Origin of the sequence: uncultured Roseovarius sp. (assembly GCF_963972555.1) — a bacterium.
Lineage (GTDB): Bacteria > Pseudomonadota > Alphaproteobacteria > Rhodobacterales > Rhodobacteraceae > Roseovarius > Roseovarius mucosus.
Genome location: NZ_CAXAUM010000016.1, coordinates 1 through 57,671 on the forward strand (window position 1 = coordinate 1; position 57,671 = coordinate 57,671).

Genomic DNA, 57,671 nt, shown 5'->3' on the forward strand with positions numbered 1-57,671 from the left:
GAAGGACAAGGTCGATCCCTACATGCAGCCGCTCTATGATGCGCTGAACGATTTTCTGCCGGCCAAGCAGGTGCAAAAACTGATGGAGGAGAAGAAGATCGAGATTGCGCCACTGGCCTTCATGCGCGGACGCACGCTGAGCAATGCCTTTGTCGTTCTGGACGAGGCGCAGAATGCGACCTCGATGCAGATGAAGATGTTTCTGACGCGATTGGGCGAGGGGAGCCGGATGGTGATCACCGGCGACCGTACGCAGATCGACCTGCCGCGCGGCGTGCCCTCGGGACTGGCGGATGCGGAGCGGCTCTTGACCAGGATTCCGCAGATCAGTTTCAACTATTTCACGTCCAAGGATGTGGTGCGGCATCCGCTGGTGGCCGCGATCATCGAGGCCTACGAGGCGGAAGGTTAAGCCCTGTGCTGTGCGATGTGGTGATCGAGGACGACCGCTGGGAGGCGGCGGGGCTGGAGGATTTGGCCGAACATGCGGCGCGGGCCACGCTGGAGCATCTGGCGCTGAACCCGGAGGATTGGGAAATCAGCCTGCTGGGCTGTGACGATGCGCGGATTGCCGTGCTGAACGAGGATTTCCGCGACAAGCCGCAGCCCACGAATGTGCTAAGCTGGCCGAGCGAGGAGCGCGGGGCAGAGATGCCCGGTGCCGTGCCTGAACCACCCTTGCCGGGGTATGATCCGGAGTTGGGGGATATTGCGATTGCCTGGGACACCTGCGCGCGCGAGGCGGCAGAAGGCGACAAACCGCTTGCGGACCATGTGACGCATCTGATCGTTCATGCAGTGTTACATTTGTTGGGCTATGATCATGTGCGTGACCAAGATGCCACTCTGATGGAAACAACTGAGGTGGAGATACTTGGCAAACTTGGGGTCAGTGACCCATATTAGCCGTACTGGGGCCTCTGTGCCCCGTCACCTGGAAAGAGATGGATGGGCGAGAGTATCGACGGATCGTCTATGGCAGCGCAGAGCGCGCCGCCGGACGATGACAAGGACACCGAAGAGTCGGGCGGATTTTTCCGCCGCATCTTGGGGGTTTTTTCGACCAATGACGAAGTGACCGAGGCTGAGCATGAGCATCCGGCTCAAGCCTATGGCGTGCCGGGTATGGGCAACCTGCGGCATATGGCCGTCGAGGATGTGGCCATTCCCAAGGCCGAGATCGTCTCGGTTCCCAACACGATTTCGAAAGAGGACCTTGTGCATGTGTTCCGCGACAGCGGCATGTCGCGCCTGCCGGTCTATGAGGGGACGTTGGATTCGCCTATCGGTATGCTGCATCTCAAGGATTTTGCGCTGAGGCATGGGTTCAACGGGGATACCGAGGAGTTCAAGCTAGAGGATATGTTGCGCCCGCTGCTGTTTGTGCCCCCGTCGATGCCGATTGGCGTGTTGTTGCAGAAGATGCAGGCCGAGCGGCGGCATATGGCGCTGGTGATCGACGAATATGGCGGTGTGGACGGTCTTGTGACCATCGAGGACCTGATCGAACAGGTGGTGGGCGAGATCGAGGATGAGCACGACATCGACGAGGATCATTACTGGACGCTGGAAAAGCCCGGCAGTTACGTGGCCCTTGCCAAGACCCCGCTCGAGGATTTCGAGGCCGAGATCGGCATCTCGCTGACCGAGGCGGACGAGATCGACGAGGAAGAGATCGACACGCTGGGCGGTCTGGTTTTCATGCTGCTGGGGCGGGTGCCTGTACGCGGCGAGGTGATCGAGCATCCCGCAGGGCCGGTGATCGAGGTGATGGAGGCCGATCCGCGCCGCATCAAGCGCGTGCGCGTGCGTCTGCCTGAGGCCAGGAATGAGTGAAACAGGCCGGGCCGCGGCCCTGATGGATCAGGTCGCGGGCCGCTCTGGGCGCTGGCGTCTTCTTGTGCTTGGGGCACTGGGGGCCATGGCTGCGCTTGGGCAGGCGCCCGTCGGGGCGTGGCCGCTGAGTGTTCTGGGCTTTGCGCTTGCCTATGGGCTGTTTCGGCGCGCCGCCGGGGGGCGACAGGCGGCGGGTATCGGCTGGGCCTTTGGCACCGGCTATTTCGTTGTCTCGCTCAACTGGATCATCGAGCCGTTTCTGGTCGATGTGGCACGGCATGGCTGGATGGCGCCCTTTGCGCTCTTGGGGCTATCCGGGGGGCTGGCGCTGTTTTGGGCGGTGGGCCTTGGGCTGGGCCGCGCCATGGGGGGCGGAGCGCTTGGGTTCGTCGGTGGCCTTGGGCTGATCGAACTGGCGCGGGGCTATGTGTTGACGGGCTTTCCATGGGCGCAGCCGGGGCATGTTCTGATCGACACGCCGCTCTTGCATTGGGCCTCGTACCTTGGGTCGCTTGGCCTGACGGCGCTGGTGCTGCTGGCGGCGGTGGCGTTGTGGGCGGCGATGACCGGTGCGCGACGGGCGCTGCTGGCCTTGGGGGCCATGGTGATCCTGTGGCCTGTGGGCGCCTTGCTGACGCCTGACACAAGCGCAGGGTCAGAGGCGGCCACGGTGCGGCTGGTCCAGCCCAACGCGCCGCAGCATGAAAAATGGGACCCTGACAAGATCCAGGGTTTCTTTGATCGGCAATTGGCGTTTTCGGCGGCCGGGGAACGTCCCGACTTGATCGTGTGGCCGGAAACGGCGGTGCCGGTGATGCTGGAGCGCGCCGCGAGCACGCTGGAAGTGATTTCCGACGCGGCGGGGAGCGTGCCGGTGGTGGTGGGGCTGCAACGCCGCGACGAGATGCGGCTCTACAACACGCTGGCGTTGGTTGAGGCCGGGGGCAGCGTGGCGGCGGTCTATGACAAGCACCATCTGGTGCCCTTTGGCGAATACATGCCCTATGGCGACCACCTGGTACAATTCGGGATTCACGGCATGGCCGCCAAGAATGGGCAGGGGTTTTCCTCGGGGCCGGGGGCGCAGGTGATCGAGATGGGCGCGTTGGGGCGCGCCTTGCCGCTGATCTGCTACGAGGGCGTTTTTCCGCAGGATCTGCGGGCGGCACCGGGGCGGGCGGATTTCATCCTGCTCATCACCAATGACGCCTGGTTTGGCAAGTTTTCTGGCCCCTATCAGCATCTTGCGCAGGCGCGATTGCGCAGCGCCGAGTTTGGCCTGCCAATGGTTCGGGTGGCCAACACAGGCGTTTCGGCCATGATCGACGCAACCGGTCGGGTGACTGAGTCTCTGCCATTGGGGGAGGCGGGCTGGCGCGATGCGGCGCTGCCACCGCCTTTGCCGCCAACGGTTTATGCACGGCTGGGCGATGCGCCGATGCTGGTAATTTTCCTTATTTTTCTGGGTCTGTCGCGGTTGGATCACAGGCGCAGAGCTGCGCGCATATAGGCATTGACGCAGGTTCTAGAGCGGCGTAACCACGCGCTAATCCCCCACAACGGCTTCCTGGCGTGGCGGTGACATCAAATGGAGCAACTTCATGTCAAGACAGAATTACCTTTTCACCTCCGAATCCGTTTCGGAGGGGCATCCGGATAAAGTGTGTGACCGGATATCCGATGCCATTCTTGATGCCTTTCTGACCGAAGAAGCAAATGCACGCGTCGCCTGCGAAACCTTTGCCACCACGAATTGCGTGGTTGTGGGCGGTGAGGTCGGTCTGACCGATCAATCGCGACTCAAGGATTTCATGGGCCGGATCGACGGGATCGTACGCGATTGCGTGCGCGACATCGGCTATGAGCAGGATGCCTTCCACTGGAACACCCTGAACTTGCAGAACTTGCTGCATCCGCAGTCGGCGCATATCGCGCAGGGCGTGGACCGGGACGGGGCCGGGGATCAGGGCATCATGTTTGGTTATGCCGTGGACGAAACACCGGAATTCATGCCCGCGCCGATCCTTTATTCCCATGCCATCCTCAAGCGGCTGGCCGAGGTGCGCAAATCGGGTGCTGAGCCCACGTTGGGGCCGGATGCCAAATCGCAGCTGACGCTGCGCTATGAGGATGGTCGCCCGGTCGCGGTGACGCAACTGGTGCTCTCGACCCAGCATTCGGATGAGAGCCAGACCAGCGACGACATCCGCGCCATTGTCGAGCCCTATATCCGTGAGGTTCTGCCGGCGGGCTGGCTGAGTGATGAGACCGAGTGGCATGTGAACCCGACGGGCACCTTTGTGATCGGCGGGCCGGATGGCGATGCGGGTCTGACGGGCCGCAAGATCATCGTGGACACCTATGGTGGGGCGGCCCCGCATGGCGGCGGCGCGTTTTCCGGCAAGGATCCGACCAAGGTGGACCGTTCGGCCGCCTATGCCGCGCGGTATCTGGCCAAGAACGTGGTCGCCGCGGGGCTCGCAAAGCGCTGCACGCTGCAACTGAGCTATGCCATTGGTGTGGCCAAGCCGCTGTCGATCTATGTCGATACCCATGGCACGGGAGAGGTGCATGAAAGCGCCATCGAAAAGGCCGTGGCACAGTGCATGGACCTGACGCCGCGCGGTATTCGCGAGCATCTGTCGCTGACGCGGCCGATCTATGCGCGCACTGCGGCCTATGGCCATTTCGGGCGCGCGCCCGAGGCCGATGGCGGCTTTAGCTGGGAGCGGACCGATCTGGTTGACGCTCTGAAAAAAGCTGTGTGATCAAAGGGCTGGCGCGTGATCTTCGCGCGCCAGTTTAACTGTACATGAGCCAAGATAGACATCCGACAGGCGCGCCGTGGCGCAATTTCTATGGCCGGTTCAAGGGCAAGACCCTGCGGCCAAGCCAGGAAACCTATCTGGAAGAGGATCTGGCGAAACTGTCGCCGGGGGCCGTCGATTGGGACGTGAACCCCGATCGGCAACCGATTGATCTGAAATCGTTATTCGGGGATCGTGAGGTCTGGCTGGAAATCGGGTTCGGCGGCGGTGAGCATATGGTGCATCAGGCCGTGCAGAATCCCCAAGCCGGAATCATCGGATGTGAGCCCTTCATCAACGGGGTGGCGATGCTCTTGGGGAAAATCCGGGCGGCAGAGGCGCAGAATGTGGCGGTTTATCCCGGTGACGCGCGAAACATGTTCGATGTGCTGCCCGAGGGCTCCGTGTCGCGGGCGTTTCTGCTCTATCCTGATCCCTGGCCGAAGGCGCGGCATCACCGGCGGCGGTTCGTGACGCAAGAGCATCTGCAACCGCTGGCCAAGGTGTTGAAAAAGGGTGCGGTTTTTCGCGTTGCCACGGATATTCCCGATTATGTGCGCCAGACGCTAGAGGAAGTGCCGCGCGCGGGCTTTGAGTGGTTGGCCGAGGGGCCTGAAGACTGGCGCAGGCCGTGGGAGGACTGGATTTCCACGCGCTACGAGCAAAAGGCGCTGCGCGAAGGGCGCGTGCCGCACTACCTGACGTTTCGGCGGGTGTGAGCGGCGGCGCGCTGTGCGCCGGCCGCTATCGCCCCTTGGGGCGTGCTGCGCTGGATCGAAGCCATACCCGTCCCGGGCTTGACCCGGGACCTCGTTGCGGCGGGGTGGAGGCTGTGGCTCTGGGGCCGGGGCGGTGTGGTCCCGTCATGACAACGTGCTCAGCGCCCAAGCCGGTCACCCAGCCGCCCCAGCATGTCGAGACATTGCTGGAGCTGGTCGAGCGAGAGATATTCGTCGGGTTTGTGCGCCTGATCAATCGAGCCGGGGCCGCAGACCACGGCAGACATGCCATAGCTCTGGAACAGCCCCGCCTCGGTGCCGAAGGGCACGAGATCGGCCCCGTTGGCGCCGGTGAGTTCCATCATGATGTCGCGCGCCTCGTTTACCTCTGCGGGCTCTAGCCCATCCACCTCGCCGATGATTTCGGTCACGATGCTGGCCTCGGGGTAAATCTCGCGCATTCGGGGGAGGAGCATTTCCTCGCAATAGCGGCGCAGGTCCTCTTTGACGAAATTGGCGTCTGCCGCCTGAACGGGGCGCATTTCCCATTCGATCGTGGCGTTGGAGGCGATCACGTTATGGGCCACACCGCCCTTGAGAGACCCGGTGTTGATGGTGGTCCAGGGCGGATCAAAGCGGCTGTCGCGGGGCGCGCGTGCGCGTAGGGCCTCGCTTAGCTCCAACAGGCGGTTGACGTAGCGTACGGCGTATTCCACCGCGTTCACGCCCCGGTCGGGCGCAGAGCCATGCCCGGCCAGACCACAGAAATGGGTTGTATATTCATAGCAGCCCTTGTGCCCCTCGATCACGCGCATCATCGTGGGCTCGCCGATGATGGCCACGCCGGGGCGTAGGCCACGGGCGCGCAGGCTTTCGACAAGGGCTTGCGCCCCGAAACAGCCGACTTCCTCGTCATAGGTGAAGGCAAAGTGAATGGGACGGTCGCGCACCCGTTCCGCGAAATAGGGGGCCATGGCGGTGGCGGCGGCGATAAAGCCTTTCATATCGCAGGTGCCGCGCCCATAAAGCCGTCCCTCGTGTTCGGTCAGCTCGAACGGGTCCGAGGCCCAATCCTGTTGGGCCACCGGTACCACATCGGAATGACCAGAAAGCACGATGCCGCCGTCCACCTCTGGCCCGATGGTGGCAAAGAGATTGGCCTTGTGGCCGATGTCATCGTGAAAGATGTCGACCCGTGCGCCCGCCGATTCAAGCCGGTGTCCGAGATAGGCGATCATGTCGAGATTGCTGAGTTCGGAGATCGTGGGAAAGGCGATCAACTCTCGCAGAAGGCCAACGGTATCGGAAAGTTGGGTGGTCAAGGGGAAGGTCCTGTGATGACGGGATTGAAACCTTTGTGACTGTGTTGATCGGCAGGGTGCGCGTCAACCCCTCGTCGCAGGGGTACGCGGTGCGATGTGCGGCATGATTGTATTGCGAAACGTGTGATCGACTCAGCCGTGTGGCGAGGCGTGCCCAAATAGACTCAGTCCGTCCATATCTATGGAAAAGCGGCGTATTTTGGGGGGGCTGCGTCAAAAACATCTAGCGATTGCGGCGGAAAAAAGATAATTATGAAGCAATAAAGCAAATCGACACACCAAAGTGTCGAACCCTGAGGTCAGAGTGGTGGTGTTATGAAAGCGATTGATTTTGTCGCTCGCACAGATGCGGGCAATTCGCAGCGTGGGTCAATTCCGGGTCAAGATGGTGTTACTGTCATCCCGGCGGGTCGCGGACAAGAAATTTCTCTTAATCTTCGGCAGATGGAAATCCAGGGCTATGCCCGGGATGGATCGAACCTTGTCATCAATCTGGCGGATGGCCGGGTTGTGGTGCTGGAGGGATATTATTCCGCAACCGGGGCCCCTGTCAGTCGGCTGTTCATCAGCGCCGACGGTTATCTCAACGAGGTGACGGTGAGCGAGGGCGGCGATGGGCCGGTCTATGCGCAATACGGCCCGACCGAGCAGTGGGCCAAGTGGAGCCCGGATGAGGAGCTGATCTTTCTGGGCGGCAACGAGATTACAGCGCCGGCAGAAGATGACGAAGTGTCGATGCTGGGGGCCGCGCTCTTGGGTGGTGGCGGTCTTTTGGGGCTGGGCGGTGTCGGGGCGGCTGGTGTTGCGGCGGCGGTTGTGGCCGGGGGTGGCGATAGCGGCGGTGGCGGCCGCGGTCGGATCGAGCCCACGGTGAATGAGGACGGCACGATCACGATTGGCGGCGATCAGGAAAACCCCAAGATCACCATCACGGGCGACGCCGAGCCGGGGTCGGATGTGGATGTGACCATCGGCGACAAGACCGTCACCACCGAGGCTGATGAAGACGGCAAGTGGCAGGTCGATTTTGAGGGCGAGACCTTTCCCGAGGATGGCGAGCACGAGGTGGTTGTCGTGGTCAAGGAACCCGATGGCACCGAAACCACATTGGAGGGGCCGGTGGTGGTGATCGACACCACGCCGCCCGAGGTGGTCATCGAGGACGGTGTCGTTTCGACCGATGATATCGTCAATGCCGAGGACTACGAGGATGGCATCGAAATCAGCGGCAGCGGTGAGCCGGGGGCCGAGATTTCAGTTGTTGTCGAGGGGGTTACCGAAACCACGGTGATCGGCGAGGATGGTCAGTGGCAAGTGGTCTTTGACCCCGCCGATATTCCGGGTGGCGAGCGTGAGGTCGAGGTGGTGATCACCGCGACGGATGGCTTTGGCAATTCCACTGTGGTCACGGATGTGGTGGCGATTGATACGGTGCCGCATCCGATTGTGATCAATTCCGGTGAGGTCGGCGGCGATGGTGTCGTCAATCTGGTGGAAGAGGCCGCAGGTGTGGCGATCACGGGCACCTCGACGCCGGGGGCCACGGTGACGGTCACGGTCGAGGGCGTGTCGCGCGAGGTGGTCGTCGGCGAAGATGGCACCTGGACGGCAGAGTTCGATCCCGGCACGCTGCCCGGTGGGCAATATGAGGCAGAGGTGACGGCGACCACGGTCGATGCCGCAGGCAATGCCAGCAGCACCAGCGGAACATTCCGCGTTGACACCGAAGTGCGCGATTTCGGCATGACCGGTACGCCCGGTGGCGCGGATGGCGTGATCAACGCCGTAGAGCAGGGCGACGGTTTTACCATGAGTGGCACGGTCGAGCCGGGCTCGACTGTGCGGTTGAGCTTTGGCGATGCAGTGGTGGATGCGGTCGTGGCGGCGGATGGTCGTTGGACCGCGACCTTCACCGGGGCGCAGATCGCGGCAGGCACCTACACGGGCGACATCGTGGCGGTGGCGACGGATGCGGCGGGCAATGTCAGCGAATTGCGCCAAGCCGTGAGCGTGGATACCGAGGCCAATGATCTGAGCATCACGACCGACACAGTCGGCGGCGATGGCACCGTCAATCTGGTGGAAGCCGGCGGGCAGGTGGCGATCACCGGCAGCGCCACGCCGGGGGCCACGGTAACGGTGTCCTTTGCCGGGGTGACGCAGGATGTGGTCGCGAACGCCTCGGGCACTTGGGTGGCCAATGTCGCAGGCAGTGCGCTGGCGGCCGGAACCTATGATGCGCCGGTTACAGCGATTTCTGTCGATGCGGCGGGCAACCGGGCGGATGTGAGTGGCACGGTGCATGTCGACACCGAGGTGCGCGATTTCGGCATGACCGGCACGCCGGGTGGCGCGGATGGCGTGATCAACGCCGCCGAGCAGGGCGACGGATTCACGATGAGCGGCACGGTCGAGCCGGGATCGACGGTGCGGCTGAGCTTTGGTGATGCGGTGGTGGATGCGGTCGTGGCGGCGGATGGTCGTTGGACCGCGACCTTTACCGGGGCGCAGATCGCGGCAGGCACCTTCACGGGCGACATCGTGGCGGTGGCCACGGATGCGGCGGGCAATGTCAGCGAATTGCGCCAAGCCGTGAGCGTGGATACCGAGGCCGGTCTCTTGACGCTGAACGCTGGCGCGATTGGTGGCGACGGCGTCATCAACGGGGCCGAGGCCGATGCCGGGGTGCTGGTCACGGGCACGGCGGATGCCGGGGCGACGGTCGTGGTCAGTCTCGACGGGGTCGAGCATACGGTGCAGGCCGATGCCACGGGCCGCTGGCAGAGCCGGTACGAGAGCGCCGAGATCACGCGCGGCACGCATGTGCCCGAGGTGAACGCGCGCACGGTCGATGCGGCTGGCAACCCGACCGAGGTCGAGGCGACAGTCCGGGTTGATACGCAGGTCGACAACCTCAGCCTCAGCGATCTCAACCTTGCGATTGGTGCGGATGGGCGCGACGTCATCAACAATGACGTTGCCACTGGCGGGTTTAGTGTCACGGGCACGATCGAGCCGGGCAGCCGGGTGTTTGTCACCATCGACGGGGTGCAGCACGAGGCGCAGGTGGCGGCCGATGGCAATTGGGTGGCGAATTTTGGCCCCAATGAGATTGCCCCCGGCGAGCGCGATGTGGCCTTGCGGGTCGATGTGACCGATCCGGCGGGCAATATCGCGTTCCTCACCGATACGGTGCGGGTCGATACATTGGTCAATGAGCTGAGCCAGGATGGGCCGGTGACACCGGACAACATCATCAACATCTCTGAGGCGGCGGCAGGTGTGACCCTGACAGGACAGGTCGAGCCGGGATCGAGCGCCGAAGTCCGGCTCTTTGGCCGCACCTATCAGGCGGTTGTGGATGCCAATGGCAATTGGTCGGTGACCCTGCCCAACGGGGACATTCCCCGTCAGGACGGTCAGGCCGCGATGGTGGTTTCAGCCACCGACGGGGCGGGCAATACCCATGAGATCACGGGCAGCCTGACGCTGGACATGGTCGCCCCCGAGACGCCGGGGATCGTTGGCTATTTCCGGCAGGGCGACGGCTATCGCAATGCCACGGTGGAAACGAGCGCGGACGATGTCAGCATCCATCAAGTCGACACCGGTGGCAATGTGCGGGAATTGGCGCTGGGCGAGCAGGCCAACCAGTTCACCGGCGAAACGGATTACTTCTTTCTCGACGGGGCGGGGCGGCTATCGCCGGTCTCGGATGGCTCGCAGCTTGTGGTGACGAGCACCGATGCCGGGGGCAATACCGCGAGCACCTATGTCGTGCTCGACGAGACCAGCACATCGGTTGTCAACATCGCCAATCCCAACCTGAGCGCCTTTGACATCGAGACGATTGATCTGCGGTTTGGCGATCAGGCGCAACTGAGCCTGACCGAAGCGCAGGTTCTGGCCCTGTCGGGCAATAGCGACACGGTTTTGGTGCAGGGCGGCGCGGATGACCGCGTCACGCTGAGCGGGGCCGAGGCCGCGGGCAGCACGGTGATCGACGGTCAGACCTATGACATCTACACGCTGGGCACCGAGGCCCGGATCGTTGTGGATGAGGACATTCAGGTCGTTACCTGAGGCCGAACAGGGATGCGCGCCCGTGCCGGGGCGCGCGTCTCCAAAGATAAGGCCGGAAGGTCGGAGGGCTATGTATGGGGATTGTAACGAGGGGGTTGTTGCTGGCGGGGACCTGTCTGGCGCTTGCGGGGTGTTTGCGTGACGGGGGCCGCGACGCCGAAGTATCGCGTGCCGCCGCGGGGCCGGACCTGCGGCCCGATCAAGAGGCCCGGGCCAAGGAAGCCGCGCAATCGGAAATCATCCGCGACTTGCAGGCGCGCCGGTCGGTTCTGGTGCCGGGCAGCAGTTTTGACGAGGTGGCGGGATCGGTTCTGGCCGCCTATAGCCGCAGCGCCGAGGCGGATTTGCTGAGCGCGCGGTTGCGCGCCGAGGCGGCGTCGAAAAACTGGTTGCCGCGCATCGGACCCAACATCAGCCTGACCAGCCTGAGCGACATGGTCAGTCAGTTGATTGTCGAGCAGGTGCTCTTTGACAATGGCCGCAAGAAGGCCGAGCGCGATTTTGCCAAGGCCGATGTCGAAGTGGCCGCCGTTATGCTGGCCGAGGATGTCAACAAGCGCGTCTTTGAAGGGCTGTCACTCTATCTCGATGCATCGCAGGCGCGCGAGCGTCTGGCGCTGGAGCGGCGCACGCTGGAGGATATGAGCCGGTTCGAATGGATCATGTCGGAGCGGGTCAAGGGCGGTGTGTCGGATATGTCCGACCTCAATATTCTGCGCTCGCGTCTGGCGGAAATCCGCGAGGTGATGGCCGGGCAAGAAGAGGCCGAGGCCACGGCGCTGGCGGAATTGAACGCCATGGCGGTGCGGCCCCTGGGCGGGATCACGGGCCTGTCGGAGGTGCCGGTCAATGCAGGATCGGTGCAGTCGCTTGATGTGTTGCGTGCCATGGCCGAGGCCGAGCGCGACACCGCCGAGGCGGTGATGGCGCGGGCGGGCCTCTTGCCGGGGTTGACCGCCGGGGGCACGGTGGGCAATGGCGACACGAGTTTCGGGCTCAACCTGCGGTCCGAGCAATTGCTGGGCCTGGGCACCGGGGCGCAGTTGAAGGTCGCCGAGGCCGAAAAGGAAGCCGCCAAGCGCCGCCGCGCGCAGGCTGATGAGGACAGCAATCGCGTCGTGCAGCGGCTGGAGGGGCAGTTGAGCGCCCTGTCGCGGCAGGTGGGCGAGGCGAGCATGTTGCGCGACACCGCCAAGGCCAATCTGGATCTCTTTCAGGCGCAATATGATGCCGCGCAGCGTGACGTGATGGATGTGGTCGGCGTCTACGAGACCTTTGCCGAGCGGCAGGCGCGGGCATTGGCGCTGAAATACGAACTGGCGCTGGCGCGGCTGCAACTGGCGCGGCATCTGGGCGTGCTGGCGGAGGGGAGTCGGATTTGACCAAAGCCCCCGTCGCCCTGACGATCACCACCAGCGCGCGCGCGGCAGAGGGCAAGGGCGGGGCCAAGGGGCCGCAGCCCGCCGCTGCGCGGTTTGGCGAGCGGGCGGTGGCGCGGGCCAAGTTGGGCGTGGCCTATGCCGCGCTTTTGGGGGTCGAGGCGGTCGAGCGCGACATTCTGGAGGCGATGATCGCGAGCAAGGCAGGCGGTGGCCCCGCCGATCAGCCACAGCCACGCGCGATGGCCGATGGGCTTGAGGCGGCGGGGTTGATGGCGCGGGTCGAGCCCGTGGCGCATCCGCATCCCGATCAATGGCCCGCGCTGGCACAGATGACGAGCGGGCAATTCGTGCTGGTGCTGTCACAGGCGGGCAGTGTCTTGACGATCCATGATACCACCTGCGACGATCAGCGGGCCGAGGTGGACCTCGCCGAGTTCGAGCCGTTCTTTACCGGCCTTGTGGTGCGGGCCGATGCGCCGGTGCAGAGCCTGAGCCGCGCGCATGACGCGCCAGAGGCCGCGCCGCATTGGTTCTGGAGCCAGTTTTCCGGGTTCCGCCGGCATATCGCGGAGGTGGCGCTGGGCTCTCTTGTGGCCAATATCCTTGCGGTGGCGGTCGCGCTCTTTGCGCTTCAGGTCTATGACCGGGTGATCCCGCATCAATCCGAGGCGACGCTGTGGGTTCTGGCGGCGGGGGCAGGTCTGGCGCTGCTGATGGAAGCGGCGCTCAAGATCGCACGGGCGCAGTTGATGGACGGGGCCGGGCGGCAGATAGAACTCAATGTGCAGCGCATTTTGATGGATCGCATTCTGGGTATGCGATCAGAGATCGCGAGCAAAAGCCCGTCGCAGATATTCTCGGCGATGCGGGAATTCGGATCGGTGCGGGAGTTCTTTACCGCCTCGACCATCGGAACGCTGACGGATTTGCCGTTCATCGTGGTGTTTCTGGCGCTGGTGGCGTCCATCGCGGGCAATGTGGTCTGGGTGCTCATTCTGGGCGGGATCATCATGGTGCTGCCCGGCTTCCTGTTGCAAAAGCGGATGATGCGTCTGACCCACGAGATGCAGGGGGCGGGAGCGCGGGGGGCGCGGCTCTTGCATGAGGCGATTTTCGAACTCGATACGCTCAAGACGCAGCGGGCCGAGGACCGGTTTCGCCGGATCTGGGGCGAGTTGACGGCGCTTCAGGCGATCAAGTCGAGCGAGCAGCGGCGGCTTGGATCGGTGCTGAGTTTCTGGGCGCAGGCCGTGCAGCAGGCAACCTATATCGTGGCGGTGATCCTTGGCGCCTATCTGGTCTTTGCGGGCGAATTCACCGTGGGGTCGATCATTGCCGTGGGGATTCTGACCAGCCGTACGCTAGGGCCGCTCACGCAGCTATCGGGGACGTTGGCGCGCTGGGGCAATGTGAAATCGGCGCTGGCGGGGCTGGATGCGATTGCGCTGGCAGAGCAGGACGAGGCCGAGGGGCGCAGCTATTTGCGGCGCACGTCCTTGACCGGGGCCTATGAGCTGCGCGAGGTGCAGTTTGCCTATGATGCCGGGGGCGCGCCGGTGCTGGATATTCCGGGGCTGATTATTCAGCCCGGTCAGGTGGTGGCGGTGCTGGGCACCAACGGGTCGGGCAAATCGACCTTTCTCAAGCTCTTGTCGGGGCTTTACGCCCCGAGCCGGGGGCGGTTGATGCTGGATGGCACCGACATGGGGCAGATCGCGCCGCGCGATCTGCGGCGGATGATCGGTTATCTGGGGCAGGATGTGCGGCTGTTCACGGGCAGCCTGCGTGAGAACCTGAACCTGACACTGCTGGAGCGCGATGATGGGCGGTTGATGCAGGCGCTGGAATTTGCCGGGTTGGGGCCCTTTGTGCGCGGCCATCCCAAGGGGCTGGATCTGGAGATCCTCGACGGGGGACAGGGGCTGAGCCAGGGGCAGCGGCAGAGCATTGGCTGGGCGCGGCTCTGGTTGCAGGACCCGGCGGTGTGTCTCCTGGACGAGCCGACGGCGGCGCTGGATCAGACGCTGGAGCGCACGCTGGTGAGCCGGCTTGAGACATGGCTCAAGGGGCGCACGGCGGTGATTGCGACGCATCGGATGCCGATCCTGAGCCTGACGAGCCGGACGCTCATCCTGCAAGCCGGGCGCATGGCGGTGGACGGGCCGCGCGATCAGGTGCTGGCGCATCTGGCGCAGGCGGCAGGCACCGGGCCGGGAGGGGCATGACATGAGCGATGTGGGCGCGCGCAGCACGGCAAGCATTCTGGCGGAACTGAACGGGCGCTTGCGCGGTCCGAGCCTGATGGTCTGGCTCTGTGCGGCGAGCGTGTGGATCTTCATCCTCTGGGCGGCCTTTGCCTGGATCGACGAGATCGTGCGCGCACCGGGCGAGTTCATTTCCACCTCACGGCCGCAGATCATCCAGAACCTCGAGGGCGGGATTCTGGCGGAATTGCTGGTGCAGGAGGGGGATGTGGTGGCGCGTGGCGATGTTCTGGCGCGGCTGCATGATACGCGGTTCAATTCCGAAGTGGCGGATTTGCAGGATCAGATCGCTGGTCTTGAGGTGCGGCAATTGCGGCTGGAGGCGGAATTGGCCGGGCAGTTCGATTTCGTCGTGCCCGAGGTGCTGGCGGCACGGGCCGGGGAAATGGTGGCCTCGGAGCGCGCGCTGCTCAGGGCGCGGCAGGAGGATTTCGTCAAGCGCAGCGAAGGCGCCAAGCGGGTGATGCAGCAATCCGCCGAGGAAAAGCGGCTGTTGGAGGGATTGCTGGAGAAAAAGATCGTGGCCTTGATCGAGGTCACGCGCGCGCGCAAGGCCCATGCCGATGCCGAGAAACGCTATGACGAGATCGTGACACAGGCCGAGTTGGAGCGGGCCGAGGCCTATTCCGAGACCTTGAAGGAATTGGCGACGCTGCGCCAGAATTTACGGGCCAGTCAGGACCAGCTCAACCGCACGGTATTGCAAAGCCCGATGCGCGGCGTGGTCAATAATCTGAATGTGACGACCATTGGCGGCGTGGTGCGCCCCGGCGAGGAAATCCTGGAGATCATTCCGCTCGACGAGGAGATGTTTGTCGAGGCGCGGGTCGAGCCGCGCAATATCGCCAATATCCGGCGCGGGCAGGAGGCAACGATCAAGCTGACGGCCTATGATTACACGATCTATGGCACCTTGAAGGGGCGGGTCGATTTCATTTCCGCCGATACGTTCAAGGATGAGCGGGCGCGCGATCCCGATGGCGATCCGCATTACAAGGTGTCGTTGCGGGTGGATATGAGCGCGCTTACCCCCCGGCAGGCGGGGATCGAGATCAGGCCCGGTATGCAGGCCGAGGTGGAATTGCACACCGGCGAAAAGACCGTGCTGCAATATCTGTTGAAGCCGCTTTACAAGAGCCAACAGGCGCTGCGCGAGCCGTAAAGCACGTTGCGTCGGATCGGGGTCATATTTCCCCGGCCCCCGAGCCGGGGCCTCTACGCTGCCTCGGAGAGGTCCCGGGTCAAGCCCGGGACGGGTGTAGTTTCGATGGGGCGCAACACGCCGCAGAGGCAGGGCAGCAGGCATGAAAAAGGCGGCGATGGCACGAGGCCACGCCGCCTTTTTGGATCTGTGCTTGGTTTAGCCTTCGGCGGGCTTCGGCGCGGCGGGCGCTGTGGCAGCTGCGGGCTTGGGCGCGGTCTTGTTGCCGGTCAGGGGGTCGTCCTGACGCTGCACCGAGCCTTCGAAATGCGCGCCGCTCTCGATGGCGATGGTCTTGTGGATGATGTCGCCTTCGACGCGGGCGGTCGAGGTCAGGCGCACCTTGAGGCCACGCACACGACCCACGATGCGGCCGTTGATGACCACGTCATCGGCGATCACTTCACCTTTGATGGTGGCGCCTTCGCCCACGGTCAGCAGATGCGCGCGGATGTCGCCCTCGATCGAGCCTTCGACCTGAATGTCGCCGGTGGTCTTGAGGTTGCCGGTCACGTGCAGGTCCGAGGACAGCACCGAGGCGGGCGGCTTGGCCTTGGGGGCCGAGGCCTTGAATTCCGTATTCAGCGCGTCAGGCCGCGCCGAATCGAGCCGGTTCTCGGAGGCAGCCGGTTTGGCCTCTGCGGGCTTTTGCGCGGGTTCGTTGATTTTGCTCTTAGAAAACATTGTTTGCAGCCTTGATGTATATCATGGGGTTGACGGACTTGTCGCCGACGCGGACTTCGTAGTGTAGATGTGTGCCCGTAGAACGTCCAGAGTTGCCCATATCACCAATCCGCTCGCCACGCGAGACCCTTTGCCCGACGTTGACACGGATTTGCGACAGATGAGCATAGCGGGTCTCGATCCCGAAGGCGTGCTGGATCTTGATCAGGCGGCCATAGCCCGAAAGCCAGCCTGCGTGGGTGACGACGCCATCGGCGGTGGAGTAGATCGGCGTGCCATGGGGGGCGGCGAAATCGGTGCCCTGGTGCATTCGGCCCCAGCGCATGCCATAACCCGAGGTGTAGCGGAACGCGCTCTTGACCGGCAGGGCAAAGGGCGCCTTTTGCGCGGCGATGCGATAGAGGTTCAATTCATCCATGCGGCCAAGGATGCGGTTGGCGCGTTCGGCGTCCACCGAGGGTTCTTCGCCCTTGGTGGAGAAGGAGAGCGGCATCAGTGGGCCGCCCTGACCGGAATAGCCCCGACGCACGGTTTGGAGCAGGTTGTCGGTATTGAGGCCCGCAGCGCGGAACATCTTGTCCAGCGGTTCGACCGAGATGGCCATGGCATCTTCTAGTTGGCTGAAGATCTGGTCGTTCTGATCCTTGAGCAGTTCCAGTTCCAACGCCATTTCTTCGGCCTTGAGCAGCGCGTCATGGGCGTTGGCAATGGTGGTGTCGCGTTCTTCGGCGGCATCCTCCAGTGCGGCGGTCAGGAAATCGACTGTCGCGTCAGAGCCCGCATCAGCGGTCAGGCCAACACCCGAGCCGCCTTCTGACTCGATTGACAGAGCCAGTTGCTCGGCCTCTTCGCGGGCCTCTTCGCGCTCAGACATGGTGCGGCGCAGGGTGGACTGGATCACCTCGATGCCGGTTTCCAGTTCGCGACGGCGGGTTTCAGAGGCCAGCAATTCGGATTGCATCAGCGAAATCTGTTCCAGCGCAGAGGAAAACCGCTCTTGTGCGGCAATTGCCTCTTGGGCGCGTTTGTCGCGTTCGGAGGAGAGGGCGTTGAGGCGGTTTTCATAGGTGCGCTGATCGCGCTTGGCCTGTTCGCGGAAATTGCCGGCACCGATGTTGTCCATCACGAGGATGGAGGTGGCGATGATTGACCAGGCGATGATGGCTGAGGCCCCGAGAAAGGCAAAAAGCTGGGTTGAGGGGCGCAGACGGATGAAGCGCGTATCGTTATCGGATCGCAAAAAGACCCGGCGTTCGGGAAAGTATCTTTCAAGGATCGTATGAATTTTTATCGCAAGTCTTGTTCTCACGCGCTCAATGTCCCTGTTGCCCCTACGGTCGTCTCCTGCGGTGCCGGATTGGTTTCAGGCGCCGCAATGAAACGTGATTAGCCAGCAGGGTGGCTTTGGGCAAGATTTTTGACCAATCCTCAGGCGGGGCTGGGCTGTTTCCCGCCCGAGTGGCGGAATTTCGCCGATAGCATAAGCCGGATTTCAACCCGTGATTGAGCCGCTTTCGGTAAGGGGCCAGTAAAAATCGGGCGGGATTCCGGCCTCGGCACGCTTTTCCTCGTTGAAGGGCGGTTTCAACGCGCCGTGGAAGTAGCGTCGCACGAGGCCGTGAAAGGCGGTCTTGGGGTCGATGTCATGGCGACCGCAGAGAAAGTGAAACCACTTGGAGCCATAGGCGACGTGATGCACCTCTTCGGCATAGATCACGCGCATGGCGGCGACAGCGGCGGTCTCGCCTGCGCGCTCGAACACCTCGATCATGCCGGGGGTGACATCAAGGCCGCGCGCCTCGAGCACCATGGGCACGACGGCGAGGCGGCCAAGAAAATCCTGCGCCGTGTCCTCGGCGGCGCGCCACATGCCGGCATGGGCGGGCAGAGCGCCATAATGGCTGCCCATTGCCTCAAGACAGTCGCATATCATGTTGAAATGCTTGGATTCCTCATCAGCGGACTTGACCCAGTCATCGTAGTATCCAAGCGGCATCGGGGTGTCGGCAAAGCGCGCGATGATGTCCCAGTGCAGGTCCACGGCGTTGAGCTCGATATGGGCCACCGCATGCAGAAGCGCGATGCGCCCCTGCACCGAGCCGGGGCGGCGGCGGGGCACGTCGCGCGGGTCGAGGAGTGCGGGCCGGTCAGGGCGGGCGGGGCGCAGGGGCGGCTGGGCACGCCCCAAAGGAATGTCGCGTCCCGCCGCGCGGGCGGCAAACCACGTCGCGGCATGGGCGCGCGAGAGGGCCGTCTTGGCGCGGCCATCGCGGGTCGAGAGCACCGCGACGGCCATTTCTGTCAGGGTCAGCTCGCTCACAGCGCCTTGACCGCGTCCAGCACCTCTTCGGCGTGGCCGGGCACCTTGACCTTGCGCCAGACGCGGGCGATGCGCCCCTCCCCGTCGATCAGGAAGGTCGAGCGCTCGATGCCAAAGAATTTCTTGCCATACATGCTCTTTTCCTTCCAGACGCCATAGTCTTCGCAGACCTGCGTATGCTCGTCGGACAAAAGCGGCACGGTAAGGGCATGTTTGGATTGGAATTTCTCGTGGCTGGCGAGGCTGTCCTTGGAAATGCCCAGCACTGTAACCCCGGCGGCGTCGAACTGATCCTTGAGGCTGGAGAAGGCAACCGCCTCTTTGGTGCAGCCAGAGGTATCATCGCGCGGGTAGAAAAAAAGCACGACCGCGCCGGGACGCAGGGCCGAGAGCGTAACAGGATCGCCACCGGGGCGCGGCAGGGTGAAATCGGGGGCCATTTCGGATGTGTCAGGCATGGGATATCCTCTGGGATGAAAAATTGTGAATTCCATATTAGGTCGCAAGAGACCAGAATAAAGCCACGAGGCAAAAGAGAGGCGCGGCATGCGCCCGAACGGATAGGATGAGCACGCAGCCGACACAAGAGCAGGGCGCGGCGGAAACGCCGGAGACTGCACTCAAGACCAGCAAGCGCGCCCGCAAGGGGCGGCGCGCGCTGCGGCATGTGATGCAGTTCTGTTTTTCCAGCGCGGTGCTGGTGGTTGTGCTGGGCCTTGGGGTGGCGATGAGCATCGGGGCGAACCTGCGCGCGCCTGACTGGGTGCAGGCGCGGATCGCCGCGCGGATTGATGCGAGCGTGCCGGGTTATGCCCTCCGTTTCGGCGAGATGTCACTGGTGGTGGGCGAGGATCTGGTACCGCGGGTGGCGCTGCGGGATGTGGTGCTGGCCAATCTCGATGGTGTAACGCTGGTCACTCTGGGATCGCTTGCGGTGACGGTCGCACCGGCGCCGCTGTTGCGCGGCGAGGTGCAACCCGAGGCGGTGCATCTGTCGGGCGCGCGGTTGGGTCTGCGGCGGCTGGCGTCGGGCGAATTCGCGATCATGTTCGAGGGCACGGGGCAGGGCGGCACCTTTAATGAACAGATGGATGCGCTCTTTGCCCGGCCGCAGCTGGATGCGTTGACGCGCGTGACGGCAGACAATCTGACGCTGCGCTATGAGGATGCCCGCGCAGGCCGCGCCTGGAGCGCGGATGGCGGACGGCTGGAACTGGTGCGCGCAGGCAACGAGATCACCCTGCGCGGCGATGTGGCGCTCTTGGGCGCGCGCGACTACGCGACCACGCTGGCGGTGAATTACGCGGGCCGCATCGGCAGCAAGGCGGCGGAATTCGGCGCCACGTTCGAGGATATGCCGGCGGGTGACATTGCCGGGCAATCGCCTGCGCTGGCCTGGCTTGGGGCGTTGGAGGCGCCGATTTCGGGGGCGCTGCGCGCAGGGGTCGATGGCGAGGGGCGTCTGGGCCCGCTCAATGCCACGTTGCAGATTGGCGCAGGCGTGCTTCAGCCTACGCCCGCCACCGCCCCGATCAAGTTCCGCGCGGCGCGCAGCTATTTCACCTATGATCCGACGGCCCAGGAAATCCGCTTCACCGAATTGTCGTTGGATAGCGCCTGGGGCCAGGCGCGGGCCGAGGGCAGCGCGCGGCTGGTAGGGATGGAGGACGGATGGCCGCGCGAATTGCAGGCGCAGATCCGGGTGAGCGACGTGGTAGCGGATCCTGCCGATCTCTATCCTGAACCGATCCGGCTTGAAGAGGCGCAGGTGGCGTTGCGGCTGCGGTTACAGCCCTTTGTGCTGACCTTGGGGGCATTGACGCTGAGCGATCAGGGGCAATACCTGCGGGCGCATGGTGAGGCGCGCGGTGGAGATGCCGGCTGGGATATTTCACTGGAAGGCGAAATGGATGGGTTGGCCCCGGAGCGGTTGATGGCGCTCTGGCCCCGCGCCGCCAAGGCCAATACACGCGACTGGATCGAGCAGAACGTGGCCAAGGCCGATTTGAGGGACATTCAGTTCGCATTGCGTCTCTTGCCCGAGCATCGCCCCGAGTTCTATCTTGGCTTTGATTTCGCGGATCTGGAAACGGTCTATGTCCGCGATGTGCCGCCCATTACCGGGGCCTCTGGGCGGGCGTCGCTCTATGACAACCGCTTTGTGATCCATGCCGAGCGCGGGGAGGTGGTGACCGACGAGGGCGGTGCGATCGACGTGGCAGGCACGAGTTTCATCATTCCCGATGTGCGGGTCAAGGAAAGCCCGGCAGAGGCCGTTCTGCGGACCCAAAGCACGATCACGGCAGCACTGTCGCTGCTGGATTCGCCGCCATTCCGGTTTCTGCAAAAGGCCGGGCAGCCGGTGACGGTGGCGGAGGGGCAGGCCGAACTGGCTGGACAGCTGACGTTCCTCTTGAAAAAGCAGCTGACGACAGAAGAGGTGGCCTTTGACGTGACCGGCACGCTGAGCGAGGTACGCAGCGACAGTCTTATCAAGGGGCGGGTGTTGACGGCGGAGACACTGGCGGTCGAGGCGAGCAACACGCATCTGGAAATCGGCGGCGCGGCACAGGTGGGCGACGTGCCGGTGCGCGGCAGTTGGGACATGGCGATTGGTCGCAATCCGCAGGGTGAGAGCCGGGTGCGCGGGCAGATCGAGCTGTCGCAGCGGTTTCTTGACGAGTTCGCCATCGGCCTGCCGCCGGGCAGTGTGACAGGCGCTGGGCAGGGGGTGATGGAAATCGGCTTTGCCAAGGGGCAGGCGCCGGAATTTGCGCTGAGTTCGGATTTGGCGGGGGTTGGTTTGCGATTGCCGCAACTGGATTGGGCGCTGGCTGCGTCGCAGCTTGGGCGGCTCGATGTGACGGGCCGCTTGGGCGAGGTGCCCGAGATCACGGCGCTGGGTCTGAGCGGGGCCGGGCTGGAGGCGCGCGGGCGGGTGAGCCTGAACGCGGGTGGCGGGTTGGACCGGGCCGAGTTCAGCAGGGTCACGTTGGGCGGTTGGTTCGATGCGCCCGTGGCGCTGGTCGGTCGGGGCGCAGGGGCTGCGCCACGGGTCGAGGTTACGGGCGGAACGGTCGATTTGCGCCAAACGTCGCTCGGCGGGTCAGGTGACGGCGCAACCGGCGGGCAGGGTGTGCCCATCGCCTTGCAGTTGGAACGGTTGCAGATCTCGGAGGGTCTGGCGCTGACCGAGTTTCGCGGCGATCTCGACACGGCGGGGGGGATGAGCGGCAATTTTCGTGGGCTTGTGAACGGCGTGGCCCCGGTGACGGGGCAGGTGGTGCCGGTGGGCGGGCGCAGCGCATTCCGTATCCGGGCAGACGATGCGGGCGGTGTGCTCAAGGCGGCGGGGCTGTTGCAACAGGCGCGTGAGGGAACGCTGGAGCTGGTGCTGACGCCCGCGCCGGAGCCTGGAAGCTATGACGGCGTGTTGGGGATTGATCAGGTCCGCGTCAAGGAGGCCCCGGCTCTGGCGGCGCTCTTGAATACGGTGAGCATCGTGGGCCTGTTGGAGCAGTTTTCCGGGCAAGGATTGCATTTTGGCCGGGTCGATGCGCGGTTTCGCCTGACGCCGGAGCGATTGATCCTGCTGGAAGGCAGTGCGGTCGGGGCATCCGTCGGGATTTCGATGGATGGCTATTACCGTCTTGCCGACAAGCGGATGGACATGCAGGGCGTGGTTTCGCCGGTCTATCTGCTCAACGGGATCGGAGAGGCCTTTACCCGGCCCGGCGAGGGGCTTATCGGGATGAATTATACGCTCAAGGGTCCGTCATCGGACCCGGACGTGTCGGTTAACCCGCTCTCGGCGCTGGCCCCCGGCTTTCTTCGCGAGATGTTCCGGCGGCCTGCGCCTACGGTGGGCACGGGGCGTGCGGCCACCTCGGGGCAGGTTGAGAGGCCCGCGGCGCGCGAGGCGCAGGACATTCACCAAAGACAGGACAGATGAAGCTATCGGATTTCGACTTTGACTTGCCGGAGGCGTTGATTGCCACGCGTCCCGCAAGACCCCGGCGCGCGGCGCGGTTGCTGGTGGCAGAGGGCGGTGCGATCACCGATGCGGGGGTGGCTGACCTGGGGCGCTGGTTGCGGCCTGGTGATCGGCTGGTGCTGAATGATACGCGGGTGATCCCGGCGCGGCTGAGCGGGCTGCGCCATCGGTCAGGGGCGCAGGGGGACACGGCGGCCAAGATCGAGGTCACGTTGCTGGAGCCGGGGTCGCAGGGCACCTGGGGCGCGCTGATCAAGCCGCTCAAGAAGATTAACGAGGGCGAGGAAATCGTGTTCTCCGACCGATTGTCGGCGGTGCTCGAGGCCAAGGACGAGGGGCAGGGGCGGCTGCGGTTCAACCTCAAGGGCGACGATTTCGATGCGGCGCTGGCCGAGGCAGGGGCGATGCCGCTGCCGCCTTATATCGCCGCGCGCCGTCCGGCGGATGAGCAGGACAAGGTCGATTATCAGACCGTCTGGGCGCGGGCGCCGGGGGCGGTCGCGGCCCCCACCGCGTCGTTGCATTTCGACGAGGCGCTTTTGGCAGAGTTGGCGGCGATGGGGGTGGGGTTCACCCATGTCACGCTGCATGTGGGGGCGGGCACGTTCCTGCCGGTCAAGGTCGAGGATGTGACCACCCACCGGATGCATGCCGAATGGGGCGAAGTGAGCGCCAAGGCCGCCGCAGAGATTGCCGCCACGCGCGCGTCGGGAGGGCGGATCATTCCGGTGGGCACCACCGCGCTGCGCCTGATCGAAACGGCGGCGCGGGCCACAGGCGAGATTGCGGCCTGGTCGGGGGATACGGATATTTTCATCTATCCGGGGTTCGAATTTCGCGTCACCGATGCCTTGATGACCAATTTCCACCTGCCGAAATCGACGCTGATGATGCTGGTTTCCGCCCTGATGGGGCAAAACACGATCCGGCACGTTTATGCGCATGCGGTGGCGGAGCGCTATCGTTTTTTCTCTTATGGGGATGCCTCGCTGTTGATCCCCATGGCAAAGCCTGACAGGCGGGACGCGCAAGCGACAGGGTGAGTCGTCTTTGGGGTGCCGCGTGGATGTGCATCTGTTAGGCTGATCCCAAAGAACAAGGAGAGCGCGATGTTTCAGGTGCTGTCGGGGGCATGGGCCCTCTTGCTGGGCATGATGTTGTTGCAGGTGGGCAATGGCATGCAAGGCACGCTTCTGGGGGTGCGCGGCGCGCTCGAGGGGTTTTCGACCTATGAGATGTCGGTGGTCATGTCGTCCTATTTCGTGGGGTTCCTGTTCGGCTCTCGCTTGGCGCCGGAGATGATCCGACGGGTCGGGCATGTGCGGGTTTTTGCCGCCCTTGGCTCGATGATTTCTGCGGTGCTGATCCTCTATCCGACGATTGCCGAACCATGGGCGTGGTCTGTGGGGCGGGTGCTGATCGGGTTCTGTTTCTCGGGCGTCTATGTGACCGCCGAAAGCTGGTTGAACAATTCCGCCACCAATGCCACGCGCGGCAAGGCGCTGTCGCTCTACATGATCGTGCAGATGATCGGGATCGTGTCGGCACAAGGTTTGATGGTCTTGGCGGACCCGTCGGGCTATGTGCTGTTCGTGATCCCGTCGGTTTTGGTGTCGCTGGCCTTTGCGCCCATTCTGCTCTCGGTCAGCCCGACCCCCGCCTTTGGCACGACCAAGCCGCTGTCGCTGCGTCAGATCATGAAGATTTCACCGCTGGGCTGTGTTGGAATGCTGCTGACGGGTGGCGTTTTTGCCGCGCAGTTCGGGATGGCGGCGGTTTATGGAGCCGAAGCAGGGCTGAATGTCGGGCAAATCTCGGCTTTTGTGGCGTCATTCTACGTGGCTGCTGTGGTGGCACAATACCCGCTGGGCTGGCTGTCGGACAGGATGGATCGGCGCAAGCTGATTGCGGCAGTGTCGCTGGGCACCGGCGTCGGGGCGGTGATCGGCATGATGCTGGGCGATAATTTCTGGTTCCTGATGCTTGCGGCCTTTATCGTCGGGGGCACGTCGAACCCGCTCTATTCGCTGCTGATTGCCTATACCAACGACTTTCTCGCGCATGAGGATATGGCGGCGGCGGCGGGTGGCATGGTGTTCATCAACGGGTTGGGGGCCATCGCGGGACCGCTGATGGTCGGCTGGATGATGGGGGTGATGGGGCCGGGTGGCTATTTCCTCTATATCGCGGTGCTGATGTTCGCGATGGTGGCCTATGCGATCTATCGCATGACGCAGCGCAAGGCACCGACAGTGCGCGAAACCGACCGCTACATGCCGGTTTCGCCCAATGCGTCCCCAATGGCGGTGGAATTTGCGCAAGAATATGCCATCGAGACCGCGCAAGACGCGAAAGAGGATTGAAATCGGGAAAATATGTCCCTTCTGTAGTATTATGTTACTGTGGAATGGGAGGAAATCCCGTTACCGTCATGGAAACGTCATAGGATATTGAGGAGTCCCCCTATGGTCACACCCGACGACGTGCTGCGGTTCTGGCTGGATGAAGTCGGACCGGAGGGGTGGTACAAGGCGTCAGAGACGCTGGATACCGAGGTGCGGGAGCGGTTCTTGGCAGCATGGGAGAATGCGCGCGAGGGGGCCTATGGCCTTTGGCTGACCTATCCGAGCGGCATGTTGGCCTATGTGATCCTTACCGATCAATTCCCGCGCAATATGTTCCGGGACGATGCGCGCGCCTTTGCCACCGATCAACAGGCGCTGGCGGCGGGCAAGGTGGCGATCAATCGCGGCTGGGATCTGCGGATCGACGAGCCAGCGCGGCAATTCTTTTACCTGCCGCTCATGCATTCCGAGAACCTCTGCGATCAGGAACGATGTGTGCGCCTGATGTGCGAGCGGATGCCAGAGCATGGCGAGCAGAACCTGACGCATGCGCGCGCGCATCGCGAGGTTATCCGGCAGTTTGGCCGCTTTCCCTATCGCAACGCAGCGCTGGCGCGGCCCTCCACCGCATCGGAACGGGCGTTCGAGGCCGGGGGCGGCTATGGCGGCACCCTGCGGCGGATCATGCAGGCGGCATGATCAGCGGCCTTATTCGCGTTCCGAATTGCTGAAAAGACACGTCTGACGATTGTTTGTTCAATCGGTCAATCATGTTGCGTTGCGATTTTGCGAAAAATAGTTTAATGGCAAACTAAATTTGGAAAACGGAGGGCCACATGGCATCGACTACCTATGACATGATCGTAATCGGGGCGGGTCCTGGAGGCTATGTGGCTGCGATCCGGGGTGCGCAGCTGGGCCTCAAGGTGGCCATTGTCGAGCGCGAGCACATGGGGGGCATTTGCCTCAACTGGGGCTGTATCCCGACCAAGGCCATGCTGCGGTCGTCCGAGGTGTTTCATCTGATGCACCGCGCCAAGGAATTCGGGCTCAAAGCCGATGGAATCGGCTATGATCTGGATGCTGTGGTCAAGCGCTCGCGCGGGGTGGCCAAGCAACTGAGCGGCGGTGTTGCCCACCTGATGAAGAAGAACAAGGTCACGGTGGTGATGGGCGAGGCGACATTGCCCGCCAAGGGGAAGGTCAGCGTCAAGACCGACAAAGGAGTCGAGGAGCTTGAGTCCAAGCACATCATCCTGGCCACAGGTGCCCGGGCGCGCGAATTGCCGGGGCTTGAGGCGGATGGCGATCTGGTCTGGACCTACAAGCACGCGCTGATGCCGTCCCGGATGCCCAAGAAACTCTTGGTGATCGGATCGGGGGCCATCGGCATCGAATTCGCCAGCTTCTACAACACGCTCGGGGCCGAGACGACCGTGGTCGAGGTGATGGAGCGTATTCTGCCGGTCGAGGATGCCGAGATTTCCGCCTTTGCCAAGAAGGCGTTTACCAAGCAGAAGATGAAGATCATGGAAAAGGCCATGGTCAAGCAGTTGGATCGGGGCAAGGGCAAAGTCACCGCGCATATCGAGGTAGGGGGCAAGGTCGAGCAGCAAGAGTTTGACACGGTCATCTCTGCCGTGGGCATCGTGGGCAATGTCGAGGGGCTGGGCCTTGAGGCGCTGGGCGTCAAGATCGATCGCACCCATGTGGTGACGGATGAATATTGCCGCACCGGCGTGGACGGTCTCTATGCCATCGGCGATATCGCGGGCGCGCCCTGGCTGGCGCATAAGGCCAGCCATGAGGGCGTGATGGTGGCCGAGTTGATCGCGGGCGGGCATCCGCATCCGGTGAAACCCGAGAGCATCGCCGGCTGCACCTATTGCCATCCGCAGGTCGCGAGCGTGGGCCTGACCGAGGCCAAGGCCAAGGAAAAGGGCTATGCCGTCAAGGTTGGCCGGTTCCCGTTCATCGGCAATGGCAAGGCGATTGCGCTGGGCGAGCCGGAGGGCATGATCAAGACGGTGTTCGATGCCAAGACGGGCGAACTCTTGGGTGCGCATATGGTGGGCGCCGAGGTGACGGAGTTGATCCAAGGCTATGTGGTGGGTCGCCAGCTGGAGACCACCGAAGAAGACCTGATGAACACGGTTTTCCCGCATCCCACGCTGAGCGAGATGATGCACGAAAGCGTGCTCGATGCCTATGATCGGGTGATCCACATTTGAGGTTTTGGCGCGCCCGGCTCAGGGCGCGTCGTTGAACTTCCACCGCGCGCGGCGCGGCACACGCACCGCGAGCATGGGCTTGAGCAGGCCCATGCGAAAGCGGGTGAGGTCGAGCGCCTCGTGCACCCCCACGGTTTCTTCACCATCGAGCCGCGTCTTGACCGCCGAGCGGCTGTAAAAGGGCGCGTCGAGCATGGGTTTCACCTGATGCGGTTTGTATCCGGCGTCGGCGCGGGTGTCGCGGGCCACCTGCCAGAGGCTGCGCCGCATTGCCACCTTGGGCGGCAGCGCGATGTCCTGTGCCTGTCCGTCCGCGTCGAAATGCACCGCCGTGGCGAGCGAAGACCCATCCATGCGCACCGCGTCGTAAAAGCAGGTGGAGCCACCCCGCACCGGATAGCGCCCCCATGTCCAATATCGGAAATCCTGTTCCAGAGCGCGGGTGCCGAAATTGGCGTCGAAATAGCCATGCCCCTGCCATTGCCAACCGGGGGCGTCGAGATCGACCTCGATCGTCGAGGTGGGGCCGAAGGGCCGCCAGATATGGGTTCCCTCGGGGGTGAGCGGCAATTCCACTTGCGTCAGGGCCGTCGGGGTCACGGTGATGCGCCCGCGCACGCGGGAAATGAGCGGGGGCGAGGAGATTTCGTTGATCTCGATGATCAGGCGGCCATCTTGCCACCGCATGGACGAGGGGCCGACAGTCAGGCAGTCGCGGGTCTGGCGCAGGGCCGATGTGCCCCGATCCGTCATGGTAAAGCGTCCGCCGGGGCCATAGGTGGCGACGTTGATGCAGACATGGTTGGCCGGGTTGCGGCGGCCTGACCACGCATACCACGGCGAGAACACCGAGCCGATGAACCCGATCACGCTGACCGCGCGCCCGCCATCATCGCTCAACCCGTCGACATACCACCATGCATAGCCATTGGAGGGCACGTCGAGATCGAAATTCGGTCGTTCAAGATCGCCTCTGCCGCGTGCCTGGCGGAGAGCGTGGCCATCGGCACCCCCGCCCCCGGATGCGCCCCGCCCCCCGCGAGGTAGAGACCCCGGATGGGTGTGCGCGCCGTGGGTCGTTTGAGACCCGCTGTCATGCCGTGCGGGCTCTGCCCGTAGAGCGATCCGAGAGAGGCCGGGAACATCCGGTCGAACCGCGCCGGTGTCGTCAGCGCCCCCTCGCCCGGCAAGGGATTGAAGCGCAGGCCAAAAGCCGCGAGGGTTTGAAAGGTCCGGGTGTGACATGAGGCAAAATCCTCTGCTGTTTGGGTGAGGCCATCAAGCGGTGGCGCGTTGAGAATGATCTCGAACCGCTCGCGGTGGGGCGGCTGTTCCGGTAGGCCGCGATCTTGAGCGCAGACATAAACTGTGGGGTCGCGTGGGCAGCGCCCGGCGAGCAGATCGTCGAACTCGCTGCGGGCATCGGCGGCGAAAAATACGTTGTGATGTGCCAGGTCGGGACCTGAGGGCGTGGCGGCAAAGGCCCAGACCTGCGCCGAGAGGCTGCGCGGCAGTTTCGTTGTCTGGGGGGCGACCGCGGTTGCGGCAGGTCCGAGCAAGCCCGAGGCAAGGGCGCGGGGATCACCGTTGAAAACGATGAAATCCGCCGCAAGCCGGGTGCCATCGCCAAGCGTGACGCCGCGCACCTGCGGCCCTTCGGTCTCGATCCGAGCGACATGGGTTCCATAGTGAAACTGCGCCCCTTGGGCGCTGGCGAGGGTTGCGAGGCTCTGTGCCAAGCGGTGCATGCCGCCCCGCACCACCCAGACGCCCGCCGCCTCGGCCTGCCAGATCAGCGACAGGAGCGCCGGGGACTGATAGGGCGAGCCACCGACATAGGTGGCATAACGGCCAAAGAGCTGTCTGAGGCGTGGATCGTCGAACTGGCGCGAAAGGCTTTGTGCCAAGGTCGAGAGTGGCGCCATGGCGCGGATCAATGTGGGTTGCCGGGCGACCGTCGCGGCGAGGGCCAGAGAGGAGGGGGCGGCGGCCTGCATCATCGGGGCATCAAAGGCCGTGAAGAGGCGGCGCGCGCGGGAGCAAAAGCGGGTGAATTGCCGGGCGGCGCGGTCGCCCGCAAAGCCATGGATCGCGGCACGGCTCTGGGCTTCGTCGGCAAAGAGGTCAAGGTGGCTGCCATCGGGCCAGAAATGGCGGGCGAGGATGTCCTGGGGCACGAGATCGATGTGATCCTCAAGCCGGGCGCCGGCGCTGGCAAAAAGTGCGTCAAACACGCCGCGCATCGTGAGGACCGTGGGGCCTGCATCAACCGGCCCGGCCTCCGAGGGCAGGGCACGCATCTTGCCGCCGGGGCCCGCATGCCGTTCCAGCACCGTGACGGCTAGCCCTGCATGGGCAAGGCGAAGTGCTGTGGCCAGCCCCGCGATCCCGGCGCCGACGATCACAACCCTGTCGCGCGGTTCCAGAGGGGGCGTGTCTGATTTCATAACGCGATTGTTGACTCGCGCGCGCAATGTGTCCAGTATGATTTACACATGGTGTGTCAGAATATTGATACATCCCTCGAAAAAGGAGCGGCCATGCCCATCGAGACCCGCATTGAGGCGGCCATTGCGCAGGCGATTGCGCGGGGGCAGGCCGGGCAGACCCCGGCGCGATTGGCAGACGCCCTCGATTATGCCACCAGCCCGGGCGGCGCGCGTATTCGCCCAACGATTCTGATGTCCGTGGCGCTGGCCTGTGGCGATGACCGGCCCGAGTTGAGCGATGCCGCCGCCGCCGCGCTGGAGATCATGCATTGCGCGAGTCTCGTGCATGACGATCTGCCCTGTTTCGACGATGCGGATTTGCGACGGGGCAAGGCTTCGGTGCATCGCGCCTATTCCGAGCCGCTGGCGGTGCTGACCGGGGATGCGCTCATCATCATGTCTTTTGAGATTCTGGCTCGTGTGGCGGACCGTGATGCGGCGCGTGCCAATGCGCTGATCCTCGCGCTGGCGCGGCGGAGCGGCATGCCGAACGGGATTTGCGCGGGCCAAGGCTGGGAAAGCGAGCCGACGGTCGATCTTGAGGCCTATCACCGCTCCAAGACCGGCGCGCTGTTTATTGCCGCGACGCAGATGGGGGCCATCGCGGCGGGGCACGAGCCTGAGCCGTGGTATGAGTTGGGGGCGCGTATCGGGGCCGCGTTTCAGGTGGCGGATGATCTGCGTGATGCGCTCTTGGATGCCGAAACCCTGGGCAAGCCGGTGGGGCAGGACGATCTGCACGGGCGGCCCAATGCGGTGTCGCAATTGGGGGTGGCGGGTGCCGTGACGCGGCTCAAGGATATTCTGGCGGGGGCGATTTCGTCGATCCCGTCCTGCCCCGGCGAGGCGCGGCTGGCCAAGATGGTGCAGATGCAGGCCGAGCGCATCATTTCGGTGCTGCCTGCGCGCATGCGGGCCTGATATGGCTGTGGCGGGCGATCTGCCCGAGTGCCCATTACGGTCGCGCGGCGGCTGGCTGACGCGGCTCATTGCCAATCCACGGTTTCAGCATTGGGCCAGCGGTTTTCTCTTGACGCGCGGCATCGCCCGGCGCGACGGGGCCGAGATTTTCGATATTGTTCAAGGATTTGTGCAGTCGCAGGTGCTATCGGCGCTGGTCGAGTTGGACCTGCTGAACCGTTTGGCGGAAGGACCGCAAAGCCCGGCTGATCTGGCGCGCCGCGCGGGAATGGCCGAAGACCGTATGGCAATATTGCTTCAGGCGGGGGCGGCGCTTGGGTTGCTGCGGCGGCGGCGCGATGGGCGCTTTGCGCTGGCGCGCAAGGGGGCGGCGATTCTGGGCGCGCCGGGGCTGGAGGCGATGATTCGCCATCACCGCGCCTTTTACGCCGACATGGCCGATCCCGTGGCGCTGTTGCGCGGGGAAGGTGAAACCGAACTGGCGCGGTTCTGGCCCTATGTTTTTGGGGCGGCGGCGGAAGTGGAGCCAGAGGTGGCGCGCCGCTACTCGGACCTTATGGCGCAATCTCAGGGTCTGGTGGCGCAGGATGTGCTTCGGATGGTGTCGTTCAAGGAGGCACGGCATCTACTGGATATCGGCGGGGGCAGCGGTGCGTTTCTGGCGGCGGTCGCCGCGCGATCCCCTGATTTGCGGTTGAGTCTCTTTGATTTGCCAGAGGTCATTCCTTCGGCGCGGGCGCGGTTGACGCAGGCCGGGCTGACTGCGCGGTTGACACTTGTTCCGGGCTCTTTTCGAAGTGATCCGCTGCCGGAGGGGGCCGATACGATTTCGCTCATCCGGGTGCTTTATGACCATGACGACGCTACAGTGACGGCGCTTTTGGCCAAGGTCCATGCGGCCTTGCCTGCCGGAGGGCGGTTGATTGTGGCAGAGCCAATGGCCGGTGGCGTGCGGCCAGAACGCGCGGGTGACGTCTATTTTGCCTTTTATACCATGGCGATGGGCACGGGGCGCGCCCGCTCTGCCGCGCGCATTGCCGAGATGTGCCGCGGGGCGGGGTTCACGGATATCCGCATCCCGCACAGCCCACGCCCCTTCGTCACCAGCGCGCTCAGCTGTGTAAAGACAGCATGACGAAAATAATTCTGACAGTGTAAAGAAAGATTGACACTTTAGCCTGTCCCGTTACACTTACAAGCAAGGGGAAGCCAGAATCTGACACTGTCAGACAACGGACAGGAGGCCGCCATCGAAACCCGCGCCGTTCATCTCAGGGGACCAGAAGACCTCTCGGTTGACAGTCTGACGCTCAAGGCGCCGGGGGCCGGGGATCTGGTGGTCGATGTGACCCATTCGGGTATTTCCACCGGCACGGAAAAGCTGTTTTGGTCCGGGCAGATGCCGCCGTTCCCCGGCATGGGCTATCCGTTGGTGCCCGGTTACGAGGCCGCTGGCGAGGTGGTCGAGGCCGCGCCCGGCACGGGCTACAAGCCCGGTGATCATGTGTTCGTCCCCGGTGCCGATTGCTACGAGGGGGCCTTTGGTCTCTTTGGGGGTGCTTCGGCGCGGCTTGTGACCAAGGCGTCGCGCGTCTGCCGAATCGATGCAGGATTCGGGGCCGAAGGCGCGCTCCTGGCGCTGGCGGCGACGGCGCGGCATGCGATGGCGGGGCTGGACAAGGCCGTGCCCGATCTCATCGTGGGGCATGGCGTCTTGGGCCGGTTGCTGGCGCGATTGACGATTGCGGCGGGGGCCCCTGCGCCCACCGTTTGGGAAACGCAGGCCGGGCGCAGCGCGGGCGCACAGGGCTATCCGGTGATCCATCCTGACAATGACACGCGCCGCGATTACCGCGCGATTTACGATGCCTCGGGCGATCCCGCGATCCTGAACACGCTGATTGGCCGCCTGGCCAAGGGCGGCGAGGTGGTGCTGGCGGGGTTCTATCCGCAGGCGCTCAGCTTTGCCTTTCCCATGGCGTTCATGAAGGAAGCGCGGCTGCGCGTGGCGGCGGAATGGGTCCATGATGACCTGACCGCGACCCGCGCCTTGGTCGAATCGGGCGCGCTCAGTCTGGGCGGCCTGATCACGCATCAGGCATCGTCCAAGACCGCACCGCAGGCCTATCGGACCGCGTTCAGCGATCCCGACTGCCTGAAAATGATACTCAACTGGAAGGACGCAGCATGAAGGACGACGTGCCGAATCTCAAGGAGTTCGACCGCCGGCTGCGCGACGAGGCGCATGAAGAGCCGACGCTCGAAATTCCGCAGGGCGAACCCAAGTCCAAGACGCAGATCATCGCGATCTATGGCAAGGGCGGCATCGGAAAATCATTCACCTTGGCCAATCTGAGCCACATGATGGCCGAGATGGGCAAGCGCGTGCTGCTCATTGGTTGTGATCCGAAATCCGACACCACGAGCCTGCTCTTTGGCGGCAAGGCGTGCCCGACGATCATCGAGACCTCGACCAAGAAGAACCTCGCCGGTGAGCCGGTCAAGATCGGGGATGTCTGTTTCAAGCGCGGTGGCGTCTTCGCGATGGAGCTGGGCGGGCCGGAAGTGGGCCGGGGCTGTGGCGGGCGCGGGATCATCCACGGGTTCGAGCTGTTGGAAAAGCTGGGCTTTCACGATTGGGATTTCGATTACGTCCTGCTCGATTTCCTGGGTGATGTGGTTTGCGGCGGCTTTGGTCTGCCGATCGCGCGGGACATGGCGCAAAAGGTCATTCTGGTGGCATCGAACGATCTGCAATCGCTCTATGTGGCCAACAACGTGTGTTCGGCGGTCGAGTATTTCCGCAAGCTGGGCGGCAACGTGGGTGTCGCGGGCCTTGTGATCAACAAGGATGACCATTCCGGCGAGGCACAAGCCTTTGCCAAAGCGGTCAATATCCCGGTGCTGGCCGCGATCCCGCAGGATGACGATCTGCGCAAGAAATCTGCAAACTATCAAATCGTTGGCACAGCGGCGAGCCAGTGGGGCGATCTCTTTGCGCAATTGGCCGACGCGGTGTCCGTGGCCCCACCGGTGCGACCCAATCCGCTCGATCAGGATGGGCTGCTGGCGCTCTTCGATAGCAAGGATACGGGGGGCGATTACGTTTTGGAGCCCGCCACGGACGCGGACATGCGCGGCAAATACGCGGCGCCCAAAGCATCGCTGGAGGTGGTTTATGACGATGTCTAACGAGCCCCGTCGCGAAACTCTGGCTGAGGTGCAGCGCCTGCTTGCGCGCGCGCGGCCTGAGCAATTGCGCCGCCTTCTGGCCGATATTCAGGCCGCAGAGCAGGCCACCGACCGGGAGGCGCAGGCCTCTCCTCAAAGGCGGGCGTCATGAGCGATGAAGTTACATATGACGGGGCCGCCGAGGCCCATGTGATCACCGGCACCGCCGTTGAGACCGCGCCCGATATGGCGGGTGGTTGTCATTCCGGGGCTGAGATGGAGAAGGCCGCACGCATGGCGGGCCAATCCGAATTGCTCGATCAATACGCCCGCGATTATCCCAAGGGGCCGCATGACCAGCCGCAGAGCATGTGCCCGGCCTTTGGGTCCTTGCGCGTGGGCCTGCGGATGAAGCGGGTGGCGACGGTGCTGAGCGGGTCGGCCTGTTGTGTCTATGGTCTGACTTTTGTGAGCCATTTCTACGGGGCGCGCCGCTCTGTGGGCTATGTGCCGTTCAATTCCGAAACGCTTGTGACCGGCAAGCTATTCGAGGACATTCGCGAAAGCGTGCATGAGATGGCCGATCCGGATCGGTTTGATGCCATTGTCGTGACCAATCTCTGCGTGCCGACCGCGAGCGGCGTGCCGCTGCGCCTGCTGCCCTCTGAAATCAACGGAGTGCGGATCGTGGGCATCGATGTGCCGGGGTTTGGTATTCCCACCCATGCCGAGGCCAAGGATGTCTTGGCCGGGGCGATGCTGAGTTACGCCCGCAAGGAAGCGATGGCGGGGCCGGTGGCGGCCCCTGCGGGCGGCAAGTCTGACCGCCCCACCGTGACCTTGCTGGGTGAGATGTTTCCGGCAGACCCGATGATGATCGGCGCGATGCTGGCACCCTTGGGCCTTGCTGCTGGTCCGGTCGTGCCCTGCCGCGAGTGGCGAGAGCTATATGCCGCGCTCGATTGCGGGGCGGTGGCGGCGATCCATCCCTTCTATACCGCTGCAATCCGCGAATTCGAGGCCGCAGGCCGCCCCATCGTGGGTTCGGCCCCGGTGGGCCATGATGGCACCGCCGCCTGGCTTGCAGGGATCGGCGATGCCTTTGGTCTGTCCGCAGAGAGGGTGGCCGCTGCGCAGAACGCATTCCTGCCCGCCATCAAGGGCGCGCTGGCCAATGCGCCCATCAAGGGCACGATCACGCTCTCGGGTTATGAGGGCAGCGAACTTTTGGTGGCGCGTCTCTTGATCGAGAGCGGGGCCAATGTGCCCTATGTCGGCACTGCCTGCCCGAAAACCCCGTGGTCGGCGGCGGATGCAGACTGGCTGTCGTCCAAGGGCGTCAAGGTCAAGTTCCGCGCCTCGCTCGAAGACGACTGCGCCGCGATGGAAGCGGTCAATCCCGATCTCGCCATAGGCACCACGCCGGTGGTGCAAAAGGCCAAGGCCAAGGGCATACCGTCGCTCTACTTCACCAACCTCATTTCAGCACGGCCCTTGATGGGGCCTGCAGGGGCAGGGAGCCTTGCCGAGGTGGTCAATGCCGCCATGGGCAACAAGGCCCGGATGGACAGCATGCGCGACTTCTTTGCCGGGGTGGGCGAAGGCGACACGGCGGGTATCTGGGAAGGTAGCCCAAATCTGCGCCCCGATTTCCGCGCGCAGCATCAGAAGAAGCTCGACAAGCAGGCGCGTGCCGCCAAAGCGCAGGAGATGATCTGATGCTTATTCAGGATCATGATCGCGCGGGCGGATATTGGGGCGCAGTCTATGCCTTTTGCGCGGTCAAGGGATTGCAGGTGGTGATCGACGGGCCAGTGGGCTGTGAGAACCTGCCGGTGACATCGGTGCTGCATTACACCGACGCACTGCCGCCGCATGAGTTGCCCATCGTGGTGACCGGGCTGGGCGAGAGCGAAATGGGATCGGGCACCGAAGAGGCGATGAAACGCGCCTGGGGCACGCTTGATCCCGCCCTGCCGGCGGTGGTTGTGACCGGCTCTATCGCCGAGATGATCGGCGGCGGCGTGACACCGCAAGGCACCAATATTCAACGTTTTTTACCGCGCACCATTGACGAGGATCAATGGCAGTCGGCGGATCGGGCGATGACGTGGATCTTCACGGAATTCGGCATGACCAAGGGGCGGATGCCCCCCGAAAAGCCGCGGGAAGAGGGCAGCGCGCCACGCGTCAATATCCTTGGGCCGATGTATGGCACGTTCAACATGCCGTCGGACCTGCACGAGATCCGGCGCCTGGTCGAGGGGATCGGGGCCGAGGTCAATATGGTGATGCCGCTCGGGGCGCATCTGGCCGAGATGCGCAATCTGGTCAATGCCGACGCCAATATCGTGATGTACCGCGAGTTCGGTCGGGGATTGGCGGAGGTTCTGGGTAAACCCTATCTGCAAGCGCCCATTGGTGTGGAGAGCACAACGCTGTTCCTGCGCAAGCTAGGCGAGATGCTGGGGCTGGACCCGGAACCGTTCATCGAACGTGAGAAACATTCGACACTCAAACCGGTGTGGGATCTGTGGCGGTCGGTGACGCAGGATTTCTTTGCCACCGCGAATTTCGGGATCGTCGCGAACGAGACCTATGCGCGCGGTATCCGGCATTACCTCGAGAGCGATCTCGGTCTGCCCTGCGCCTTTGCGGTGGCGCGCTGTGCGGGCAAGAAGACCAATAACGAAGAGGTGCGCAGCCTTGTGCACACCAAGCGTCCGCTCATCCTGATGGGGTCGATCAATGAGAAGATCTATCTCGCCGAGACGCGCGCGGGATTTGGTCCACAGCCGGTGTTTTTGCCCATGAGCTTTCCGGGGGCGGCCATCCGGCGCGCCACGGGGACGCCGGTGATGGGCTACGCGGGGGCGACATGGCTCTTGCAGGAGGTGTGCAACGGGCTCTTTGACGCGCTCTTTCACATCCTGCCCTTGGCGACCGAGATGGACGCGACCCATGCGACGCCCACGCCCTTGCGCCGGGATTTTCCGTGGGATGCCGACGCCGCCCGAGAGTTGGAGCGGATCGTCGCGGAACATCCGGTGCTGACGCGGATTTCTGCGGCCAAGACATTGCGCGATGCCGCCGAGGATGCGGCGCTGCGGCAGGGCGACGAACGGGTCGTGCTGCAAACCGTTCAAGCGATTTCCCCCCGTATGACCGGGGTTCCAGTTCGAGAGGAGGACTGAGACGATGACTGACATGACATCAAACCCGCCCCGTGCGCGCAGCCGACAGGCGCGGCGCCGTGGTCTGGAATTTCAGCTCTATTTTGCTCTGATTTTTGCGTTGGCTTTGCCTGTCGCCACTCTGCGCTGGATGCGCGACGTGGTGCAGTATCGCACGCTCGATCTGCGCGGACCCTTGGCGCGTGCCTGGGCCGAGGCGGATCGCACAACGCCACTGATTTTCTCGGCCTGACAAGGGCCGGGATCACGAACTGCCTGTCCCATTCTGGGGCGGACAGAACCCTGCGGGGCCATGCAGGCCTCGAAGGACCCGGTCGCGGGGTACGCGACGTCAGCATAACGTTCCGGAGGAAAGTTCATGGCTGATAAATCTGATCTGTCGTTCACAGGTCTCACAGACGAGCAGGCTCAAGAGCTGCATTCCGTCTACATGAGCGGCCTTTGGCTGTTCACGGCGATTGCAGTGGTTGCACATATTGCAACCTTCATCTGGTTCCCGTGGTTCTGAGGAAAGGGGTAAGACATGGCAAAGTTCTACAAGATCTGGCTCATCTTCGACCCCCGCCGCGTTTTCGTGGCGCAGGGCGCGTTCCTGTTTCTTCTGGCCGCGATGATCCATCTCGTGCTGCTCAGCACCGACGGTTTCAACTGGTTTGAAATCGCCGCTGCCAAGTATGGTCAGTGATTTCACTGTCCCAATGATCGCTGCGGGCGGGGACAACGCCGCCCGCGGCTACCTAACGAAACGAAACGGCTGAGCGGGCAAACTGAACAGCCGGACAACGCGGGGACCACGAGATGGCTTTGCTCAGTTTTGAAAGAAAGTACCGTGTCCGCGGAGGAACGCTGATTGGCGGCGATCTGTTCGATTTTTGGGTCGGGCCCTTCTATGTCGGCTTCTTCGGGGTCACGACCGCATTTTTCGCAGCCCTTGGCACGATCCTGATTTTCTGGGGAGCGTCGCAGCAAGGGACGTTCAACCCATGGCTCATCAACATCGCGCCGCCTGACCTGAGTTACGGTCTGGGCCTGGCACCGCTGATGGAGGGGGGATTGTGGCAAATCATCACCTTCTGCGCCACCGGGGCCTTTATCAGCTGGGCGCTGCGCGAGGTGGAAATCTGTCGCAAACTGGGAATGGGCTATCATGTGCCCTTTGCCTTCAGTTTCGCGATCCTGGCCTACATGACGCTGGTGATCTTTCGCCCGCTTCTGATGGGGGCTTGGGGGCACGGGTTTCCCTACGGGATCTTCAGTCATCTGGATTGGGTCTCGAACACCGGATATGCCTATCTGCACTTCCATTACAACCCGGCGCATATGCTGGCGGTGACGCTGTTCTTTACCACCACCTTCGCGCTGGCGCTGCATGGCGGCCTGATCCTGTCGGCGGCCAATCCCGAGAAGGGCGAAGAGATGAAGACGCCCGATCACGAGGATACCTTCTTTCGCGACTTCATTGGTTATTCGGTCGGCACGCTGGGCATCCACCGCGTCGGATTTCTTCTGGCGATCAATGCGGTCTTCTTTTCGGCAGTCTGTATCATCATTTCCGGCCCGGTCTGGACCAAGGGCTGGCCCGAGTGGTGGAACTGGTGGCTCGACCTGCCGATCTGGCCCTCTCAGGTAGGGATGTGAACCATGATTGAATATCAGAACATTTTCACCCAAGTGCAGGTGCAGGGCAAGCCCGAGATGGGCATGGACGACACCGGCGGGCGGCTGACGGCCGAACGCGCCGGCAAGCCCTTCTTCTCGACCCTCGTCGGCTGGCTGGGCAATGCGCAGATCGGACCGATCAATCTGGGTATGCTGGGCGTGGTCAGCCTGATCAGCGGCTTCATGTGGTTCTTTATCGTCGGTCTCAACATGCTGGCGCAGGTGGGCTGGTCCTTGCCAGAGTTCCTGCGGCAACTCTTCTGGCTGTCGCTGGAGCCGCCGGGACCGGAGCATGGTTTGTCGATGCCGCCGCTCAATGATGGCGGCTGGTATATCATCAGCTCGTTCTTTCTGCTGGTTGCAGTCTGTGCCTGGTGGCTGCGGACCTATCAACTGGCCGCAAGCCACAAGATGGGCAAACATGTCGCCTGGGCCTTTGCCTCTGCCATCTGGCTCTTTCTGGTGCTGGGCCTCTTCCGGCCGATCCTTATGGGGTCGTGGTCCGAGGCGGTGCCCTACGGTATCTTCCCGCACCTCGACTGGACCACGGCGTTCTCGATCCGTTACGGCAACCTCTACTACAACCCGTTCCACTGTCTTTCGATCGTGTTCCTCTATGGCTCGGTGCTGCTCTTTGCGATGCACGGGGCGACCATTCTGGCTGTGACCCGCTTTGGCGGCGACCGCGAGTTGGAGCAGATCGTGGATCGCGGAACGGCGTCCGAGCGCGCCGCCCTCTTCTGGCGCTGGACCATGGGGTTCAACGCGACGATGGAGGGGATTCACCGCTGGGCCTGGTGGTTTGCGGTTCTCACCCCGATCACGGGTGGTATCGGCATCCTGCTGACCGGCACGGTCGTGGACAACTGGTTCATCTGGGCACAAGAGCACAACTTTGCGCCGATCTACGACGGGTCTTATGGCTACGAGGCTTATGGCTCTTACGAGGCCTTTATCGGAAAAGGAGAGTAAGCCATGTTTCCCAAATGGTTTGACAAATGGAACCGTGACAATCCGACCAACATCTTTGGTCCGGCGGTGGCCATCGGCACAGTGGGCGGCGCGGTCTTTGTAGCAGCCCTTCTGGTGACATGGGGCCAGCCCTATGCCACCGAGAGCCTCCAGACCGGCCCGCGCGGCACGGGCATGTCGGTGCCCGAGTTCAAGCTGGATCTGGCCAAGCCCGATCCGTCGATCGAGAGCTTCCTTGCATCCACTTCGGCACCGGTGGTGCCGCAGGGGGGCGAGCAGACTGCCGGTGAGGCGCGTGAGAACGTGCCGCCGGGGTTGGAGGGGCTGACGGTCGAAAACTATGACCGCCTGCTGGCAGCGATGCGCGTCTGGACCGGGATTCCCGATCTCTTCGAGAGCGTGGACAACTACCAGACTGCCGTTGGCCATGTCATGATCGGTATGACCCAGAACCTCAACGAGGAATGGTCGGGCCACGTCAATGCCAACAAGGAGGTGGGTGTAACCTGTTACACCTGTCACCGTGGTCAGCCGGTGCCGTCGGATATCTGGTTCAAGATCAGTCCGGTCAACGAGTCTGTCGAAGGCTGGTCGGCCAATCAGAACCGGGTGACGGTGCAGTCGCAATACACCTCGTTGCCGTCGGACGCGCTGGAGAAGTACCTGCTCGATGGCGAGAGCATCAAGGTGCATGATCTCGAGTCCCGCGTGGCGGGGGTCCCGGGCACAGATGGGTATCCGGGTATCCAGCAGGCCGAACGGACCTACTCGCTGATGAACTATGTCAGCAATTCGCTCGGAGTGAACTGTGTGTTCTGCCACAATTCCCGCGCATTCTATGACGGGTCGCAGGTCACGCCGCAGTGGGGCACGGAGATTTTGGGTATCGAAATGGTGCTGGAGTTGAACAACACCTATCTTGTGCCTCTCGAAGGTCTCTTGCCCGAGAACCGGCTGGGGCCGGTCTATGCCGACGCGCCCAAAGCCGCCTGCAAGACCTGCCACAAGGGCTATCAGCAGCCCCTGCAAGGCACCAATGTAATCGGCGACTGGCCTGAGCTGGCCACCACCAGCGGCGAGCCGGATTACAGCAACTGACAAAGCATGGGGGCGCCATGAGGCGCCCCCGTTGCCCCCATGCCGCCCCTCGTGCGGGTGGCATCAGCGCCACCGGGGAGGAGGCCGCCATGACCCACACCAGACCCAACACACCGCTTTTGGACCGTATCGCCGGGCCATCGGACCTGCGCCAGATGCCGGATCGGCAATTGGCGACCCTCGCCGATGAACTGCGCGCCGAGGTGATTTCCGCCGTGTCGGAAACCGGCGGGCATCTGGGCTCATCCCTGGGCGTGGTCGAATTGACGGTGGCCATTCACGCGGTGTTCAGCACGCCGATGGACAAGCTGATCTGGGACGTGGGCCACCAATGCTATCCTCACAAGATTTTGACGGGTCGCCGGGACCGTATCCGCACCCTGCGGCAAAAGGATGGACTCTCGGGCTTTACCAAGCGCAGCGAGTCGATCTACGACCCCTTTGGGGCTGCGCATTCCTCGACCTCGATCAGTGCCGCGCTTGGCTTTGCCGTGGGGCGGGACATGGGGCAGGCGACCGGCGATGCGATTGCCGTGATCGGGGATGGTTCGATCAGTGCGGGCATGGCCTATGAGGCGCTGAACAACGCCGGGGCTGAGGGACGGCGGCTATTCGTCATTCTCAACGACAATGAAATGAGCATCGCGCCCCCCGTTGGGGCGATGTCATCCTATCTCAGCCGGATGTATGCCAGCGAGCCTCTGGCGCGCATGGCGTCCCTCGCCGAGGGGTTCGAGGCGGCGCTGCCCACGCCGCTGCGCGAGAGCGCCAAGCGCGCGCGGCAATTGGTGACGGGACTGACCGGTTCTGGCACGCTCTTTGAGGAGCTTGGGTTTCAATATGTCGGGCCGATTGATGGCCATGATATGGGGCAGCTTCTCTCGGTGCTGCGGGCCGCGCGCACCCGGGCCACGGGGCCGGTTCTGATCCATGTCTGCACGGTCAAGGGCAAGGGCTATGCCCCGGCCGAGGGGGCGGCGGACAAGGGGCATGGTGTGTCGAAATTCGACCCCGCCACCGGCGCACAGGCCAAATCCAAGCCCGGCGCGCCATCCTATACCGGCGTTTTCGGTCAGGCCCTTGTCACCGAGGCCGCGCGCGATGATCGCATTGTTGCCGTGACCGCCGCGATGCCCGATGGCACCGGGCTGACCAAGATGGCCGAACGCTTTCCGGCGCGGGTGTTCGATGTGGGCATTGCCGAGCAACATGCCGTGACCTTTGCCGCCGGGATGGCGGCGAGTGGCCTCAAACCGTTTTGCGCGATCTATTCCACCTTCCTGCAACGTGCCTATGACCAGGTGGTGCATGACGTGGCGCTGCAGGGTTTGCCGGTACGTTTTGCCATCGACCGCGCGGGGCTGGTGGGGGCCGATGGGGCCACCCATGCGGGGGCCTTCGACATCGGCTATCTTGGAAATCTGCCTGGCATGACCGTGATGGCCGCCGCCGATGAATCAGAGCTGGTCCATATGGTCGCCACCGCCGCCGCCCATGACGCAGGCCCAATCGCGTTCCGCTATCCGCGCGGGTCTGGCACCGGCGTTGCCCTGCCGGAACGGGGCAAGCCTCTGGCCATCGGCAAGGGGCGTGTGATCGAGGAGGGCAGCGATGTGGCGGTCCTCAGCTTTGGCGCGCATCTTTTTGAATGTCAGGTCGCGGCCGATATGGTGGCGGATGACGGGATCACAGTGACCGTGGCTGATGCCCGTTTTGCCAAGCCGCTCGATACCGATCTCTTGATGCAGCTTGTCAGCCATCACCGCGCGCTCATCACCGTTGAACAGGGGGCGATGGGGGGCTTTGGCAGTATCGTTCTGCACGAATTGGCCCGGCATGGTGCCTTTGACAAGGGGCTGATCCTGCGCACGCTCTGTCTGCCGGACCGTTTCATAGATCAGGCAGAGCCTGCGGATATGTATGCCGATGCCGGTCTCTCAGCCACGGATATTGCCTTTGCGATACGTGCCGCCCTGGCCGGGCGGGCCGAAGTGGTCCCGCTGCGTCAGATCCGCTGAACCTACTGCGCAGGTGGCCGCGTCACGGTCTGGAGATAGGCCCAGACATCGTGTGCCTTCTGCACATCGCGCAGTTGATAGGCCATCTTGCCGCGCGCCTGCGGGTCATCGAGGTAGTTGCGCAGATAGGCCGTGGCATCGCGCACATAGACCACGAAATCCTCTTCGTTCCAGCGCAGGCCGGATTTTCCGGCTGCAACCATTGAGGTGGAATAGTTGAAGCCCGGCACGCTGCCCGCGTGCCGCCCGATCACGCCATAGAGATTGGGGCCGGTGCGCCCGCCCCGAACGACCGGCGTTTCGGTCTCATCAATGATCGAATGACAGGCACGGCAATCCTTGAAGATCATTTCGCCGCGCTTGGCATCGGCCGCCTGTGCCGATGCCCCGAGGCTCGCAAGCCCAAGCATCAGGATCGCGCATCGGTTGAACATCGTTATACCTCCTCGCCTCCACTTCCCCTGTATTAGGTGGGTGGTCTTGAGGTTCGGTCAATCAGGGTGACGGGCGGATCACGTGGTTGTCACCGCCCGTGTGCCGGTATGATTACGCGACCGCATGCGCGAGCGCGCATTGCTTCCACAAAACGGTCAGCGCCCGCACCAGATGGTCGAGATCGGCGTCCGAATGCAGCGGGCCGGGGGTGAAGCGCAGGCGCTCCGTGCCTTTGGGCACCGTCGGATAGTTGATGGGCTGCACATAGATGCCATAGTCGCGCATGAGGATATCGGCCAGCATCCGGCATTTGACCGGGTCCTTGATCATCACCGGGATGATGTGGCTGTCGTTTGCCATGTGCGGGATGCCGGCGCGGTCCAGAAGCGACCGCAACCGCGCCACCTGTGCCCGCTGTGCCTGCCGCTCGTCCTGTGACGTCTTGAGATGCCGGATGCTGGCCGTTGCCGCCGCGGCCACGGCCGGGGGCAGGGCGGTGGTAAAGATGAAGCCACTGGCAAACGAGCGGATGAAATCGCACATCGCGGCAGAGCCGGTGACATAGCCGCCCATGCAGCCATAGGCCTTGCCCAATGTGCCCTCGATCAGGGTGATGCGATCCGCCAGGCCGCGTTCTTCTGACACGCCACCGCCGCGTGGCCCGTAGAGGCCCACGGCATGCACCTCGTCGAGATAGGTCATGGCACCGTGCTTTTCGGCCACTTCGACGATCTCTTCCATCGGGCTGATGTCGCCATCCATCGAGTAGACGCTCTCAAAGGCCACGATCTTGGGGGCGTTGGCGGGCAGGGCGGTCAGCTTGCGGTCCAGGTCCTCGGGGTCGTTATGCCGCCAGATCACCTTTTTCGCGCGGCTGTGGCGGATGCCTTCGATCATGCTGGCATGGTTCAACTCGTCCGAGAGGATCACCGCATCGGGCAGGCGCGCGCCGAGGGTCGAGAGGGCGGCCCAGTTCGAGACATAGCCCGAGGTAAAGAGCAGCGCCGCCTCCTTGCCATGCAGATCGGCCAGTTCGCGCTCCAGCACCAGATGGTGATGCGCCGTGCCCGAAATGTTGCGCGTGCCCCCCGCGCCGGTGCCACAGGCGTCGATCGCGTCTTTCATGGCTTGGCGGACCACGGGGTGCTGTCCCATGCCGAGATAGTCGTTGGAACACCAGACCGTGACCTCTTCGGGGGTCTGGGCATCATGGCTCTTGGCCTTGGGGAAAGCGCCGCATTGCCGCTCCAGTTCCGCGAAAATGCGATAGTTGCCTTCCTTTTTCAGCGCGTCCAACTGCGCTGTGAACATGGCATCAAAATCCATGATGTCCCTCCGGTCTTGATTTTTCAGGTGTAGGTTTGGGCGCAGGCAGCATCCAGCGCCAGAGTTTTGCATCCGGCAATGGCAGCACCATCAACCAGTGTTCGAGAAGCGCCAGCGCCGTGATCGCCGCCAGCAGGGCAAAGCCAACCGCCGAGCCGGGCGTCGGCGCGGACCAGAGCCGCTCCAGCCAGCACGCCACGGCAAAGCTGAGCGCCGAGACCGAGACGGGAAAGAACCAGCCCACCGGGGCCATGCGGAAATGGCTGGCAAGATGTGCCAATTGCGCGGGCAGGAATTCAGTGTTGATCTTTGGCACGCCGAAATAGAGGTTCAGCTTGGCGCTGATGCGCGCGAAATAGAGCACGCTGAAGGTCCAGAGCCCCACGGTATTGACCGCCTCGGCGGCATAGAGCCAGAGCAGGATCAGCACGCCCGTCAGCAGCATTTCATGGTAGGCGACCGTGCCCCAGGCACGGATGAACCGTTCCCATCCGACCACATGAGCGGGGCAGGGCCGGGTATTGGGGCCGGTGATGGCCCCCGTGAGAAAGCTGAGCTCGATCCAGCCCCAGATCGCCAGTGCCGCCAGGAACGCGCCGCAGGCCGCGCCGGTTCCGGTCTGTCCCAAGCTGGCCTCATAGCCCCAGATGCCAAGCGCCAGCACCGGCAGCGCCATCAGCACCGCCCGGCGTCGTGCCGCAGCCCCCCGCCGTTCGCAGAGCCGCACGACGATCAGGATTGCCCCGGTGGCGAACCACCAGAGAAAAACCGCCATCAACGCTGCGATCCAGGGGCTACTCACGACGGTCCTTTCATCTGGCCTCAAATACCTCGGGGGGTGTGGGGGGCTGGCCCCCCACGGGTTTCAATAGGCCGGTTCCATCCGGGTCGACGCGGGCAGGGCGTGCTTTTTCGCCGGGATGGTATAGAGCCCGACAAAGGCCGCCGCCGCGCGCATCTGTGCGCCCAGCGACCGCAATCGCCCGCTGAGGCCGCCCTGCGCGCGGGCCTCTGCCAGATCGGCATTGGCCTTTTGCAGCCGCACCAGCCCGGCTTGCCACCGCGGATGGTCGATATCGAGGGTGATCGGGAAGATCTGGCGGCTGAGCGCGCTGGTCTTGGTAAAGACCTCATGTGCATACCAATCCGGATCAACGCCGAGCGCGTTGTGGAATGCGGGTCGTTGATGGTCGCGCACATACATCGTGGCGTAAACGGCGGTCAGGAAGAACTTGATCCAGAGCACATTGCGGCCGGAGGTCAGTTTCGGATCGGTCTTCATCAGCAGGGCAAAGGCCTCGCCATGGCTGAACTCGTCGTTGCACCATTCCTGAAACCATTTGAAAATCGGGTGGAAGCGGTGTTCGGGATGCGCCTCGAGGTGGCGAAAGATCGTGATATAGCGGGCATAGCCGATCTTTTCGCTGAGGTAAGTGGCGTAGTAGATGAACTTGGGCCGGAAATAGGTGTATTTCTTTTGCTGGGTCAAGAACCCGAGGTTCACCGCCACGCCCGCTTCGCGCAGCGCGTCATTGATAAAGCCCGCATGCCGGGCCTCGTCGCGCGCCATGAGTTGAAAGAGCTGGGTGATGTCCTTGTTGTTGCCGCGCCGTTTCATCTCTTTGTAGAGGACGCAGCCAGAGAATTCGGCCGTGCAGGAGGAGACGAGAAAGTCGATGAACTCTTTCTTGAGCTTCGGCTCCATGCCTTCCCAATCGACGTGATCCCAGTCTTCGTTTTTCTTGAAATGGCCCTTGTTGGGGTCCGCTTCCATCTGGTCAATCAGCTTGTCCCAATCCTCGCGCACCGAAGAGACATCGATGGCATCCAGCTCGTCGAAATCGGTGGTGTAAAAGCGCGGCGTGAGCAGGGTGTTCTGCATCGCGAGGTCGGTGGCGGCCTTGCTGTCGAACTTGGCATTTGCCTCCTGTATGGCGAGACCCTCTTCGACGGTGGTGGCGTCGGCGGAATGTTTGACGGCGATATTCATAGCGTCACCTCATCGGAGAAGGAGAATTCACAGAGTTCCATCACTTCGAAATCGCCGGTCAGGCGGGTCCAGAGGCGCTCAAGCGCGCTCGCGCGGATGATCGTGGCCTCGCGGTCTTCGCTGACGACCATGCCGTAGGGGGCCATGATCTCGGGGCCGTGGACCTTGACGCTGTCGCCGGGATAGACGGTGGTGCCGTTGTTGAAGCGTACATGGGCGTGCAGGCTCTCGAAACAGTGGCTGATTTCGACCGTGCAGGGGGCGCGTTCAAATTCGCGTGTCAGAAGTCCCATGGTGGTGATCCTTTCCTAGCGGGTCAAAAGTTTGGTGAAAGCCATCGAATTGGTCTGGCCAAAGCCCATCAGGTCCGCGCCCCATCCGGTCGAGGGGTCGTAGACCGAGAGGCGGCCATCCTTGCGGGCGATAAGGGTGACGGGGCCTGTGAGGGCCACGCCATGCTTGGCGCGCTCGCGGTCCAGAACGCGCGATACGCCGGCGATAAAGCCACCCTCTTCGGGTGAGAGATTGGCAATCAGGGTGCCATTGGCATCAAGGATCGTGGCAGCCCCGCCCATGGTGCCGCTCAGGAACACATGGCGTTCCAGCACGATCTCGCTCGCGGGCGGGGTGGCGACCAGCGGGGCATCGGTGAGGCGCGCATAAGTGACCAGCGCCAACACCGCCAGCACCAGCCCCAGCATCGCGCGGATCATCACGCGCGGCACGAGATCGCGGTCTGGCGGGGCCTTGTATCGGGGGGCGCTTGTATCGGTCATCTTATCCGTTCCTGTTCATTCAGCCGCGATGGCGCGCGGCGGCGCGCTGCGGGTGATCCTGGGCGTGGCGACGCGTGTTTCCGCAGCCTCGGCCAGCAGCTGTGCCACCTTGGCCGCCTCGGGGATGCAGCGCAGCGCCGGTTGGGTGCGGCGCATGACCCAGGGGCGCACATGCGGCCAGCACACAAGGTAGCTGAGCCGCGTGTCGCCCATCAGGTCGAGCACGATGGTGCCGGTGCCGTTCTTACCCAGTTTGAGATCGGCGCGTCCGACCTGCGTATAGGGCAGATTGAGTGTGACGGTCAGCGCCGCACCGATGCGCATGGCCACGCGGCGGTTGGTGATCGTGTAGACCGTGGCGCGCGCCTGGATATAGCCCACCAGCATGAGCATGAGGCAGACCACCGCGCCCATGATCACGAGCGGCAAAGCTGCGGCAAAGGCCGTGACGAGCGGCATCTGGTCCATCATGGTGATAAACCGCCAGACCGCGAGCACGACGAAATATCCCGCCACCCACGGCAGGCTGAGCGCCTCGACGCTCAAACGCCACCAATCGGGCGCCCCCTGCCAGAGAATACGCTCGCCCTCGGGCGGGGTTTCGGGCAGGCCCCTTACGGGTTCAACGGCAAAATCGTCGTGGCTCATGGTCTTGGCTCCTTATCCCAGCAGCGGCTCTTGCCGTGCGTCGCTGGCATAGAGGGTGCCACCGCCGTAATAGCCGCTGATCTTGTCCTCTTCGAGCAGCGTCACCTGACGCGACGAGGCATGTTGTGGCACACCGCCGAAATGCTTGCCAAAGATCGAGCGGACATTGACGCGGTCCGATTTGATCCGGGCAAATGTGATCGGCACCAGACGTTTGCCCTCGCCATGCGGGGCGGCCAGTTCGATTTCCAGATAGCGCACCAGTTGCTCGGGCTCGTCGATCCACATGTCGCTGATCTTGCCCACGATCTCGCCGTCTCCGGCAACGACCGGAAGGCCCCGCGGATCACGCCCGGCGGCGACCACGAAATGCTCGGTCGCGGCCATCGGCACGATCTTGGGGTGGCCATGGCCATCCAGTTCCGGCACATCGCGGCGCGGTGCCCAGGACGCGGGACCGACCCCATCGGCCATGGGATCGCCGGTGGGGGCAAAGGGGAACCCATTGCCTGCGGCGGTCTTTTCCAGCGCCAGGTCGCTACGCTCGGGGTTTTGCCCCGACGGCACGGTCAACTCGCCCCGACCATGCGGCAGCTTGAAGGTCTTGTCGCCGGGCAGCGGAAACAGCCCCTGATTGGCCGACGGCCTGCCATCGTCATCCTCGAGCGGATAGCCTTCGCGCATGTTTTCGCGCTGAATGTAAAAAATCAGCAGGGCAAAGAACCCGTAGAATAGCCAGAGCGAGAGGCTTGCGAGATCAAAATTTCCAAAGAACGGCTCGGTCATGTCAGACTCCTTTCGAGCGATCGCAGGTCATGTGGGGAAATCGGCCAGCCCGATGCGGCCGCCCCCGGATTGGGTTGTGCTGCCGGATTGCTTGAACCGCACAAGCGGTCCGAGCACGGCAAGGGTAATGAACAAAAGGGCAATTTCCCCGTGGTAGACGACGGAATAGCCGGTGGCGGGGGTGCTCAGCGCCTCGCCCATCTGTCCCGAGAGGGCGAGATGATTGACGACGTCGCGCACGCCACCGCCGATGGCGATCGAGAGACCCGCCGCCGTCGCCTGTGCTGCGCCCCAGGCGCCAAGCGCCAGTCCATGTCCGGTCATGCCGCTCGCGGCGAGGGCCATCGCAGCGGTCAATGTCGAGACCGCGAAAAGCCCGCCGCCAAGGCCAATCAGGCCTGCCCCGGCGAAAAAGAGTGCAGGGGCCTGCATCGGTGCGGAGAATATCACGGTTGAAAATGCCGCGATCCCGATCAAGAGGCCGGTGCCCGCCATGCGGTATGCATTGGTCCCCCGCAAGAGCGCACGGCCGGCAAGGCCAAAGCCGATCAGCGCGCCAATGGCCCAGATCGAGGTCAGCATCGTGGTCGAGGACACTGACAGCCCCAGCACTTCGCCGCCATAGGGTTCGAGCAGCACATCCTGCATGTTGAAGGCCATGGTGCCAAGGAACACAACCGCCAGCAGCCGCCCCGCTGTGCCCCCGGCCATCAGGTCTGCCCAAGCGGCGCGAAACTCGGGGCGCGGGGCCGCGCGCTCTTCGCGGCTCATGGGGTTGAGTTTTTCCTGCTTCCAAAGCGCCACAAGGTTCAAAAGGATGCCTGCCAACGCCGCCCCCTGCACCACGCGCACCAGCGTGAAGGGGGCGAAATCCCGCAAGAGCCAGCCGATCAAGATGGCCGAAATCGCCATGCCCAAGAGGAACATTACGTAAAGCAGCGCCACGACGCGGGGCCGCGTTTCATCTGTTGCGCGGTCGCTAGCCAAGGCCAGTCCGGCGGTCTGTGTCATGTGCAGGCCAAGGCCGGTCATGAGGAACGCCAGAGCCGCCAGCACCTCGCCCGCCCAGGTCGGCCCCACCTCTTGTTGGCCCGACAAAACCAAAAGCGCGAAGGGCATGACCGCAAGGCCGCCCATCTGCCAGAGCGAGCCGAACCAGAGATAGGGAATGCGCTTCCACCCCAGGGCCGAGCGGTGTGTGTCTGACCGGAACCCCATCAGCGCCCGGAACGGCGCGATCAGCACCGGCAGCGCGATCATCGCCGCGACCACGAGGGCCGGGACCGAAAGCTCGACGATCATCACGCGGTTGAGCGTGCCCAGAAGGAGCACCGTCGCCATTCCCACCGACACCTGAAAGAGCGACAGGCGCAGGAGTTGCCCGAGCGGCAGACCTTCGCTGGCTGCATCCGCAAAAGGCAGCCAGCGCGTGGTCAGTGCCATTAGCGGAGAGGGGCGGCGCGTGCTCATCTGTGAACCTCCATCGCCTGAGAGATGTAAAAGCCGGAGGTCACGCGGGTCAGCGGACGCAGGGTGGCGGTGCTGCCTGCATAGCGCAGCGCCCGTTGTAGCCGTTTGGCCGAATGGGGCACCATGCTGGGCGAGCGGTCGGCGCGCGGGAAAAGCTTGCCCATGCGCCACATCGCCATAAGAAGCGGGGTGCGCGGGGCGACGGTAAAGATCACCGTGCCGGTGGTGCGTGCCGCCAACGCATCGAGCGCGCGCGCGAGGTCGGATTCGGTGTAATAGATCAGGCTGTCCATCGCCAGGACGTGATCAAATCGCCCAAGGGCAGCATCCAGCATGTCACCTGCGTGAAAGCTGACCTGCGGGGCAAGCGCATCGGGCAGCCGCCGCCGCGCCACCTCGATGAGGGCGGGGGAGATATCCACTGCCATCACCTCGGCGCCGCGTGCCGCCAGTTCCGCCGTCATCTGCCCGGCGCCGCAGCCCGCATCGAGAACGCGCAGCCCGCGCATGTCCTGCGGTAGCCGCGCCAGCATTTGCGCGCGCATCCGGTCGCGTCCAAGCCGCACCGTCTGGCGGATTTTTGACACCGGCGCATCGCTCGTCAACCGCTCCCACACCTGGGTCGCGGTGCGGTCGAAATAGGTCTCGACCCGGTCGCGCGTCTGCGTCCAGTCATCTTGCGGTGCCCCAAGGGCCGGAGGTGCGCCGAAGTCCCGCATCAATCGAACCCCAACAATTCAAAAATATCGCGGTCTTCCATTGGCGAGGGGGCCAGGGGATCGGTGCCGTTCCACAGATGCTGCGCCAGGCCTGTGTAGATGTCGCGCACCATCTGCACCTCGTCATCCGTCTCCATCTCGAACAGCGTCTTTTTCTTGAGGCGCGAGCGGCGGATGGCGTCGATATCGGGCATATGGGCGATGCGGTTGAAGCCCACCACATCGCAATAGCGGTCCACCTCATCGGTATCGCGGGACCGGTTCGCCACGCAGCCCGCTAGCCGCACCTTGTAATTGGCGGATTTGGCCTGCACGGCGGCGATGATCCGGTTCATCGCATAGATGCTGTCGAAATCATTGGCGGTGACGATCAGCGCCCGGTCAGCGTGCTGCAAAGGTGCTGCAAAACCACCGCAAACAACATCACCCAGCACGTCGAAGATCACCACATCGGCGTCATCGAGCATATGGTGCTGCTTGAGAAGCTTGACCGTCTGGCCAACGACATAGCCGCCACATCCGGTGCCGGCAGGCGGGCCACCGGCCTCGACGCATTTCACGCCGCCCCAACCCACGGTCACGAAATCCTCGGGGCGCAATTCTTCGGCGTGGAAATCCACGCTCTTGAGAATGTCGATCACCGTTGGCTGCAACTGGCCGGTCAGGGTAAAGGTGCTGTCATGCTTGGGGTCGCAGCCGATCTGCAACACCCGCTTGCCCATTGCGGCAAAGGCCGCCGAGAGATTGGACGAGGTGGTCGATTTGCCGATTCCGCCCTTGCCATAGACCGAGAACACCTTGGCGCCTTCGATTTTCATATCGGCGTCCTGATGCACTTGCACCGATCCCTCGCCGTCCTGTCCCCTCAAGTTGGGAATGTCGTCGCGCGGGCTCATATGGTCCTCCAATCGGCTTGCGCCGTGATTTTGTGTTTCATCTGGCGAAAAATACCTCGGGGGTGTGGGGGCTGGCCCCCGCTCCGACAGAGGTCACACTCGAAAAGCCTGGTCATTCTGCCGCCACCCCCTCCATGCGATCCTCCATTGCCGCCGCCGCAGATTGCAGCGCCGCGAGGGTCGCGGCATCGGTTTGCCAATAGGCGCGGTCATGCGCCTCAAGCAGGCGGTTCGCCATGCGCGAAGAGGCCACCGGGTTGAGATCGCTCAAGCGCTTGCGCATCACCTCATCAAGCACGAAGGTTTCGGAAATCCGCTGATAGATCCAAGGCTCCACCTGTCCGGTGGTGGCCGACCAGCCCATCGTATTGGTCACATGCGCCTCGATCTGGCGCACGCCTTCGGCCCCGTGGCGCAAGAGGCCTTCGTGGAATTTCGGGTTGAGCGAGCGGGCACGGGTTTCAAGCGCCACCTGATCGGCGAGTGTGCGCACGGTGCCTGTGCCGCGCGTGGTGTCGGAGATGTAGATCGCGGCCTCCTGGCCGCCGCGCGCCCGGCGCACGGCGCGGGAAATCCCGCCCAGCGTGTCGAAATAATGGTCCACCGTGGTAACCCCCAGTTCGACCGACTCGAGGTTTTGATAGGCCACCTCGACCCGCTCAAGGGCAGCCTGCAGCAACGCGCCTTGGGCGGTTGCCTTGCCGTTGACGCCGTAGGCAAAGCCCTTGCGCGCCTGATAGGCATCGGCCAACTCGTCCTCGTCATCGAAGGCAGAGCTGTCGACCAGCTGATTGACGTTCGAGCCATAGGCGCCTTCGGCATTCGAGAATACGCGCAGCGCCGCCGTTTCCAGATCGCAGCCTGTTTTGGCCATCTGTGCGCGGACATGGGCGCGGATATAGTTCATCTCGTCGGGTTCATCGGCCTGTGCGGCGACCAGCGCCGCCTCGGCCAGCATCCGCACCTGCAACGGCAGCAGATCGCGAAAAATGCCCGAGAGCGTCATCATCACGTCGATGCGCGGGCGGCCCAGCACCTCGAGCGGGATGAGGTCCGCGCCGGAGAGGCGGCCAAAGGAGTCGAACCGCGGCTTGGCCCCCATCAGTGCCAGAGCTTGCGCCATGGGCGCGCCGTCCGATTTGATATTGTCCGACCCCCAGAGCACGAGGGCCACCGAACGCGGCAGGCTCTTGTGGGTTTCCAGCAGGCGTGCCGCCTGACGCGCGCCATCGCGGCAGGCGAATTCGGTGGGCATGCGGAACGGATCGAAAGCATGGATATTGCGCCCCGTGGGCAGGATATCGGCCGAGCGGATCAGGTCGCCGCCGGGCACGGGCGGGGTAAAGTGCCCGCCAAGCGCCCGCAGCAGCGCGGCAATCTCCGTCTCTTGCTGTAACATGGCATCCACCCGTGCCCGCGTTTCGGCATCGGTGCCGTCCATGATCGCAAGATACCCGGCACGCGCCTCGGCGCTCATTGGGCGACCCAGCACATGCAGGCCTTCGGGGATCAGCGCATCCTCGGTTTCCAGCAGTTTGAGCCAGAGTGTGTCGGGGTCGCGCCCGGCCATGTCGACTGTCGCGGCCTGCTCGGCGATCAGGGCGCGCAGTTCCTCGCGCTCGGGCGCGTCGCCCGCCATTTCACGCCAGCGCTTGAGGCTGTCCTTGAGTTCCGCGAGTCCTTTGTAAAGGCCAGAGGCCGCGAGCGGCGGGGTCAGATGCGTCACCGTCACAGCCCCTGTGCGGCGTTTGGCGAGGCTCGCCTCGGAGGGGTTGTTGGAGGGGTAGAGATAGACATTGGGCATGTCGCCAATCAGCCGATCCGGCCAGCAGGCTGGCCCCGGTCCGGCCTGTTTGCCCGGCATGAACTCCAGCGCGCCGTGCATCCCGAAATGCAAGAGCACATCGGCCTGAAAGCGGGTCTTGAGCCAGAGGTAGAATTGCGCGAAAGCATGGGTCGGGGCAAAGCCGCGCTCGAACAGAAGGCGCATCGGGTCGCCCTCATAACCAAAGGCCGGTTGCAGACCGACGAAGACATTGCCGAACTCGGCCCCGAGGATAAACACCCCGCGCCCGTCCGACTGCACCTTGCCGGGGGCAGCACCCCATTGCGCCTCGATCTCGCGCAGCCAGGGCGTGCCCGCCACGATGTCATCAGCGCTGACATGCGCGGCGATATTGGCCTCTTGCCCGTATTGGCGGGCGCTGCCCTCCAACACTGCCTTGCGCAAGTCCTCGACCGTTGCGGGCGGGGTCAGGTCATAGCCGCGCGCGGCCATGGCATGCAGCATGTTGTGCAGCGATTGAAAGACATCGAGATAGGCCGCCGTACCCGCCGCCCCGGCATTGGGCGGAAAGCCGAAGAGCACGATGCCCACGCGGCGTGTCGCCACCTCTTGCCGCCGCAGATGGGCCAGTCGCGCGACCCGCGCCGCCAACATCTCGATCCGCTCGGGGCAGGGGGCCATCGCCTTGGCCCCATCACCGGCGCAGCGGCGCGCGCAGCCGTCGCAGGCCGTATCGCCATGACGCCCGGCAAAGACCGTGGGGTTGGTGGCCCCGTCGATCTCGGGCAGGGCCACGAGCATCGTTGTCTCGATCGGTCCCAGCCCGCCCGCTGATCCAGCCCATTGTGCAAGGGTCTGAAATTCGAGCGGATGGGCGGCCACATAGGGCACGTCAAGGCGGCTCAGCACATCGACTGCGGCTGCGCTGTCATTATAGGCGGGGCCACCCACGAGGCTGAATCCGGTCAGAGATACCAGAGTATCGACACGCCCTTCGAAGAAGCGTTCGACCGCCGGGCGGCCATCAAGCCCCGAAGCAAAGGCCGGGATCACCTTGAGGCCGCGCGCCTCGAATGCCCGGATCACTGCGTCGTAATGCGCGTGATCGCCCGAGAGCACATAGCTGCGCATGACCAAGAGGCCGACAGTGCCGGTGGTTTCTTGCGGTGCGGGCAGGCGGGCGAGGTCGGTCGTGATGCGCTCGGGCAGGTCGGGATGATAGAGACCCACTTCGGGGTAATCCTGCGGCGCGGGGGCGCGCAGCGCGCGAAAGCGGGCCTCGTGACCATAGCGCGACATGAGGAACCGCAGCATTGCCTCGATATTGTCGTCGGAGGTGCCCAGCCAGTATTGCATGACGAGGAACCATGCGCGCAGGTCCTGCGCCTTGCCGGGGATATATTTCAGGATGCGCGGCAGGCGACGCAGCATCTTCATCTTTTTCTCACCCGACTCTGCCGACGGCTTGTCGGTGCCGCGCAACCGCTTGATCAGCTTGCGCGCACCGGTTTCTGGGGCGGCCATGTCAAGCGTGCCCATGCGCGTGAGTTTCACGATCTGGGCATCGGCGATGATGCCAATCATCGCGTCACAGTGATCGCGCCGCGCCTTGAGGTCTGGCAGGATCGCCCGGATGTGATCTTCGAGGAAAAGCAGGCTGATGAGGATCAGGTCGCCGCGCGCGATATCGGCGCGGGCGGCGTCGAGTGCCGTTGGATTCTCGCCCCATTCGGCGGCGGCATGGACCTTGAGCGTGAGGCCGGGAAATTCCGCCGCCATCCTCTCGGCCACCCGCGCGCAGGCCTCTGCCGCGTGGGCATCCAGCGTGAGGATCACGACGCGGTAGGGGGCCGTTGTGGCCGGTGGGATCACGTCATCGCGCATAATGGGCCTTTGCCTCGTAAAGCGTGTCGATGCCGATTTCGTTCAGCCCCCTTTGCGAGGCGAAAATCTCGGTGTTGCGCCGGGCCTTGCCGCGCACGAAGAAGGGGATCTTCTTGAGTTCGCGTTCGGCGTCGGCCAGCCAGACGACCACGTCGGATGTTTTGGCGGGTGTGTCTGTCGGGGCTGGCGACTCTTCCGGGGCCTTGGCTGTGTGCTGTCCGCCATGATGGCTGGCTCCAGCGGCGTCGTGGAATTCAAAATCGTCCCGGAACATATGCAAGAGATGCTCTTCCAGCCCCATCACCAGCGGATGCACCCAAGTATCAAAGATTACATTGGCCCCCTCGACCCCCATCTGCGGGGAATAGCGGGCCGGGAAATCCTGAACATGCACAGGCGCAGAGATCACGGCGCAGGGGATACCCAGCCGTTTGCCGATCATCCGCTCCATCTGGGTGCCGAGGATCATTTCGGGGGCGGCGGCCTCGATCGCGGCCTCAACCTCTAGATAGTCGTCCGTGATCAGTGCGGTCAGACCGTATTCCTTGGCCAACGACCGAATGGGACGCGCCATTTCGCGGTTATAGCAACCAAGGCCGACCACCTCGAACCCCATCTCGTCACGGGCGATGCGGGCAGCGGCGGCGGCGTGGGTGCCATCGCCAAAGATGAACACGCGCTTGCCCGTCAGATAGGTGCTGTCAACGCTGGCCGAATACCAAGGCAGGCGCAGGCGTTCTTCATCCATTGCCTGAGGAACATTCGCCAAGCTACTGACTTCGCGAATGAAATCGCGGGTAGCGCCGACGCCGATGGGAACGGTCTTGGTAAAGGGCAAGCCCAATTCCCGCTCCATCCAACGGCAGGCGCTCTCGCCTGTCTCGGGATACATCAGCACGTTGAAATGGGCCGCCCCCAGCCGGGTGATGTCGGAGGGGGACGCGCCATAGGGGGCGCAGACATTCACGGCGATGCCCATGTCGGCCAGCATGCCGGTCAGTTCGGTGATGTCGTCGCGGTGGCGAAAACCGAGGGCCGTCGGCCCGATCAGATTACAGCTGACATGGGCGGTTTTCTCTGCCGGTTTGGCCAGGGCGCGGGTGATCTGAAAAAACGTCTCATCCGCGCCGAAGTTTTCCTTGCGCTGATAGCTGGGCAATTCCAGCGCAATGACCGGGACGGGCAGGCCCATCATTTCGGCCATGCCGCCGGGATCGTCCTGAATAAGTTCTGCGGTGCAGGAGGCCCCGACGATCATCGCTTCTGGCTGGAAACGGTCATAGGCAGCCTGACAGGCGGTCTTGAAGAGATTGGCGGTGTCGGCCCCAAGGTCGCGCGCCTGAAACGTAGTGTAGGTGACGGGCGGGCGGTGGTTGCGCCGCTCGATCATGGTAAAGAGCAGGTCGGCATAGGTATCGCCCTGTGGTGCGTGCAGGACGTAATGCAGCCCCTTCATTGCGGTTGCGACGCGCATCGCGCCGACATGCGGCGGGCCTTCATAGGTCCAAAGCGTGAGCTTCATGATGCCGCCCCCAGTTTTAGGGCCGCACGGCGGCGCATCGGGCGCGAGAAGAGCCCCGCAAGATCGCCTGCCTGTTCGTAGAAATGCACCGGGGTAAAGACGAGCTCGATCGCCCATTTGGTCGCCAATCCCTCGGCCTCGAGTGGGTTGGCGAGACCCAGACCGCAGACGGTTAGATCGGGCTGCGCCGCGCGGCACCGGTCGAGTTGCCGCTCGACATCCTGCCCTTCGGTCAGTTGCGGGCCGGCCTCTAGCAGATCAAGATCAGGGCCGAGGATGTTCTTGTGCAGAAAAGGCGTGCCCACTTCGACGGTGCGCATGCCACATTCGCGAGTCAGGAACCGTGCCAGCGGGATTTCCAACTGGCTATCGGGAAAGAAAAAGATCGACTTGCCACGCAGGCTTTCGGCGGCCTGGGCCACGGCGCGGGTCGCACGGGCGCGCGGGGCGGCGGTGACACGCTCGAACGTCGCATCGTCCACGCCGAATTCATCTGCGACGGCGCGCAACCAGCCGGTCGTGCCCTCGGCGCCAAAGGGGAAGGGCGCCGGGATATGCCGTGCGCCGCGCCGCTCGAGTGCTGCAAGCGTATCGCCAAGGAAGGGCTGCAAGAGGGCAAAGACGGTGTTTGGACCCACGCTAAGCGGATCATCGGCCCGGCGCGCCGGAAGGATCGCAACACTGGTGATGCCCATCTGGGCCAAGAGGTCGCGGGCCTGATCC

The 57,671-nt window shown here is 63.6% G+C and carries 50 protein-coding genes and 1 riboswitch (1 of these 51 running past the window's edge); of the genes, 29 read left to right on the top strand and 21 right to left on the bottom strand.

All coding sequences use genetic code 11. The features are described 5' to 3' along the window. The 6 genes from AACZ65_RS14140 to trmB all read left to right on the top strand — a co-directional run. On the top strand, positions 1-412 hold a 412-nt coding region (locus AACZ65_RS14140; RefSeq protein WP_339671896.1), incomplete at its 5' end, for a PhoH family protein. Between the two features lie 5 nt (positions 413-417). Beyond that, positions 418-906, top strand: coding sequence for an rRNA maturation RNase YbeY (gene ybeY / locus AACZ65_RS14145; protein ID WP_339671898.1), 489 nt, complete (start codon positions 418-420; stop codon positions 904-906). A gap of 42 nt (positions 907-948) precedes the next feature. Further along, entirely contained in the window at positions 949-1,836 is an 888-nt protein-coding gene (locus tag AACZ65_RS14150) for a hemolysin family protein (RefSeq protein ID WP_037268933.1), read from the top strand. Then, positions 1,829-3,346, top strand: coding sequence for an apolipoprotein N-acyltransferase (gene lnt, locus AACZ65_RS14155; protein WP_339671901.1), 1,518 nt, complete (start codon positions 1,829-1,831; stop codon positions 3,344-3,346). Before AACZ65_RS14150 ends, lnt begins: the two co-directional genes overlap by 8 nt. Positions 3,347-3,384: 38 nt before the next feature. Beyond that, a riboswitch (SAM-SAH riboswitch) is annotated at positions 3,385-3,432 on the top strand. A 5-nt stretch (positions 3,433-3,437) separates the two neighbouring features. Beyond that, entirely contained in the window at positions 3,438-4,604 is a 1,167-nt protein-coding gene (gene metK, locus AACZ65_RS14160; RefSeq protein WP_339671903.1) for a methionine adenosyltransferase, read from the top strand. Between the two features lie 44 nt (positions 4,605-4,648). Continuing rightward, positions 4,649-5,362, top strand: a complete 714-nt coding sequence (gene trmB / locus AACZ65_RS14165; protein WP_339671905.1) for a tRNA (guanosine(46)-N7)-methyltransferase TrmB — start codon at positions 4,649-4,651, stop codon at positions 5,360-5,362. A 158-nt stretch (positions 5,363-5,520) separates the two neighbouring features. Here the strand turns inward: trmB and argE are convergent, their stop codons facing one another. Beyond that, positions 5,521-6,684, bottom strand: coding sequence for an acetylornithine deacetylase (argE, locus tag AACZ65_RS14170; protein WP_037268944.1), 1,164 nt, complete (start codon positions 6,682-6,684; stop codon positions 5,521-5,523). Between the two features lie 444 nt (positions 6,685-7,128). Between argE and AACZ65_RS14175 the strand changes: the two genes are divergently transcribed. From AACZ65_RS14175 to AACZ65_RS14190, 4 genes are all read left to right on the top strand, one after another. After that, the gene (locus AACZ65_RS14175) at positions 7,129-10,767 is read left to right on the top strand and encodes an Ig-like domain-containing protein (protein ID WP_339671908.1); all 3,639 of its coding nucleotides are present in this window, start codon (positions 7,129-7,131) and stop codon (positions 10,765-10,767) included. 74 nt (positions 10,768-10,841) lie between these two features. After that, a complete protein-coding gene (locus AACZ65_RS14180; RefSeq protein ID WP_339671910.1) occupies positions 10,842-12,149 on the top strand; it encodes a TolC family protein in 1,308 nt (435 codons plus the stop codon). Then, on the top strand, positions 12,146-14,374 hold the full coding sequence (locus tag AACZ65_RS14185) for an ATP-binding cassette domain-containing protein (protein WP_339671912.1): 2,229 nt from the start codon (positions 12,146-12,148) through the stop codon (positions 14,372-14,374). Before AACZ65_RS14180 ends, AACZ65_RS14185 begins: the two co-directional genes overlap by 4 nt. 1 nt (position 14,375) lies before the next feature. Next, complete coding sequence (locus tag AACZ65_RS14190; protein WP_339671913.1) at positions 14,376-15,575, top strand: HlyD family type I secretion periplasmic adaptor subunit; 1,200 nt, start codon at positions 14,376-14,378, stop codon at positions 15,573-15,575. Between the two features lie 198 nt (positions 15,576-15,773). Here the strand turns inward: AACZ65_RS14190 and AACZ65_RS14195 are convergent, their stop codons facing one another. From AACZ65_RS14195 to AACZ65_RS14210, 4 genes are all read right to left on the bottom strand, one after another. Beyond that, positions 15,774-16,298, bottom strand: coding sequence for a polymer-forming cytoskeletal protein (locus AACZ65_RS14195; RefSeq protein ID WP_339671915.1), 525 nt, complete (start codon positions 16,296-16,298; stop codon positions 15,774-15,776). Beyond that, positions 16,288-17,607 carry a M23 family metallopeptidase gene (locus AACZ65_RS14200; protein WP_339671916.1) on the bottom strand — a complete coding sequence of 440 codons (1,320 nt, stop codon included), beginning with the start codon at positions 17,605-17,607 and terminating at the stop codon, positions 16,288-16,290. The genes AACZ65_RS14195 and AACZ65_RS14200 overlap by 11 nt, the downstream gene beginning before the upstream one ends. Positions 17,608-17,790: 183 nt before the next feature. After that, entirely contained in the window at positions 17,791-18,594 is an 804-nt protein-coding gene (locus AACZ65_RS14205; RefSeq protein ID WP_339672009.1) for a ferritin-like domain-containing protein, read from the bottom strand. A gap of 20 nt (positions 18,595-18,614) precedes the next feature. Then, a complete protein-coding gene (locus AACZ65_RS14210) occupies positions 18,615-19,076 on the bottom strand; it encodes a peroxiredoxin (protein WP_339671917.1) in 462 nt (153 codons plus the stop codon). Between the two features lie 107 nt (positions 19,077-19,183). Between AACZ65_RS14210 and AACZ65_RS14215 the strand changes: the two genes are divergently transcribed. The 5 genes from AACZ65_RS14215 to lpdA all read left to right on the top strand — a co-directional run bounded on the left by AACZ65_RS14215 (position 19,184) and on the right by lpdA (position 27,188). Next, positions 19,184-22,570: an AsmA-like C-terminal region-containing protein gene (locus AACZ65_RS14215; protein ID WP_339671919.1), complete on the top strand. Its 3,387-nt coding sequence runs from the start codon at positions 19,184-19,186 to the stop codon at positions 22,568-22,570. After that, positions 22,567-23,655 carry a tRNA preQ1(34) S-adenosylmethionine ribosyltransferase-isomerase QueA gene (gene queA / locus AACZ65_RS14220; protein ID WP_339671921.1) on the top strand — a complete coding sequence of 363 codons (1,089 nt, stop codon included), beginning with the start codon at positions 22,567-22,569 and terminating at the stop codon, positions 23,653-23,655. The genes AACZ65_RS14215 and queA overlap by 4 nt, the downstream gene beginning before the upstream one ends. Positions 23,656-23,721: 66 nt before the next feature. Then, entirely contained in the window at positions 23,722-24,975 is a 1,254-nt protein-coding gene (locus AACZ65_RS14225; protein WP_037268960.1) for an MFS transporter, read from the top strand. A 102-nt stretch (positions 24,976-25,077) separates the two neighbouring features. Beyond that, on the top strand, positions 25,078-25,656 hold the full coding sequence (locus tag AACZ65_RS14230; protein WP_339671923.1) for a DUF924 family protein: 579 nt from the start codon (positions 25,078-25,080) through the stop codon (positions 25,654-25,656). Positions 25,657-25,793: 137 nt separating this feature from the next. Beyond that, entirely contained in the window at positions 25,794-27,188 is a 1,395-nt protein-coding gene (gene lpdA / locus AACZ65_RS14235) for a dihydrolipoyl dehydrogenase (RefSeq protein WP_297542331.1), read from the top strand. An 18-nt stretch (positions 27,189-27,206) separates the two neighbouring features. Here the strand turns inward: lpdA and AACZ65_RS14240 are convergent, their stop codons facing one another. Beyond that, a complete protein-coding gene (locus tag AACZ65_RS14240; RefSeq protein ID WP_339672011.1) occupies positions 27,207-28,088 on the bottom strand; it encodes a carotenoid 1,2-hydratase in 882 nt (293 codons plus the stop codon). Beyond that, positions 28,085-29,635 (bottom strand): 1-hydroxycarotenoid 3,4-desaturase CrtD, encoded by a 1,551-nt coding sequence (gene crtD / locus AACZ65_RS14245; RefSeq protein WP_339671925.1) that lies wholly within the window; start codon positions 29,633-29,635, stop codon positions 28,085-28,087. The genes AACZ65_RS14240 and crtD overlap by 4 nt, the downstream gene beginning before the upstream one ends. Positions 29,636-29,728: 93 nt before the next feature. Here crtD and AACZ65_RS14250 point away from each other — a divergent pair, with 93 nt between their 5' ends. The 14 genes from AACZ65_RS14250 (at position 29,729) to dxs (ending at position 42,710) form a co-directional block, all read left to right on the top strand. Further along, entirely contained in the window at positions 29,729-30,598 is an 870-nt protein-coding gene (locus AACZ65_RS14250; RefSeq protein WP_339671926.1) for a polyprenyl synthetase family protein, read from the top strand. Between the two features lies 1 nt (position 30,599). Continuing rightward, positions 30,600-31,733: a methyltransferase gene (locus tag AACZ65_RS14255; protein ID WP_339671928.1), complete on the top strand. Its 1,134-nt coding sequence runs from the start codon at positions 30,600-30,602 to the stop codon at positions 31,731-31,733. A gap of 114 nt (positions 31,734-31,847) precedes the next feature. Next, complete coding sequence (gene bchC / locus AACZ65_RS14260; protein ID WP_339672013.1) at positions 31,848-32,789, top strand: chlorophyll synthesis pathway protein BchC; 942 nt, start codon at positions 31,848-31,850, stop codon at positions 32,787-32,789. Continuing rightward, the gene (locus AACZ65_RS14265; RefSeq protein ID WP_037268966.1) at positions 32,786-33,790 is read left to right on the top strand and encodes a chlorophyllide a reductase iron protein subunit X; all 1,005 of its coding nucleotides are present in this window, start codon (positions 32,786-32,788) and stop codon (positions 33,788-33,790) included. The genes bchC and AACZ65_RS14265 overlap by 4 nt, the downstream gene beginning before the upstream one ends. Continuing rightward, complete coding sequence (locus AACZ65_RS14270; RefSeq protein ID WP_339671932.1) at positions 33,777-33,941, top strand: hypothetical protein; 165 nt, start codon at positions 33,777-33,779, stop codon at positions 33,939-33,941. Before AACZ65_RS14265 ends, AACZ65_RS14270 begins: the two co-directional genes overlap by 14 nt. Then, positions 33,938-35,488 (top strand): chlorophyllide a reductase subunit Y, encoded by a 1,551-nt coding sequence (gene bchY / locus AACZ65_RS14275; RefSeq protein ID WP_339671934.1) that lies wholly within the window; start codon positions 33,938-33,940, stop codon positions 35,486-35,488. Before AACZ65_RS14270 ends, bchY begins: the two co-directional genes overlap by 4 nt. Beyond that, positions 35,488-36,963 (top strand): chlorophyllide a reductase subunit Z, encoded by a 1,476-nt coding sequence (gene bchZ, locus AACZ65_RS14280; RefSeq protein ID WP_339671936.1) that lies wholly within the window; start codon positions 35,488-35,490, stop codon positions 36,961-36,963. Before bchY ends, bchZ begins: the two co-directional genes overlap by 1 nt. Positions 36,964-36,967: 4 nt before the next feature. Continuing rightward, positions 36,968-37,195 carry a cytochrome PufQ gene (gene pufQ, locus AACZ65_RS14285; RefSeq protein WP_037268974.1) on the top strand — a complete coding sequence of 76 codons (228 nt, stop codon included), beginning with the start codon at positions 36,968-36,970 and terminating at the stop codon, positions 37,193-37,195. A 126-nt stretch (positions 37,196-37,321) separates the two neighbouring features. Beyond that, positions 37,322-37,471 (top strand): light-harvesting antenna LH1, beta subunit, encoded by a 150-nt coding sequence (gene pufB / locus AACZ65_RS14290; protein WP_009819267.1) that lies wholly within the window; start codon positions 37,322-37,324, stop codon positions 37,469-37,471. A gap of 15 nt (positions 37,472-37,486) precedes the next feature. Beyond that, positions 37,487-37,648, top strand: a complete 162-nt coding sequence (gene pufA, locus AACZ65_RS14295) for a light-harvesting antenna LH1, alpha subunit (RefSeq protein ID WP_008280385.1) — start codon at positions 37,487-37,489, stop codon at positions 37,646-37,648. Positions 37,649-37,761: 113 nt separating this feature from the next. Next, positions 37,762-38,601 (top strand): photosynthetic reaction center subunit L, encoded by an 840-nt coding sequence (gene pufL / locus AACZ65_RS14300; RefSeq protein ID WP_037268979.1) that lies wholly within the window; start codon positions 37,762-37,764, stop codon positions 38,599-38,601. Between the two features lie 3 nt (positions 38,602-38,604). Continuing rightward, positions 38,605-39,594 carry a photosynthetic reaction center subunit M gene (gene pufM / locus AACZ65_RS14305; RefSeq protein WP_339671944.1) on the top strand — a complete coding sequence of 330 codons (990 nt, stop codon included), beginning with the start codon at positions 38,605-38,607 and terminating at the stop codon, positions 39,592-39,594. Positions 39,595-39,597: 3 nt separating this feature from the next. Then, positions 39,598-40,692, top strand: a complete 1,095-nt coding sequence (gene pufC / locus AACZ65_RS14310; RefSeq protein WP_339671946.1) for a photosynthetic reaction center cytochrome PufC — start codon at positions 39,598-39,600, stop codon at positions 40,690-40,692. Positions 40,693-40,781: 89 nt separating this feature from the next. Continuing rightward, a complete protein-coding gene (gene dxs, locus AACZ65_RS14315; protein ID WP_339671948.1) occupies positions 40,782-42,710 on the top strand; it encodes a 1-deoxy-D-xylulose-5-phosphate synthase in 1,929 nt (642 codons plus the stop codon). A 2-nt stretch (positions 42,711-42,712) separates the two neighbouring features. On the opposite strand, the gene AACZ65_RS14320 is transcribed toward dxs, so the two are convergent. The 14 genes from AACZ65_RS14320 to AACZ65_RS14385 all read right to left on the bottom strand — a co-directional run. After that, positions 42,713-43,144 (bottom strand): cytochrome C, encoded by a 432-nt coding sequence (locus AACZ65_RS14320; protein ID WP_339671950.1) that lies wholly within the window; start codon positions 43,142-43,144, stop codon positions 42,713-42,715. A 112-nt stretch (positions 43,145-43,256) separates the two neighbouring features. After that, on the bottom strand, positions 43,257-44,471 hold the full coding sequence (gene hemA / locus AACZ65_RS14325) for a 5-aminolevulinate synthase (RefSeq protein ID WP_339671952.1): 1,215 nt from the start codon (positions 44,469-44,471) through the stop codon (positions 43,257-43,259). Continuing rightward, positions 44,461-45,273, bottom strand: a complete 813-nt coding sequence (gene puhE / locus AACZ65_RS14330; protein WP_339671954.1) for a putative photosynthetic complex assembly protein PuhE — start codon at positions 45,271-45,273, stop codon at positions 44,461-44,463. The genes hemA and puhE overlap by 11 nt, the downstream gene beginning before the upstream one ends. Before the next feature lie 63 nt (positions 45,274-45,336). Beyond that, on the bottom strand, positions 45,337-46,461 hold the full coding sequence (acsF, locus tag AACZ65_RS14335; RefSeq protein WP_339671956.1) for a magnesium-protoporphyrin IX monomethyl ester (oxidative) cyclase: 1,125 nt from the start codon (positions 46,459-46,461) through the stop codon (positions 45,337-45,339). Next, a complete protein-coding gene (locus AACZ65_RS14340) occupies positions 46,458-46,754 on the bottom strand; it encodes a hypothetical protein (RefSeq protein ID WP_037268998.1) in 297 nt (98 codons plus the stop codon). Before AACZ65_RS14340 ends, acsF begins: the two co-directional genes overlap by 4 nt. Before the next feature lie 15 nt (positions 46,755-46,769). Then, the gene (gene puhC / locus AACZ65_RS14345) at positions 46,770-47,237 is read right to left on the bottom strand and encodes a photosynthetic complex assembly protein PuhC (RefSeq protein ID WP_339671959.1); all 468 of its coding nucleotides are present in this window, start codon (positions 47,235-47,237) and stop codon (positions 46,770-46,772) included. A gap of 15 nt (positions 47,238-47,252) precedes the next feature. Next, positions 47,253-47,885, bottom strand: a complete 633-nt coding sequence (gene puhB, locus AACZ65_RS14350) for a photosynthetic complex putative assembly protein PuhB (RefSeq protein WP_339671961.1) — start codon at positions 47,883-47,885, stop codon at positions 47,253-47,255. A gap of 12 nt (positions 47,886-47,897) precedes the next feature. Then, complete coding sequence (gene puhA, locus AACZ65_RS14355; RefSeq protein ID WP_037269006.1) at positions 47,898-48,671, bottom strand: photosynthetic reaction center subunit H; 774 nt, start codon at positions 48,669-48,671, stop codon at positions 47,898-47,900. 27 nt (positions 48,672-48,698) lie between these two features. After that, positions 48,699-50,141 (bottom strand): PucC family protein, encoded by a 1,443-nt coding sequence (locus AACZ65_RS14360; protein ID WP_339671965.1) that lies wholly within the window; start codon positions 50,139-50,141, stop codon positions 48,699-48,701. Then, positions 50,138-50,860, bottom strand: a complete 723-nt coding sequence (bchM, locus tag AACZ65_RS14365) for a magnesium protoporphyrin IX methyltransferase (RefSeq protein WP_339671966.1) — start codon at positions 50,858-50,860, stop codon at positions 50,138-50,140. Before bchM ends, AACZ65_RS14360 begins: the two co-directional genes overlap by 4 nt. Next, positions 50,860-51,756, bottom strand: a complete 897-nt coding sequence (bchL, locus tag AACZ65_RS14370; RefSeq protein WP_037269012.1) for a ferredoxin:protochlorophyllide reductase (ATP-dependent) iron-sulfur ATP-binding protein — start codon at positions 51,754-51,756, stop codon at positions 50,860-50,862. Before bchL ends, bchM begins: the two co-directional genes overlap by 1 nt. A gap of 112 nt (positions 51,757-51,868) precedes the next feature. Beyond that, on the bottom strand, positions 51,869-55,426 hold the full coding sequence (locus AACZ65_RS14375; protein ID WP_339671969.1) for a magnesium chelatase subunit H: 3,558 nt from the start codon (positions 55,424-55,426) through the stop codon (positions 51,869-51,871). Further along, on the bottom strand, positions 55,416-56,948 hold the full coding sequence (gene bchB / locus AACZ65_RS14380) for a ferredoxin:protochlorophyllide reductase (ATP-dependent) subunit B (protein WP_339671971.1): 1,533 nt from the start codon (positions 56,946-56,948) through the stop codon (positions 55,416-55,418). Before bchB ends, AACZ65_RS14375 begins: the two co-directional genes overlap by 11 nt. Then, a protein-coding gene (locus AACZ65_RS14385) for a ferredoxin:protochlorophyllide reductase (ATP-dependent) subunit N (RefSeq protein ID WP_339671973.1) crosses the window boundary here: on the bottom strand, positions 56,945-57,671 show its 3' portion. It continues 554 nt past the right edge of the window; only the last 727 of its 1,281 coding nucleotides appear in the window; its start codon lies off the right edge, out of view; it ends in the stop codon at positions 56,945-56,947. Before AACZ65_RS14385 ends, bchB begins: the two co-directional genes overlap by 4 nt.

What these genes read in the sequence shown, in the direction of transcription:
- AACZ65_RS14210 (WP_339671917.1), bottom strand. Translation starts at nt 19,076, where the DNA reads ATGCCTGACACATCCGAAATGGCCCCCGATTTCACCCTGCCGCGCCCC.
- lnt (WP_339671901.1), top strand. Translation starts at nt 1,829, where the DNA reads ATGAGTGAAACAGGCCGGGCCGCGGCCCTGATGGATCAGGTCGCGGGC.
- hemA (WP_339671952.1), bottom strand. Translation starts at nt 44,471, where the DNA reads ATGGATTTTGATGCCATGTTCACAGCGCAGTTGGACGCGCTGAAAAAG.
- bchM (WP_339671966.1), bottom strand. Translation starts at nt 50,860, where the DNA reads ATGCGGGACTTCGGCGCACCTCCGGCCCTTGGGGCACCGCAAGATGAC.
- AACZ65_RS14205 (WP_339672009.1), bottom strand. Translation starts at nt 18,594, where the DNA reads ATGGCCGTCGCGGTGCTCTCGACCCGCGATGGCCGCGCCAAGACGGCC.
- bchZ (WP_339671936.1), top strand. Translation starts at nt 35,488, where the DNA reads ATGCTTATTCAGGATCATGATCGCGCGGGCGGATATTGGGGCGCAGTC.
- trmB (WP_339671905.1), top strand. Translation starts at nt 4,649, where the DNA reads ATGAGCCAAGATAGACATCCGACAGGCGCGCCGTGGCGCAATTTCTAT.
- acsF (WP_339671956.1), bottom strand. Translation starts at nt 46,461, where the DNA reads ATGAATATCGCCGTCAAACATTCCGCCGACGCCACCACCGTCGAAGAG.
- AACZ65_RS14375 (WP_339671969.1), bottom strand. Translation starts at nt 55,426, where the DNA reads ATGCGCGATGACGTGATCCCACCGGCCACAACGGCCCCCTACCGCGTC.
- dxs (WP_339671948.1), top strand. Translation starts at nt 40,782, where the DNA reads ATGACCCACACCAGACCCAACACACCGCTTTTGGACCGTATCGCCGGG.
- pufL (WP_037268979.1), top strand. Translation starts at nt 37,762, where the DNA reads ATGGCTTTGCTCAGTTTTGAAAGAAAGTACCGTGTCCGCGGAGGAACG.
- AACZ65_RS14190 (WP_339671913.1), top strand. Translation starts at nt 14,376, where the DNA reads ATGAGCGATGTGGGCGCGCGCAGCACGGCAAGCATTCTGGCGGAACTG.
- pufQ (WP_037268974.1), top strand. Translation starts at nt 36,968, where the DNA reads ATGACTGACATGACATCAAACCCGCCCCGTGCGCGCAGCCGACAGGCG.
- bchB (WP_339671971.1), bottom strand. Translation starts at nt 56,948, where the DNA reads ATGAAGCTCACGCTTTGGACCTATGAAGGCCCGCCGCATGTCGGCGCG.
- AACZ65_RS14215 (WP_339671919.1), top strand. Translation starts at nt 19,184, where the DNA reads ATGAGCACGCAGCCGACACAAGAGCAGGGCGCGGCGGAAACGCCGGAG.
- pufB (WP_009819267.1), top strand. Translation starts at nt 37,322, where the DNA reads ATGGCTGATAAATCTGATCTGTCGTTCACAGGTCTCACAGACGAGCAG.
- AACZ65_RS14340 (WP_037268998.1), bottom strand. Translation starts at nt 46,754, where the DNA reads ATGGGACTTCTGACACGCGAATTTGAACGCGCCCCCTGCACGGTCGAA.
- puhB (WP_339671961.1), bottom strand. Translation starts at nt 47,885, where the DNA reads ATGAGCCACGACGATTTTGCCGTTGAACCCGTAAGGGGCCTGCCCGAA.
- pufA (WP_008280385.1), top strand. Translation starts at nt 37,487, where the DNA reads ATGGCAAAGTTCTACAAGATCTGGCTCATCTTCGACCCCCGCCGCGTT.
- metK (WP_339671903.1), top strand. Translation starts at nt 3,438, where the DNA reads ATGTCAAGACAGAATTACCTTTTCACCTCCGAATCCGTTTCGGAGGGG.
- AACZ65_RS14270 (WP_339671932.1), top strand. Translation starts at nt 33,777, where the DNA reads ATGACGATGTCTAACGAGCCCCGTCGCGAAACTCTGGCTGAGGTGCAG.
- AACZ65_RS14150 (WP_037268933.1), top strand. Translation starts at nt 949, where the DNA reads ATGGGCGAGAGTATCGACGGATCGTCTATGGCAGCGCAGAGCGCGCCG.
- puhA (WP_037269006.1), bottom strand. Translation starts at nt 48,671, where the DNA reads ATGACCGAGCCGTTCTTTGGAAATTTTGATCTCGCAAGCCTCTCGCTC.
- bchY (WP_339671934.1), top strand. Translation starts at nt 33,938, where the DNA reads ATGAGCGATGAAGTTACATATGACGGGGCCGCCGAGGCCCATGTGATC.
- puhC (WP_339671959.1), bottom strand. Translation starts at nt 47,237, where the DNA reads ATGACCGATACAAGCGCCCCCCGATACAAGGCCCCGCCAGACCGCGAT.
- AACZ65_RS14225 (WP_037268960.1), top strand. Translation starts at nt 23,722, where the DNA reads ATGTTTCAGGTGCTGTCGGGGGCATGGGCCCTCTTGCTGGGCATGATG.
- pufC (WP_339671946.1), top strand. Translation starts at nt 39,598, where the DNA reads ATGTTTCCCAAATGGTTTGACAAATGGAACCGTGACAATCCGACCAAC.
- queA (WP_339671921.1), top strand. Translation starts at nt 22,567, where the DNA reads ATGAAGCTATCGGATTTCGACTTTGACTTGCCGGAGGCGTTGATTGCC.
- AACZ65_RS14255 (WP_339671928.1), top strand. Translation starts at nt 30,600, where the DNA reads ATGGCTGTGGCGGGCGATCTGCCCGAGTGCCCATTACGGTCGCGCGGC.
- AACZ65_RS14265 (WP_037268966.1), top strand. Translation starts at nt 32,786, where the DNA reads ATGAAGGACGACGTGCCGAATCTCAAGGAGTTCGACCGCCGGCTGCGC.
- AACZ65_RS14250 (WP_339671926.1), top strand. Translation starts at nt 29,729, where the DNA reads ATGCCCATCGAGACCCGCATTGAGGCGGCCATTGCGCAGGCGATTGCG.
- pufM (WP_339671944.1), top strand. Translation starts at nt 38,605, where the DNA reads ATGATTGAATATCAGAACATTTTCACCCAAGTGCAGGTGCAGGGCAAG.
- lpdA (WP_297542331.1), top strand. Translation starts at nt 25,794, where the DNA reads ATGGCATCGACTACCTATGACATGATCGTAATCGGGGCGGGTCCTGGA.
- bchL (WP_037269012.1), bottom strand. Translation starts at nt 51,756, where the DNA reads ATGAGCCCGCGCGACGACATTCCCAACTTGAGGGGACAGGACGGCGAG.
- AACZ65_RS14180 (WP_339671910.1), top strand. Translation starts at nt 10,842, where the DNA reads ATGGGGATTGTAACGAGGGGGTTGTTGCTGGCGGGGACCTGTCTGGCG.
- AACZ65_RS14320 (WP_339671950.1), bottom strand. Translation starts at nt 43,144, where the DNA reads ATGTTCAACCGATGCGCGATCCTGATGCTTGGGCTTGCGAGCCTCGGG.
- AACZ65_RS14360 (WP_339671965.1), bottom strand. Translation starts at nt 50,141, where the DNA reads ATGAGCACGCGCCGCCCCTCTCCGCTAATGGCACTGACCACGCGCTGG.
- AACZ65_RS14230 (WP_339671923.1), top strand. Translation starts at nt 25,078, where the DNA reads ATGGTCACACCCGACGACGTGCTGCGGTTCTGGCTGGATGAAGTCGGA.
- AACZ65_RS14175 (WP_339671908.1), top strand. Translation starts at nt 7,129, where the DNA reads ATGGAAATCCAGGGCTATGCCCGGGATGGATCGAACCTTGTCATCAAT.
- AACZ65_RS14195 (WP_339671915.1), bottom strand. Translation starts at nt 16,298, where the DNA reads ATGTTTTCTAAGAGCAAAATCAACGAACCCGCGCAAAAGCCCGCAGAG.
- crtD (WP_339671925.1), bottom strand. Translation starts at nt 29,635, where the DNA reads ATGAAATCAGACACGCCCCCTCTGGAACCGCGCGACAGGGTTGTGATC.